Annotated in this window: 52 protein-coding genes and 2 pseudogenes; 38 read left to right on the top strand and 16 right to left on the bottom strand. The window is 44.9% G+C overall.

Going from position 1 to position 57,671, the window contains the following annotated elements:
* Positions 1 to 414 precede the first annotated feature (414 nt).
* The 5 genes from PPRES148_RS00260 to guaA all read left to right on the top strand — a co-directional run bounded on the left by PPRES148_RS00260 (position 415) and on the right by guaA (position 6,379).
* Positions 415 to 708: a co-chaperone GroES gene (locus tag PPRES148_RS00260; protein ID WP_149452697.1), complete on the top strand. Its 294-nt coding sequence runs from the start codon at positions 415 to 417 to the stop codon at positions 706 to 708.
* Between the two features lie 104 nt (positions 709 to 812).
* On the top strand, positions 813 to 2,486 hold the full coding sequence (gene groL, locus PPRES148_RS00255) for a chaperonin GroEL (protein WP_149452696.1): 1,674 nt from the start codon (positions 813 to 815) through the stop codon (positions 2,484 to 2,486).
* Positions 2,487 to 2,736: 250 nt separating this feature from the next.
* A complete protein-coding gene (locus PPRES148_RS00250; protein ID WP_149452695.1) occupies positions 2,737 to 3,645 on the top strand; it encodes a hypothetical protein in 909 nt (302 codons plus the stop codon).
* Positions 3,646 to 3,919: 274 nt separating this feature from the next.
* Positions 3,920 to 4,783 (top strand): cation diffusion facilitator family transporter, encoded by an 864-nt coding sequence (locus PPRES148_RS00245; RefSeq protein WP_149452694.1) that lies wholly within the window; start codon positions 3,920 to 3,922, stop codon positions 4,781 to 4,783.
* A 54-nt stretch (positions 4,784 to 4,837) separates the two neighbouring features.
* Complete coding sequence (guaA, locus tag PPRES148_RS00240; RefSeq protein WP_149454156.1) at positions 4,838 to 6,379, top strand: glutamine-hydrolyzing GMP synthase; 1,542 nt, start codon at positions 4,838 to 4,840, stop codon at positions 6,377 to 6,379.
* Positions 6,380 to 6,700: 321 nt separating this feature from the next.
* Here the strand turns inward: guaA and PPRES148_RS00235 are convergent, their stop codons facing one another.
* Both PPRES148_RS00235 and PPRES148_RS00230 read right to left on the bottom strand, forming a co-directional pair.
* Complete coding sequence (locus tag PPRES148_RS00235; RefSeq protein WP_149452693.1) at positions 6,701 to 7,006, bottom strand: hypothetical protein; 306 nt, start codon at positions 7,004 to 7,006, stop codon at positions 6,701 to 6,703.
* A 107-nt stretch (positions 7,007 to 7,113) separates the two neighbouring features.
* A complete protein-coding gene (locus PPRES148_RS00230; RefSeq protein WP_149452692.1) occupies positions 7,114 to 8,475 on the bottom strand; it encodes a hypothetical protein in 1,362 nt (453 codons plus the stop codon).
* A 266-nt stretch (positions 8,476 to 8,741) separates the two neighbouring features.
* Between PPRES148_RS00230 and ltrA the strand changes: the two genes are divergently transcribed.
* The 5 genes from ltrA to PPRES148_RS00210 all read left to right on the top strand — a co-directional run bounded on the left by ltrA (position 8,742) and on the right by PPRES148_RS00210 (position 12,980).
* Complete coding sequence (gene ltrA, locus PPRES148_RS00225) at positions 8,742 to 9,692, top strand: group II intron reverse transcriptase/maturase (protein WP_187820259.1); 951 nt, start codon at positions 8,742 to 8,744, stop codon at positions 9,690 to 9,692.
* 181 nt (positions 9,693 to 9,873) lie between these two features.
* Positions 9,874 to 10,047, top strand: coding sequence for a hypothetical protein (locus tag PPRES148_RS10205; RefSeq protein WP_187820258.1), 174 nt, complete (start codon positions 9,874 to 9,876; stop codon positions 10,045 to 10,047).
* A gap of 23 nt (positions 10,048 to 10,070) precedes the next feature.
* Entirely contained in the window at positions 10,071 to 10,811 is a 741-nt protein-coding gene (locus PPRES148_RS00220; RefSeq protein WP_149452690.1) for a hypothetical protein, read from the top strand.
* A 1,028-nt stretch (positions 10,812 to 11,839) separates the two neighbouring features.
* Positions 11,840 to 12,559: a hypothetical protein gene (locus PPRES148_RS00215; RefSeq protein WP_149452689.1), complete on the top strand. Its 720-nt coding sequence runs from the start codon at positions 11,840 to 11,842 to the stop codon at positions 12,557 to 12,559.
* Positions 12,537 to 12,980: a hypothetical protein gene (locus tag PPRES148_RS00210; protein ID WP_149452688.1), complete on the top strand. Its 444-nt coding sequence runs from the start codon at positions 12,537 to 12,539 to the stop codon at positions 12,978 to 12,980. Before PPRES148_RS00215 ends, PPRES148_RS00210 begins: the two co-directional genes overlap by 23 nt.
* A gap of 854 nt (positions 12,981 to 13,834) precedes the next feature.
* On the opposite strand, the gene PPRES148_RS00205 is transcribed toward PPRES148_RS00210, so the two are convergent.
* Positions 13,835 to 14,629 carry a hypothetical protein gene (locus PPRES148_RS00205; protein ID WP_149452687.1) on the bottom strand — a complete coding sequence of 265 codons (795 nt, stop codon included), beginning with the start codon at positions 14,627 to 14,629 and terminating at the stop codon, positions 13,835 to 13,837.
* A gap of 341 nt (positions 14,630 to 14,970) precedes the next feature.
* Between PPRES148_RS00205 and PPRES148_RS00200 the strand changes: the two genes are divergently transcribed.
* Complete coding sequence (locus PPRES148_RS00200) at positions 14,971 to 16,209, top strand: IS256 family transposase (RefSeq protein WP_187820253.1); 1,239 nt, start codon at positions 14,971 to 14,973, stop codon at positions 16,207 to 16,209.
* A 2-nt stretch (positions 16,210 to 16,211) separates the two neighbouring features.
* Positions 16,212 to 16,430, top strand: coding sequence for a hypothetical protein (locus PPRES148_RS00195; protein WP_149452685.1), 219 nt, complete (start codon positions 16,212 to 16,214; stop codon positions 16,428 to 16,430).
* Here PPRES148_RS00195 and PPRES148_RS10195 read toward each other — a convergent pair.
* Entirely contained in the window at positions 16,427 to 16,576 is a 150-nt protein-coding gene (locus tag PPRES148_RS10195) for a hypothetical protein (protein ID WP_187820252.1), read from the bottom strand. The two genes, PPRES148_RS00195 and PPRES148_RS10195, sit on opposite strands and share 4 nt — an antisense overlap.
* A gap of 156 nt (positions 16,577 to 16,732) precedes the next feature.
* Positions 16,733 to 17,122 (bottom strand): DDE-type integrase/transposase/recombinase, encoded by a 390-nt coding sequence (locus PPRES148_RS00190; RefSeq protein ID WP_281289964.1) that lies wholly within the window; start codon positions 17,120 to 17,122, stop codon positions 16,733 to 16,735.
* A 240-nt stretch (positions 17,123 to 17,362) separates the two neighbouring features.
* On the opposite strand from PPRES148_RS00190, the gene PPRES148_RS00185 reads away from it, so the two are divergent.
* The 5 genes and pseudogenes from PPRES148_RS00185 to PPRES148_RS00165 form a co-directional block, all read left to right on the top strand.
* Positions 17,363 to 18,544: a hypothetical protein gene (locus PPRES148_RS00185; RefSeq protein WP_149452683.1), complete on the top strand. Its 1,182-nt coding sequence runs from the start codon at positions 17,363 to 17,365 to the stop codon at positions 18,542 to 18,544.
* A 262-nt stretch (positions 18,545 to 18,806) separates the two neighbouring features.
* Positions 18,807 to 19,727, top strand: coding sequence for a D-alanyl-D-alanine carboxypeptidase family protein (locus PPRES148_RS00180; protein WP_149452682.1), 921 nt, complete (start codon positions 18,807 to 18,809; stop codon positions 19,725 to 19,727).
* A gap of 334 nt (positions 19,728 to 20,061) precedes the next feature.
* The gene (locus PPRES148_RS00175; RefSeq protein WP_149452681.1) at positions 20,062 to 20,679 is read left to right on the top strand and encodes a nucleoside recognition domain-containing protein; all 618 of its coding nucleotides are present in this window, start codon (positions 20,062 to 20,064) and stop codon (positions 20,677 to 20,679) included.
* Between the two features lie 18 nt (positions 20,680 to 20,697).
* Positions 20,698 to 21,237, top strand: coding sequence for a spore maturation protein (locus PPRES148_RS00170; RefSeq protein ID WP_149452680.1), 540 nt, complete (start codon positions 20,698 to 20,700; stop codon positions 21,235 to 21,237).
* Positions 21,238 to 21,513: 276 nt separating this feature from the next.
* Positions 21,514 to 21,804, top strand: a pseudogene (locus PPRES148_RS00165) (transposase); the annotation flags it as partial.
* A gap of 681 nt (positions 21,805 to 22,485) precedes the next feature.
* On the opposite strand, the gene PPRES148_RS00160 reads toward PPRES148_RS00165, so the two are convergent.
* Positions 22,486 to 22,797: a hypothetical protein gene (locus tag PPRES148_RS00160; RefSeq protein WP_149452678.1), complete on the bottom strand. Its 312-nt coding sequence runs from the start codon at positions 22,795 to 22,797 to the stop codon at positions 22,486 to 22,488.
* Between the two features lie 28 nt (positions 22,798 to 22,825).
* Here PPRES148_RS00160 and PPRES148_RS00155 point away from each other — a divergent pair, with 28 nt between their 5' ends.
* The 4 genes and pseudogenes from PPRES148_RS00155 (at position 22,826) to PPRES148_RS00135 (ending at position 26,671) form a co-directional block, all read left to right on the top strand.
* Positions 22,826 to 23,113 carry a hypothetical protein gene (locus tag PPRES148_RS00155; protein ID WP_149452677.1) on the top strand — a complete coding sequence of 96 codons (288 nt, stop codon included), beginning with the start codon at positions 22,826 to 22,828 and terminating at the stop codon, positions 23,111 to 23,113.
* Between the two features lie 395 nt (positions 23,114 to 23,508).
* Positions 23,509 to 24,766: pseudogene (locus tag PPRES148_RS13150) on the top strand (IS256 family transposase).
* Positions 24,767 to 25,107: 341 nt separating this feature from the next.
* Positions 25,108 to 25,479, top strand: a complete 372-nt coding sequence (locus PPRES148_RS00140; RefSeq protein WP_149452674.1) for a hypothetical protein — start codon at positions 25,108 to 25,110, stop codon at positions 25,477 to 25,479.
* Between the two features lie 502 nt (positions 25,480 to 25,981).
* A complete protein-coding gene (locus PPRES148_RS00135) occupies positions 25,982 to 26,671 on the top strand; it encodes a sortase domain-containing protein (RefSeq protein ID WP_187820248.1) in 690 nt (229 codons plus the stop codon).
* Between the two features lie 815 nt (positions 26,672 to 27,486).
* Here the strand turns inward: PPRES148_RS00135 and PPRES148_RS00130 are convergent.
* Positions 27,487 to 28,734: a penicillin-binding transpeptidase domain-containing protein gene (locus tag PPRES148_RS00130; RefSeq protein WP_149452672.1), complete on the bottom strand. Its 1,248-nt coding sequence runs from the start codon at positions 28,732 to 28,734 to the stop codon at positions 27,487 to 27,489.
* A 555-nt stretch (positions 28,735 to 29,289) separates the two neighbouring features.
* Positions 29,290 to 31,704 carry a transglycosylase domain-containing protein gene (locus tag PPRES148_RS00125; protein WP_149452671.1) on the bottom strand — a complete coding sequence of 805 codons (2,415 nt, stop codon included), beginning with the start codon at positions 31,702 to 31,704 and terminating at the stop codon, positions 29,290 to 29,292.
* A 926-nt stretch (positions 31,705 to 32,630) separates the two neighbouring features.
* On the opposite strand from PPRES148_RS00125, the gene tyrS reads away from it, so the two are divergent.
* Entirely contained in the window at positions 32,631 to 33,866 is a 1,236-nt protein-coding gene (gene tyrS, locus PPRES148_RS00120; RefSeq protein WP_149452670.1) for a tyrosine--tRNA ligase, read from the top strand.
* A 294-nt stretch (positions 33,867 to 34,160) separates the two neighbouring features.
* Here tyrS and rpsD read toward each other — a convergent pair whose 3' ends face one another.
* Together rpsD and trmB are read right to left on the bottom strand one after the other, a co-directional pair.
* Complete coding sequence (gene rpsD, locus PPRES148_RS00115; RefSeq protein ID WP_149452669.1) at positions 34,161 to 34,763, bottom strand: 30S ribosomal protein S4; 603 nt, start codon at positions 34,761 to 34,763, stop codon at positions 34,161 to 34,163.
* 152 nt (positions 34,764 to 34,915) lie between these two features.
* Positions 34,916 to 35,578 carry a tRNA (guanosine(46)-N7)-methyltransferase TrmB gene (gene trmB, locus PPRES148_RS00110; protein WP_187820247.1) on the bottom strand — a complete coding sequence of 221 codons (663 nt, stop codon included), beginning with the start codon at positions 35,576 to 35,578 and terminating at the stop codon, positions 34,916 to 34,918.
* Positions 35,579 to 35,673: 95 nt separating this feature from the next.
* Here trmB and PPRES148_RS00105 point away from each other — a divergent pair, with 95 nt between their 5' ends.
* Positions 35,674 to 36,186 (top strand): PaaI family thioesterase, encoded by a 513-nt coding sequence (locus PPRES148_RS00105; RefSeq protein ID WP_149452667.1) that lies wholly within the window; start codon positions 35,674 to 35,676, stop codon positions 36,184 to 36,186.
* A gap of 478 nt (positions 36,187 to 36,664) precedes the next feature.
* On the opposite strand, the gene PPRES148_RS00100 is transcribed toward PPRES148_RS00105, so the two are convergent.
* From PPRES148_RS00100 to PPRES148_RS00090, 3 genes are all read right to left on the bottom strand, one after another.
* Positions 36,665 to 37,885 carry a glycosyltransferase family 2 protein gene (locus PPRES148_RS00100; protein WP_246142862.1) on the bottom strand — a complete coding sequence of 407 codons (1,221 nt, stop codon included), beginning with the start codon at positions 37,883 to 37,885 and terminating at the stop codon, positions 36,665 to 36,667.
* Between the two features lie 105 nt (positions 37,886 to 37,990).
* The gene (locus PPRES148_RS00095) at positions 37,991 to 38,869 is read right to left on the bottom strand and encodes a hypothetical protein (RefSeq protein WP_149452666.1); all 879 of its coding nucleotides are present in this window, start codon (positions 38,867 to 38,869) and stop codon (positions 37,991 to 37,993) included.
* Positions 38,859 to 39,170, bottom strand: a complete 312-nt coding sequence (locus PPRES148_RS00090) for an alpha-helical endospore appendage domain-containing protein (protein ID WP_149452665.1) — start codon at positions 39,168 to 39,170, stop codon at positions 38,859 to 38,861. Before PPRES148_RS00090 ends, PPRES148_RS00095 begins: the two co-directional genes overlap by 11 nt.
* A gap of 989 nt (positions 39,171 to 40,159) precedes the next feature.
* On the opposite strand from PPRES148_RS00090, the gene PPRES148_RS12675 reads away from it, so the two are divergent.
* The 4 genes from PPRES148_RS12675 (at position 40,160) to PPRES148_RS00075 (ending at position 45,033) form a co-directional block, all read left to right on the top strand.
* A complete protein-coding gene (locus tag PPRES148_RS12675) occupies positions 40,160 to 40,294 on the top strand; it encodes a hypothetical protein (RefSeq protein ID WP_281289878.1) in 135 nt (44 codons plus the stop codon).
* Between the two features lie 110 nt (positions 40,295 to 40,404).
* Positions 40,405 to 40,674: a hypothetical protein gene (locus tag PPRES148_RS00085; protein WP_149452664.1), complete on the top strand. Its 270-nt coding sequence runs from the start codon at positions 40,405 to 40,407 to the stop codon at positions 40,672 to 40,674.
* A gap of 814 nt (positions 40,675 to 41,488) precedes the next feature.
* Complete coding sequence (locus PPRES148_RS00080) at positions 41,489 to 42,865, top strand: hypothetical protein (RefSeq protein ID WP_149452663.1); 1,377 nt, start codon at positions 41,489 to 41,491, stop codon at positions 42,863 to 42,865.
* Between the two features lie 773 nt (positions 42,866 to 43,638).
* Positions 43,639 to 45,033 (top strand): hypothetical protein, encoded by a 1,395-nt coding sequence (locus tag PPRES148_RS00075; protein ID WP_149452662.1) that lies wholly within the window; start codon positions 43,639 to 43,641, stop codon positions 45,031 to 45,033.
* Positions 45,034 to 45,232: 199 nt separating this feature from the next.
* Here PPRES148_RS00075 and PPRES148_RS00070 read toward each other — a convergent pair whose 3' ends face one another.
* A complete protein-coding gene (locus PPRES148_RS00070) occupies positions 45,233 to 45,703 on the bottom strand; it encodes a hypothetical protein (RefSeq protein WP_149452661.1) in 471 nt (156 codons plus the stop codon).
* Between the two features lie 412 nt (positions 45,704 to 46,115).
* Here PPRES148_RS00070 and PPRES148_RS00065 point away from each other — a divergent pair, with 412 nt between their 5' ends.
* From PPRES148_RS00065 to PPRES148_RS00055, 3 genes are all read left to right on the top strand, one after another.
* A complete protein-coding gene (locus PPRES148_RS00065) occupies positions 46,116 to 46,415 on the top strand; it encodes a transposase (protein ID WP_149452652.1) in 300 nt (99 codons plus the stop codon).
* Positions 46,412 to 46,624 carry a helix-turn-helix domain-containing protein gene (locus PPRES148_RS00060; RefSeq protein ID WP_187820245.1) on the top strand — a complete coding sequence of 71 codons (213 nt, stop codon included), beginning with the start codon at positions 46,412 to 46,414 and terminating at the stop codon, positions 46,622 to 46,624. The genes PPRES148_RS00065 and PPRES148_RS00060 overlap by 4 nt, the downstream gene beginning before the upstream one ends.
* A gap of 553 nt (positions 46,625 to 47,177) precedes the next feature.
* Positions 47,178 to 47,579: a hypothetical protein gene (locus tag PPRES148_RS00055; protein WP_149452659.1), complete on the top strand. Its 402-nt coding sequence runs from the start codon at positions 47,178 to 47,180 to the stop codon at positions 47,577 to 47,579.
* 316 nt (positions 47,580 to 47,895) lie between these two features.
* Here PPRES148_RS00055 and PPRES148_RS00050 read toward each other — a convergent pair whose 3' ends face one another.
* Positions 47,896 to 48,993 (bottom strand): transposase, encoded by a 1,098-nt coding sequence (locus PPRES148_RS00050; RefSeq protein ID WP_149452658.1) that lies wholly within the window; start codon positions 48,991 to 48,993, stop codon positions 47,896 to 47,898.
* A gap of 448 nt (positions 48,994 to 49,441) precedes the next feature.
* Here PPRES148_RS00050 and PPRES148_RS00045 point away from each other — a divergent pair, with 448 nt between their 5' ends.
* The 4 genes from PPRES148_RS00045 (at position 49,442) to PPRES148_RS00025 (ending at position 53,098) form a co-directional block, all read left to right on the top strand.
* Positions 49,442 to 50,659 (top strand): transposase, encoded by a 1,218-nt coding sequence (locus tag PPRES148_RS00045; protein WP_149452657.1) that lies wholly within the window; start codon positions 49,442 to 49,444, stop codon positions 50,657 to 50,659.
* Positions 50,660 to 51,267: 608 nt separating this feature from the next.
* Positions 51,268 to 51,465 (top strand): hypothetical protein, encoded by a 198-nt coding sequence (locus PPRES148_RS00040; protein WP_149452656.1) that lies wholly within the window; start codon positions 51,268 to 51,270, stop codon positions 51,463 to 51,465.
* A gap of 686 nt (positions 51,466 to 52,151) precedes the next feature.
* A complete protein-coding gene (locus PPRES148_RS00030) occupies positions 52,152 to 52,367 on the top strand; it encodes a hypothetical protein (RefSeq protein ID WP_149452654.1) in 216 nt (71 codons plus the stop codon).
* Positions 52,368 to 52,381: 14 nt separating this feature from the next.
* Positions 52,382 to 53,098, top strand: a complete 717-nt coding sequence (locus PPRES148_RS00025; protein WP_149452653.1) for a hypothetical protein — start codon at positions 52,382 to 52,384, stop codon at positions 53,096 to 53,098.
* Between the two features lie 325 nt (positions 53,099 to 53,423).
* Here the strand turns inward: PPRES148_RS00025 and PPRES148_RS10185 are convergent, their stop codons facing one another.
* Positions 53,424 to 53,594: a hypothetical protein gene (locus PPRES148_RS10185; protein WP_187820243.1), complete on the bottom strand. Its 171-nt coding sequence runs from the start codon at positions 53,592 to 53,594 to the stop codon at positions 53,424 to 53,426.
* A 661-nt stretch (positions 53,595 to 54,255) separates the two neighbouring features.
* Between PPRES148_RS10185 and PPRES148_RS00020 the strand changes: the two genes are divergently transcribed.
* Genes PPRES148_RS00020 through PPRES148_RS00005 form a run of 4 tightly spaced genes read left to right on the top strand, consistent with a single transcriptional unit; the run spans position 54,256 to position 55,825 of the window.
* Entirely contained in the window at positions 54,256 to 54,555 is a 300-nt protein-coding gene (locus PPRES148_RS00020) for a transposase (RefSeq protein ID WP_149452652.1), read from the top strand.
* Complete coding sequence (locus PPRES148_RS00015) at positions 54,552 to 55,157, top strand: helix-turn-helix domain-containing protein (RefSeq protein ID WP_187820242.1); 606 nt, start codon at positions 54,552 to 54,554, stop codon at positions 55,155 to 55,157. The genes PPRES148_RS00020 and PPRES148_RS00015 overlap by 4 nt, the downstream gene beginning before the upstream one ends.
* Positions 55,085 to 55,288, top strand: coding sequence for a helix-turn-helix domain-containing protein (locus PPRES148_RS13145; protein ID WP_149454154.1), 204 nt, complete (start codon positions 55,085 to 55,087; stop codon positions 55,286 to 55,288). Before PPRES148_RS00015 ends, PPRES148_RS13145 begins: the two co-directional genes overlap by 73 nt.
* A gap of 36 nt (positions 55,289 to 55,324) precedes the next feature.
* Positions 55,325 to 55,825 (top strand): integrase core domain-containing protein, encoded by a 501-nt coding sequence (locus PPRES148_RS00005; protein ID WP_149452650.1) that lies wholly within the window; start codon positions 55,325 to 55,327, stop codon positions 55,823 to 55,825.
* Positions 55,826 to 57,671: the final 1,846 nt, after the last annotated feature.

The following is a 57,671-nucleotide window of genomic DNA, read 5'->3' as shown; positions in this document are numbered from 1 at the left end:
AGTAGTGCTTGCAAATGGAAGGGGGTTGTTCGCACTCCCTGGTTCCCTTATTCCAGTAGGCGTTGGGCGGTTCGAAATCCGTTACCTACCAACCCGGACCCGAAGGGCTCAGAGATCACCTTCATTCCCTATAGGGTTCCTTGGCACATGCACTTCGTACGGATGTTGTTCCGCATTCCCTCATAGAGCTATGGGGGAATTTTTGTGTGGAAATTTCGATAATTCCCTTAGGGGTAGACGGGGCAAGTGGTGCCGCGAAAAATTTTTTCGGCAGGGGGCTTGCTATTTTTTCCTGTAGCGCCTATCATAGATGCTGGGCGTTAGCACTCGATGCGAATGAGTGCTAACAGCAGAGAAAGAATGTCGAAATGACGTGGGTGGATTGCGAAATTTCCTGTTAGGAGGCGATGCGCAATGTTCAGGCCGTTAGAAGATCGTGTCATTATCAAGCCGCGCAAGCAGGAGGACAGGACAGCAAGTGGGATTGTGCTGCCCGAGAATGCAAAGGAAAAGCCTGTTGAGGGTGATATTGAATTCGCGGGTCCAGGTCGTATGGACGACAAGGGGAAGCGTATTCCCATGGACGTTAAGGTAGGGGACCGCGTCATCTATTCGAAGTACGCGGGTACCGAGTTCAAACAGGGTGATGTAGAATACTTAATTCTCAAACAAAGCGACATTTTGGCCATTGTTTCTTCTGGGAAATAGTCCCATACAGAGGAACGTTGTTCCTGGCGTTACCTTGGTAGTGTAGCCGATACGGCCAGTTAATGTGGATGGTTTTCTCACACAAGGAAGGGAGAGATGCATCGATGGCAAAGACGGTACTTTTTGGGGAAGATGCACGGCGTGCGCTACTGGAGGGTATCGATGCTCTGGCGAACCCTGTGAGGGTCACGCTGGGTCCTAAGGGTCGTAATTGTGTTCTTGAAAGGAAATATGGTTCCCCGCTGATCACCAACGATGGCGTAACCATTGCCAAGGAGATCGAGATTGAGTGTTCTGCACAGAACGCGGGGGCACAGTTGGTTAAGGAGGTAGCCACAAAGACGAACGATGTGGCTGGGGACGGTACCACAACGGCTACTGTTTTGGCACAGGCTATCATTCGTGAAGGTCTTAAAAACGTGGCTGCTGGTGCGAATCCCATGATCCTTCGCAAGGGAATTGAGAGGGCCGTGGAAGCTTGCGTGTCGGAAATCAAACGACTCTCTCAGCCGATCGAGGGTCGTGAGTCAGTAGCGCAGGTGGCTGAAATTTCCTCTGGTGACGGTAAGATTGGTGAATTGATCGCTGAGGCCATGGAGTCGGTGGGTAAAGATGGTGTCATCACCGTGGAGGAGTCCAAGGGTTTCCAAACGGAGATGGAAGTTGTAGAGGGTATGCAGTTTGATCGTGGTTATATATCCCCTTACATGATCACCGATTCTGATAAAATGGAGGCAACCCTGGATGACCCCTACGTCCTTATTACGGACAAAAAGATTGGGAACATACAGGAAATCCTTCCATTACTGGAGAAGGTCGTACAGAAAGGTAAGCAATTGCTGATCATCGCAGAGGATGTGGAAGGCGAAGCCTTGGCAACCTTGGTGGTCAACAAGATACGTGGTACCTTCACCGCAGTTGCGGTAAAAGCACCTGGGTTTGGTGATCGCCGTAAGGCGATGTTGCAGGACATCGCGATCCTCACCGGTGCGCAAACGATATCGGAGGAAGTGGGTCGTGATCTAAAATCGGCCTCCTTGGAGGACCTAGGGCGAGCACGTCAGATCCGCGTGAATAAAGACGACACGATCATTGTGGACGGCAGTGGGGACAAGTCGGATATCGGCGCACGGATTAGTGATATTCGTAAGCAGATCGAGGTTTCCACCTCCGACTTCGACAAGGAGAAATTGCAGGAGCGTTTGGCAAAACTTGCTGGCGGTGTAGCGGTGATCAAAGTGGGTGCCGCGACGGAAACAGAGTTGAAGGAGAAAAAGCTGCGGATTGAGGATGCACTCAACTCGACACGCGCCGCTGTGGAAGAGGGTATCGTGTCAGGTGGTGGCACATCCTACGTTAATGTGTTACCAGCCGTAGGGGAGTTGTTAGACTCCATGCCTGAGAGCGATGAGCGTACTGGTGTGGCTATTATATGTCGTTCTCTAGAAGAGCCGATTCGCCAAATTTCTTCCAATGCGGGTCTTGAAGGGTCCGTGATTGTCGAGAAAATGAAACAACAAAAAGAGGGCGTTGGTTTCAATGCACTTACCAATGAGTGGGTGCAGATGATTGATGCGGGTATTGTGGATCCTGCCAAGGTTACGCGTTCCGCACTACAAAACGCTGCTTCGGTAGCCGCCATGGTACTTACCACAGAGGCCCTTGTGGTCGAAAAACCCGATGAAAATAAAGGTAGCAACCCTTCCCCTGATGCAGGTGGCGGTATGGGTGGTATGGGTGGCATGGGCGGTATGGGTGGTATGGGCGGCATGATGTAGTAGGGTTTGTCCTTTTAATCGGACCTCCCTGTGACTACGAAGCCCCTGAGTTGTGTGTGTCTTTAACCATTTTCTCACGAAAACGTAGTAAGATACCTATCTATTGGGTTCTTGCTACGTTTTTTGTTTCCCGGGGGTTGGGAGGAGTGGTGATTTTTTGTTCCAATGTCTTTTTGTTACCATGGGGGTTGTTGTATAGAAGGGATTTTACGATCGTTTAAGGTTGTATGATGTTAGGGGGATAAACACGTTGACAGGAAGAGAGACAGCAACCCCTAGATGGAATGGGCTAGAGGGTTTTCGAACCGACCATCCCTTGGATTATCATATTCAATTGGCACAGGAGAAATCTGCGTTGGACAAGGGGGATAGGTTGCCCCGCTGGAAGTTTTGGTGTGTGGCCGGTGTAGCCGTTTTCACCTTTTTTATTGGTGTAGTCTTGGGTTTGGAACCCCTTCGCTCTGCTGTTTTTTCCTCCTTGTGGGATGGTACCAGCGGGCCATCGTTTCAGTGGACGGAAACGAAAATGCAGCGTGTTTCACCTTCCCCACCATCCGCAGGTTCATTTGCCAGATTCTCGGGAGGTAGGGAGCCATTATTCTCCCCAAACGAGGGGGAGATCTTGGCAGGTACGGTAGGAAAGACAGAGGGTTCAAAAAATAATTCAGAATATTACAATAATTATGGGTCATCCCGGAGGGGAAATCGGGTAGGTAGAGGGTCATTGAAACAGACTGATGTCAACCATAATCCTCGGGTTCAGGAGGGAGAAAACAGGGATAGGGAAGATGTTGATCATGGGACAACCGCTCGGCTGGAGGATAAAGGGGAGGGAGAGGACGAAACGTCCATATTTTCAGGGGAGGAAGGGAGTATTTTCTCTCTTGAAGAAACAGTGGTTCCTTCCCAAGGGGAGGAACCACTATGGCCGCATGCGGTGTTGTGTCGGTTTGGAAGCCAGGGAGCGAATGATGACACTGGATGTGCGGGGTGGGAATGTTTTCCCCCCCGGGACTGTTACGATGGGAACGGGAGAGTGGAAAATGGGATTGTGTTGGGGATGATGATTCATCGACAGGTACATAAACATTTTTCATCCCCCATCAATGTGTGTATGGATAGGGGGAATTTTATGGGCAAGGGGAAATTTTTGCATTAACGGAATCATTTTCGTTCAGGAACAGGGCTCCGGATCTATAGGATCTAGGGGTTTTTCCTGCGTCCAATTCCATTGCCCTAGGGAATTATTGTTTGATGCCCTCATGTTTCATTGGTAATCCTAAGAACGTTGCTCTAGACTAAGTCATGTTTTCCCCTTTATGATGAGGGAAAGAAATGGGGGGGTTGTTCATAGATTTTGCACAAGTTACAACGGAAGGAATGGTTTTGGCGGGGTTGCAATGGTTGAGAAGTAGGTGGTGAGTAGAAGCCCTATGTCAGATAGGGGTGTGGCCTGGATACGCTGGGGTTTGTGGGCTAATCTTTTCCTTTATATCGTTTTTGCTGCGACTAAGTGTGGTGTGGGTTTTTGGGCCCATGCGGAGTCGATTTTGGCCGATGGTTTTAATAACACCTCTGATTTATTTCTATCTGTGGCCATGTTGATTGGTTTCCGGGTGGCTCAACGCCCTGCTGATGAGCATCATTCCTTTGGTCATCGGCGTGCGGAGACGATTGCGGCCCTGATAGCGGCTTCTTTTATGGCGATTGCGGCCCTCCAAGTGGTTGTTTCTTCTCTTATGAACTTGGGCGGGAATTCAGATCCCCCCCATGCGGTGGCTCTTCCGGTTTCTGCTGCGTCGTTAGTTCTCATGACCGTGTTGGCTAGTGTCAATACCTATTTGAGCCGTAGGACCCATAGCGAAATTTTGCGTGTGATTTCTCATGACAATCGTTCGGATGCTCTCATTAGTGCAGGTACTACCTTTAGTCTCTTCATCACACAGACGACAAACCTGACTTGGGTAGATCCATTGGTAGCTATAGGGGTGGCTGTTATGGTTGCGCGTACAGCGGTAATAGTAGGCGCCCCTGCCATCGATTCGCTGATGGATGGTTTCGATCAAGAAAAGTTGCATCGTATTCGTCAACGGGTCGCAGGGGTGGATGGTATCCTGTGTGTACGTGAGTTGCGTGCCCGGTCGCATGGTAAATCCGTATGGATCGAGGTTACAGTGGGTGTGGATCCCAACTTGTCCGTATTGGAAGGTCATCGGCTTACGGAACATGTGGAGGAGTCGCTGTTAGGGTACGAAATGATAGAATATGTGCATGTACATGTGGAACCCGAGTGGTAGACATGGTATATTTCAGGTGAAAAGGGTTTTTCAAAAGGAGAGAGGGATAGATTGTTGGAGTACCTATCGAACGAAATCATTGTCGTACTCAATTTTGGAGGGCAGTATAGTCAACTGATTGTGCGAAGAATGAGGGAACTGGGGGTTTATAGTGAACTTTTGCCTTGTTACGCGCATGTTGATCCGGTGAAGCGTCCTTTCATCCGTGGTGTGATTCTTTCGGGCGGTCCCCACCGTGCTACGGATGAGGATGCCCCCCGTTGTGAGGAATCCTGGTTCGAGTTGGGTGTGCCCATTTTGGGAATTTGTTATGGGAACCAGTTGATGGCCCATTATGCCGGAACCCCCGTCCAATGTGGGAGACAGTGTGAATATGGAGCTGCCCAAATGGAGGTTGCGGAGGGGGGATGGTTGTCCGGTTTTCCGTCACCGCAAACGGTTTGGATGAGCCATGCAGATGCTGTTTGTGAGGTCCCAGAAGGTTTTCGGGTGGACGGGTCTACAGCGGATGTCCCCGTTGCTGCTATGAGCTGTGAGGAGCGGAAATGGTATGCGCTCCAGTTTCATCCCGAGGTGCGTCAAACAGAACATGGTAAGGAGATTCTAAAGCGTTTTGCGATGGACATTTGTCAATGCCGTGCCGATTGGCAGGTAGGGAATTGGATTGACGATACCCTGGCATCTATTCGCACTGAGGTGGGTGGGAACAGAGTCCTTTGTGCACTGAGCGGGGGGGTGGATTCGACGGTTACTGCTACCCTGGTGAGGCGGGCTGTGGGGGATCAGTTGGTCTGTGTCTTGGTGGATCATGGACTTCTGAGGCAGGATGAGGTAGTAGAGGTAGTGGAAAATTTGCGACAGGTCCAGATTCAGGTCCGGGTGATCGATGCCAAGGATCTTTTTTTGCAGGTTTTGCACGGGGTTACCGATCCCGAGGAGAAACGGAAGAGAATCGGTATGGCGTTTGTGCAGGTCTTTGAAGATTTTATCGATAAGGGAGAGCATGCCTGTGATTTCCTTGCACAGGGGACCTTATATACGGACGTCATCGAGTCCGGGGCAGTGAACGGGGCTGCTAGTATCAAATCCCATCATAACGTGGGTGGTTTGCCTAGGAATATGCAGCTGAGGTTGTTGGAGCCCTTGCGGAGTTTGTTTAAGGATGAGGTACGCGTTTTGGGTGATGTGTTGGGCATACCTAAGGCTATGACAAGAAGGCAACCCTTCCCAGGACCGGGGTTGGCTATTCGGATTTTGGGGGAGGTTACGGAGCAGAAATTAACCCTCCTACGTCAGGCTGACGTGATTCTAAGGGAAGAAATTCTGCATTCAGGTCTGTCTGCGACCCTGTTTCAGTGGTTTGCAGCTCTCTTGGATGTAAGAACGGTGGGTGTCAAGGGGGATAGTCGTACCTATGGTCAAACAGTAGTTTTGCGGGCTGTGGTTTCAGAAGATGGAATGACAGCCGATTGGGCGCATCTTCCCTATGATTTGCTTGGGAGGATATCTACCCGGATCAATAATGAAATTGATGGGATCAACCGCGTTGTATATGATATTACCTCTAAACCACCCGGAACTATTGAGTGGGAATGATCTATATCGTTGGAATAGGGTGATCATTTCAATTTCCCCTAATGAGTTGGGGGGACGGTAGTGGCTCATAGATAGACGGTATCCTAATGATCGTTTGTGAATAGACCATTATTTTTAATATTTGGTCTATTTTTTATGTTTAATAAGGATATAACATTGTGTATATAAATGATCCGTCCTATTGTATTTATGGTAATATAGGAATAACTATTTTTATATTTTTTACATGAATGAGTAACGGGGGTTCCATCCTAAATACAACGTTTTTTCTACAAAATAGGTAAGGTTTACGGATTTCAATAGATAAGGGGTAGGAAGATCCTAGTCCTTATCTATGTTTTCATATAGTTTTTGTAATTTTATTAATTCTATCGTGTAGTCTAACACCTTCGTGAATCTTTTGCTGTGGATCGGGTTCTCTGCATAAAGAAACCTCCCCATTGTATTGAATTCTGTTCGGTGTGCCATACTGTCGCAGGCCTTGTCGCCAACTGTGTTTTTGTTGTTGTCCTCGATAAAGTCAGGTAATGGGTTGAAAACGGGGAGAAGGGATTGTATCTCACTTGGATCAGGTCTCACAAGCATATGAAGTATCTTGTTCGAAGTAGATAGAGCCATGATTCTCATATTCCTACCTTTTTCCTGTTGTGGGGAGGTGGTCCAGAAAGGGTCTTAGCAGTTTTTTCAAACCTCTTCTCCACGACGGCTTTTCTTTTTTAGGGGATTTCCTTTCCCTATCTGCCTACGAAGGACAACCATTCCCCCTTGCCCTTCTCCCCGGGTTGGTACGTGGAGGAGTCGGGGGTTTTGCCACCAGGGCACCGATCGATCCTTCCATTCTTTCCCCTCTTGAACCCACTTACCCTTTTTTTACTGGGATTCTCCTTTCTTCCCATCCTATCGGTTGGGTGTATATCGATCGTACGTTCCTTAGCCGCCTCCCTTACCTCATGGCAGTTGTATCCCCCATCGAAATACAGGGTCTTGTCGTCCTCTGGTGCATGGTTGGATCTATAGTGGACCCCAAAATCCTTATCGGAATGAAGTGCCCCTTGGGTATTCACATGGGTGATCATACTCAATTCCTTCTCCTCATCACGAGCCTCGACAAGGTTACAAACATACCCTCTACATAATTGCTTACCCTTGACACGACCTTGGGCGTCTGGATCGAAGGGACTTTGCAGACTGCCTGATGGCAAAGTAGAACGTACCATGAGTTTCTTTTGCCCTTCCTGTTCAACCTCCTCGGTTTGCTCCCCTGTCACCCTTTGCAACAGTATATGAGCTGGGGTGGATTGGAACTTCTTATATGGGTTTCCAAAGTCTTTGAGAGCCAGGCAAATCTCTAGTAGCGTTGCTCTCTGTTTCATCTTATCCGTTGGGTGGTGATCCGCTGGGAGGAGGAGGAAGGATCTATAAGAACGGGCCTGAGCTCCGTTCACATCGGCCATCCTACAATCGGGTTGCAAGAAGATTTCCCATTCGGAAGGAAGGGGAAGGGCAAGTTGGGCCATCGTACGGACCACAATCCTGATCACCAAGAAAATCAACATATTGCGGCTCAGTTTTCTGATACAGCCGTCGATAAGGGTTGAATCCATCCGATAAAAACTGGGGTCCATACCCACGATCCCCATCATAAATTGGGTGAAGTCGGAGTAGACTTGTTCCTTCACCTTATAGTCTGTAGTTTCCTCATAGATATTGAGGCGATTTCGACTCTCATATAGTGTTCTTTCGCCCATGAGTGGTTTACCTTTTGTACCACCCAATGCCTCAAAGAGAGGGCCTTCGCGTGGGATTTGATTGAACAGCATACGGTCGCTGCATCGTAAGATCTCCTTAATTATGTCTAAAATCAATGGTATAAGTATATATTTGCATGGTCTCCCTTTGGTATTGTGGTAATCACCGTATCTCTCCATGTATGAGGATGCATATTTGGTGAAAAACAGGCCAAGTAGGATATGAATGAATTCTAAATCAGTAGGTTGATGGTGACCCACCATGGATAATATACGACTCTGCAAGGAAGCTTCCGTTTCCTCTGTTTCATAGTTATTGGGTATTGTGTTACAATGTTGGGAAGCCATCGATCCTCTCATCTCCTTATATTTTTTTCCTGGGTAAGGAAGATTATACAACAAGGACCGATGGCTTTTCTATTGTCTCTTGCCATGTTTTAACCAACAAGATTTAATGATCATGGATTAATACATAATAATCTAAATAAACTGTTTATTACGAAATATCGTGCTGTGCTTTTTTCCTAAAAGGTATTGTGTGAAAGGGTAGGTACAATCAAATAATCCTACTATATTTATTAAATTTTATTATAGATCGGGGAGGGAACCAAATTTTGGAAACCAATGTCCTGGGCAGTACTTGTCGAATCGTTCTTTTCCGCGGTAGCACCGGGTCTTATTTCCCGCCCAAGGTCCGAAGGGTGGAAATCCCGAAGCCAGACGGTGGGAAGAGACCTCTCGGAATACCCACAATAGGAGATAGGATAGCCCAGACGGTAGTTAGGAACCGACTCGAACCCCTTCTGGAACCACGCTTTGTTTCCGATTCTTACGGATGTCGCCCGGGGAAATCTGCCTTGGAGGCGGTAGATAAGAATAGGAGACGCTGCTGGAAATATGCCTGGGGGATTGATCTTGACATAAAGGGATTCTTTGACAATATACCGCATGACCTGCTCATCAGAGCATTGGAGCATTGTGGCATTGATAAAAGAATGCTCCGTTATTGTGAGAGATGGCTAAAAGCCCCGGTGCAACTACCCGATGGAACTATCGAAGAAAGGACTAAGGGCACACCACAAGGGGGTGTAATAAGTCCCCTACTGGCCAATTTGTTCCTGCACTATGCCCTAGATCGATGGTTGCAGGAACATCATCCAGATATTGAGTTTGAAAGATATGTGGATGACGTGATCCTTCATTGTGAAAATCAAGCCCAAGCTGAAAATCTTCTGAAAGAATTGCAACAGAGAATGGCTCAGTGTGGTTTGGAGCTGCATCCGAGAAAAACCAAAATCTTCTACTGCAAGGACGGCTGGAAGACGGGGAAGCACAAAGGAACATCCTTTGACTTCCTGGGGTTCACGTTTTGCCCGCGTCAGGCCGTAACCCGCGTGGGGAGAAGAAGGTTTCTGGGATACAATCCAGCCATCAGCCGAAAATCGAGGAAGAAGATAGCGAAACGGGGGAAGGAAATAAGAAAACACGTGAGGCCAGACATGGAATTGCATGAGGTGGCGGAAATGTCCAATCCCATGTTTAAATCTGAAGCTAATTTGAATTAACTTCTCAATATACATTTTTAAAGTTAAAATATTAATATTAATTATGTAATTATATTATTTTATGTAATTATATTATTTATAGAAGCGAAGGAAAATAATTAGAAATTTCGATTGTGGTCCCCTTGTTATTCTGAATGTAATTTATTTTTAAATATAATTATAGGGGGGTGGTTGTTCACAGGTGCTTAGGTCAGATTCAGAAGGGACATGGCGGTCACATGGATCGCAAGGTGTAACGAATCTCCTCCCTTCGCCGGATCACTGGCGGCTAGGATGGTATCCTTTATTGCCCTATATTGTGGATGTCAATGCGATATTGATGAGGGAATCTGTTCGAATGATCGAAAATCACTGAACATATAGATTGGAGATGTTTTTTTGAAAACGCACCCCATGAAAAAGCTTGCGATCGTATCTGTCGTTTCCTTGTTTAGCACTACCCCCTTGATTTCAACAGCCAACTTAGTTCAAGCATCCCCCGGTGGGGGGCAACTTACCTTATCAGAAAACTCAATGCATGATATGCTACCCCCTGAATGGATAGACCCTGAATCAGGATTAGGGACGATTGAGATAACGGAACAAGAACTTTCCCGTGATGTATCCGAACCTATAATAAAACACATGAAACAACCACCCAATGAACAATTATCAGAAAAGTTGAACGAAAAAGGTATGAAAGCGGATATTCAAAGTGCCCGATTGTTCAAACTGGTTCCAACAACAGATACCCCCGAAGAAATACGGAATGGTTTGAAGGATTCCCCTCTGTCTGCCTACTTTATAGGGTATGCGATTGTGGACAAGGAAAGCGAGCAAAAAGTAGGTGCCCTGGTTTCCGCAATTGACGGGCTACTTTCTCCTCCAAACTTCAAAGGTGGAGTGGATAAATGCTCAAGCCGGGCTAAGAGGGGCCTGGATTGGGGGGACGTGGGGGATTGTGCCATAGTGGGATTACTGGGTACTGCCGGACGATCGGGGGCTGCTTATCTTGATAAGAGGACCTGGAAAAAGTTAGCCTATAAAGCAGCACTTCGCGCTGCTGGCAGAGCTCTCGTCCCTGGGGGTGCCTGGATCTTTGTTTTGCAGGGTGGCGCTTGCTTATACTTAAAAGCGTAAAGGGATAAAGGGGATAGTTGTGTTCATCCTTAAAAAATACTTAGCGATATTTTTTTAAATTCAAAAATATGATGTCATTTGGGTGTTAAAAGCCCCCTTCTCGATAGGCCTCTCTGGAGGCCTATTGTTGATGAGGAAGTATTATCCCTAGACATACCTTTTCCCCGGGTAGGCTGACGATGCGATCTTTCACTGCGTAAGGTGGATCACAAGCCCAACTCATTACTTGAGGTTTTAAGGGGGAGAATAGCTGAATGCGGACTGATTCCACACCCAAAGGGTACTATAATATTTTACTGTGTGGTTAGAAATCTCAAGATGATAAGGGACTATATCAGTGTACCTTTTACCTTTCCTGGGCCTCATTTTCAAGCCTCTGGAGGCTATAAATTCAAAAACAGGTGAACCGTTGATGAGATTTGGTTCTGTAGTCAGCGGCAAAGCCACAAGGAAAATGGTGCAGAAGATCAAGCGGCTGAAGATACATCATAGGACAGATCAATGTTCATTTGAACTCATAAATGCATTTGGATGGGTCATTGATCGTTGTCTGATAGACTGGGCGAAGATAAACTCAAGAGATTCACCGAAAGTTGGTCACAGGTCTTACACATTCATCATGGCTATCAAATTTCTTTTTCTGAAACTGTTTGTTCGTTGGACCTGCTAAGAGGAATAGACTTGGAAGGAGGAAGTCGTAGGAAGTCGTACGACATTGATAGTGTCACGTATGTTTCTAAGAGGGTCTTAAAGCCGTGAGGTCGGGGCTTACCCGTAAGAGTGCCCAAGTCCGTATCTGCGAAGGACTCACCTGAAATGATGGTTCTACTCGTTGTTTCGATAAATGCTTAACTCAATTTCGCAGGCATTTGATTACACTGACAGGAAGCTAGTGCCGGAATCTGCCTTGGGATTTTCACCCTCAATTTTTTGAAAATCCGGTCCCAGTTGGTTTCCACTATCATTCCCCTACGGGGCATTAGTTACTTTTCTCCCTCTCATTTCAAGAAAGGTTGTGGTTATTCCTTATGTTGAGCAGGATACTCCTCAGAATGACACCCCTTGCCTTCGTACTGGTCCTCTCTCTCACATCCCTTGTCGACATCCAGGTTACAGCTGAACCTGAGCAGGGAGGATCGTCCGAGACGATTATATCCCTACTATCTATGGGTGGGGATGAATCAGAAACGGATTGGCTAGACCAATTTTCCATATCCAGTCGTTGCAAGAAGGCATTATTCATAGGCATTATATTTGGCGCCCCCATTGGATTTTTGGTTCGTGGTTGGTGGGGTATCCTTGTGGGAGCCGCTATCGGCGTAGTTGTGAGCGCCATAATAAGATGCTTGATTATTGATACATTGTGTCCAGATTGGTTTTTTATATCCGATAGGTACAGGGACGGATTGTTACAGGGTACTATGCTTGGTGCTATGGCAGGTGTTTTGTCCTTTGGTCGCAATATGAGGGGTATTCTTATGGGATCTGCCATTGCGGTAGTTGTGGGTATCGTGTTGGAATACTTCGTTTTTGGTATACTGTGGCCAAATCAATTCCCCATATCTGATTATTGTAAATACATGTTGTTGTTGTCAGTTGCTACAATTGGCTCTGTATCTTTGGCCGGCTGCATTGATAAACATGGCGGTCGTGGGGGTATTCTTATAGGCGCTCTTGTGGGGGCCGTCATGGGTATGGTCATAGGCATAGTAGGTTGCTTTGTTCGTGACATGCTTTTTGGGGCATGATTTTTGGTCTGTTTCGGTAAGGGGGTTATCGGTGTATCTCTCCGAACTGGGATCCTTGAAAAAGGAACGTTCTATTCAAGAAAGGTTGTGGTTATTCTTTATGTTGAGTAGGATACTACTCAGAATGGCACCCCCTGCCTTCGTACTGGCCCTCTCTCTCACATCCCTTGTCTACATCCAGGTTACGGCTGAATCTGAGCAGGGGGGATCGTCCGGAACGATTACATCCCTACTACCTATGGGTGGAGATGAATCAGAAACGGATTGGCTAGACCGATTTCCCATATCCAGTGGTAGCAAGGTGGCATTATTCCTGGGCATTACATTTGGCGCCTTAATTGGATTCCTCGTTCGTGGTTGGTGGGGTATTCTTGTGGGGGCCGGCTATCGTCGCAGTTGTGAATGCCATAATGTCGAGTAGGGCTGGCATCTCAGCCAACCCTCTCACAGAACCACACGTACTACTCTCGCATTATGTGGCTCTTATTGTCCCATCTTAGAGCGTCTAATGTGTCCCAGTGCGCGAACAGGTCCCCGTACTTTCCTCGTATATACTGGATCCACCTACGAGCCTTCCGCATGCTGCCGAGCTTCTTATACTTCTTTCTAGCCCATTGGGCCAAAACATTGTCATGAGGGGGGCGAACAACCCCCTCCCATTTACATCTATAAGTATTACTACCCCAAAATCCGTTTTATTGATATCGATATTGTGTAATAATATTTATAGAAATAAAATATACATGTATTTTATTAATATTAACATAACAATCTAAAATCTGGGTACTTCCTTGGTATAATCTTCCATATAATTGGAAATTGATGCTCGGTGGGATCATCCAGTTTATCCCAGGGTTTTTCTCCCTTATTATGTAAAATATTGTCATATTATGTAAAATATTTCCATCCTAGTGCGAGCTGGATATCATAATATTTTTTTGAAAATTTTAAATTATAGATCGATTCCCCTCTTCAGGAAATCCGCTGGTACAACCGTTTACCCGGAGCCTTTCTTATATTTGTGTTATTCTTATTCTGAATCATACCATCAAAGCATATAGTCGACATATATGAAATAATTAACATGAATGCCTGATTGTATGACGTTGGTCTATGTTTATCTAGACCCATTGTATGCTTTAGAATCGTGAAACAGTGTTCCCCTGATGAACGTTTTTTCATTAACTTCTTACATCCCTCTGTTTGCAGTCGATAAAAATTCTCCTTTCGCAGTGGACTAGCGATGGAGTCCGGTGTTTTGGCTCTTCGCTTGTTCTATCCAGCTAGTAATTTCAGATCGTGTTGCTTACATAATTCGAACAGGTCATGTACGTCGTAAGCACTGTCCGCTACCAGGCCCCTACATCCTAAGGTTGATATCTCGGGGATCAGTAGCCTGGATGCTTCAACCTCACCTAAATTTGCAGGGCCCATGGCCAATACCAACGGTATCCTTCCATCCATGGTTGCCACCACGGTTACTCCTATTCCCCTGTGGAAGCCTTTATAATTCCGAAGGGTGGCAGTATCTCTCGCCTGTCTGTTTGTCGACACAATCACTTGATCCAAGAAAAGATATTTTTCCTTTATTTCCGACAATATAACCTTTTGATCTTCTTCACTAAGAAGTTCTAACAGGTTAAAAGTTATTGTTTTTCCGTTTTTTACAATGCATTTTTTAATGTTTTTATTATATAATGATCGACTAAACCCTTTCGTAATTCCTATAATATCCCTTACCATTTTATTTCCATTTATAACATTTATTAATTCCCTTTCGCTTTGTAAATTCCAAATAGCCATAACGCAGCAGCACAATATCGACACACGGTGATCGATCACACGGGTACGGATTGACTTTTCCCCATTTGGGAGACCATAGACCGTGGTAGCTAATGTCTGCAACATAAGTAGTCGGATTTTTTCCTCCGCCCCTATGACCTCATGATCCTCCCAAGGCTGTTCTGAAAGATTGGGTTTCTTTTTTCTCACCTGTTCTCTTCTCTTTTTTCTTCCTAATTTCTCATGAATATCTGGAAAATTACTTATATAATCTATGGAATAGGACATCTGTACCGACTCCCTTGTTTTTATAGATATATTTTTTCAAATTATAACAAAGGAGTAACCGTATGTATAGGGTAATAGTTAAAAATTTATTATATTAAATATATTTTACAATAATGAGTATAGTGATCGGATCGGGGGGATACCTCGAGAGGGATTTTTCACATTTTCCATAACTGAGGGTGGCTAACGAAAGGTATATATATTTTTATTTAAATAAAGTTTATATAATATTTTATTATATAATGATATTTTTATTAATATTGGTTGTTTATTTATATATGCAATATGAGTTTATATGTCAAGAATGTTACTTTCCTCGATCTCGTAGTTGGCGTAAGCGAATGAGGGGCTTTTTCCCTATAAAACTAAATAGTACAAATTTTCAGTTAGAATCTGGGCATCTGATTGAGAAACTGCTATTATTGTGTTGCCCATCGAATCACAAGGAAAAAACGAAGAATTCCCTTCTCCTGAATGACGTTACTAGCCTTATGTTCCATCACGACGGTGGTAGTATTTTGGTGCAGGCGCTGATTGGATTGTTAAAAAACGCATGGATCCCAGAGATAGACCCTCTAACCGACCCAAAGACTTGGAAACCCGTTGTCGAGGACCTATGCAACTTACGCATGCGTGTAGATCGAACCCTCCATTGTCTGAAATATCCCCAGGATGAGGGGAATGGGGTCTATCATCGCGGATATAGCACACTGTTTGGGGAACTAGATCTAGAGGTTCCTAGGACAAGATGGGAATTTTCACCGTACTTGTTACCACGTTATCAGAGTGCAAAGAATACCCTCAAAGATTTCATTTATCGTCTTTATCTTCCGGGCCTCTCCTTGCGAAATAGTAGTAAACTACTGGAGGAAGGATTCAACCTTCGGACGCCCCCGGAAACGCTTTCACAGTGGCTGCAACCCTATTACAACGATGCTATACAATATTTCGAAAGGGATCTTAGCACGACAGTATATACAGCCATAGGTATGGATACCCTCTTTGTTCCCATTCGGGAGGAGGGTCGTTATGTTTCGAAGGCGATCGCAGTCAGCACGGGTATCACGGCAGAGGGGAGGCGGGATATAATAGGGATCACCCCCTCGCCTGATGAGAATGTGGAATCCTATGATCAGCATATAGGGAAACTAAAGGAACGGGGCCTGAATGTCAACGATATACGTATCGTTACCACAGATGGGCATAGGGCTTTTCCCTTAGTTGTACGCAAGCATTTTCCTCACCATACGGTTCACCAACGATGTTACGTTCACGCGATTCGTAACATCATGAATGCAGCTCCTAAAAGTATGAAGAAGGAAATGGCTAAGGACGCTTCTTACGTCTTACGGTCTGGGGATATGGGACAGGCACTAGAACGGTGGTCTGAGTGTGCAGGGAAGTATCGGTTTGGAAATAAGGCGACGTGCGAAGCATGGGAAAGGCTCAGTCCTAAAAAAATCTCCCTGAGCTTACAAGCGGCATCCATAACCCAAAACCCCATACTTCTGCCCTATATACTGTCCACGAACTACAGAGAACGAATAGCAAAAAAGGTGGATTCGTTGGTCTTGAGGTAGCGATGAAGGAATTGATGCTTACCGCTTTCTATTGGGTGGGGAAACAAAAAGAAAACCCCAACCCATTGCCTGTCGAGGATCTTCTTTCGATCCCTGCTGACTACGAGTCCGAAATTTCGAACGGAGAACCTCTCCCCACCACGGCTTATGACTTTCATCCCCTCTTATGCACGGAACAAGGGCAGGGTTGTATGGACGATGTCCATACCCTTGATTTCTAGCTAGCACCTTTCGGGGAAAATCCGTCTAAGGCGCCACGACGGTTTTTCCCCGGGAAACTCCCTCCATCCGACGAGTTCTTCCACGGAACGGAGGTACCATATTCCTTCCTTCCAGCATCAGACTGGGTATCCGCCGCCCATCTCAATATCCATTATACCCCTAAATCTCGCAACGGCCTGTCCAGCCCATTATTTTCTGAATTTACAATAAATTAGTGATTAAAGGAAACACCTTATAAATATAAGATAAATACCCCTGGGATACCAAAACAGGAACAGTGTCATAAAAAAATGTTATTATGTTACTCAATTGCTTTACGAAAAGGTGAGACTAGATTCATAGATAGGGCATTCCCCACAAGAAATTGCACGGTCCCGGCGATGGGTGATTGAACGGGTATTCGTTCATGATCGATTCCTTCTGCTTCAATAAATCCATGAAACTCATGACTGATGAATTGCGAACCATTGTCTGTCCGTAGTACGGGCTTATCCTTTCCATCTTCGGCATATTGATCTAGAGCCGTTTGAACTGCCTTCACTACGTCCCCCGATTTACAGGATAGATAGCTGTCAGAAAAGACAATAACCCTATCAAAAACATCGAGGATGCTCAGAACGAAAACCGGAGTACCATTGGGAAGCCGCTCATGCTGGATGTCCATCTCCCAGAGCTGGTTAGGAGCCGTTATGTGTCGTTCGTAGGCTCTGTGCGGATAGGCCCCTGCGGATTCGGGGGCCTCACTAGGGATTCTTGCCCCGACACCCTGAGATACTGGCCCTACTCGACTTCGTTTGCTGGATCTCCATTCCTTGTTTTGGAAATTATATAGGGCATTCTTTGTATAAAATAATCAATGGGGTGACAGGAGTGGGATTCTCCTCACTGGCAGGTTCTGTCCACCACTGAGAAGGATAGGGGGGGGAGAGTATTGTTGCTGGCGGGGGTGATCATGGCGATAGGGGGTTTATGCATTGGTAATCACAATGGGGATAGGGCGGTTTCGAGGGATGAGGTGCAAAAGCTTTTGGAGGCCAAAGAGGTAGCCGTTCGCCGTGGGGATCCACGTTCTTTTTCAGATCTACTAGATCCCCAAAATTCTTTCTATAGGCAGGAGCAATTGCGGTGGTTTGTTGATGCACAGCGTTCTATTTTCCCGGATTCTTTTACACTACGGTTACTGTCCCTGGATGGTGAGCATGGGGGGACAAGGGATGTTTTTTGGATAGAGGAACTTTATCGTCGTCGTAAAGATGGCCGTTCGATTATCAACCAATATCCCTTTCATGTAGTCCCCTGTCGACGATCCTTCTGTGATGCAGGGATGGTTTTTCACAGCGTACAAGCGGGGCCCATCAAGGTTTCTTTTTCCGTTCCTGGATTGAAATCACGTGCCTATACGGCTCTACAGGGTGTGAAACAGACTCTCGCCATGTTTCGTAAGCGTTATGCCTGGTCCCCTAAGGCCGTGGAGGTGAAATTGTATGATCAAGGAAATCTATTTCGTCAATCAGTAAAACCTTCCTTGCCTACTTGGGCCATAGGGTGGCATGAGGCAGGGGAATCGATCAAATTGGTTTGTGATTCTCTATCATGTCACACCGGGGAACTGATGCGGGGGATTGTGCATGAGCTTACGCACCAGTGTTTGAGCGAATTGACAGGGGACAACGCTGCCTACTGGTTGCAGGAGGGGGCGGCTATGTATTACGAGAGACACGGGCCTGTTCCATTCCAAGGGGAGGTGAAGACACTATGGGGGGGGAAGGGCCCCTTTCCACTGTTCCCCTGGAAGGATTTGGAAAGGCTCAATTTAGAGGATCTCCCCAATGAGCAGGCCATGAGATATTATTTGTCTGCTTATCGTTTTTTCTGTTTTCTTGTTAGGAATTGTGGGGAGGCCAGGATACGGACTTGGTTGGATCAACTTCGGAGGTTTCCCGTTCTGAATCAGTGTACAGCAGAGAAGCGGGAGGAAATTAATATCCGTACACGTCAGGCAGCTATTACCTCATTGGGAGGGCCCCTCTCCTATTGGTCCGATCGTTGGCAGGAATATGAAAAGAATCTACGAGGATCCCCTATCATGTGGATGGGAATGTCTGGGACCTGAACTGCATTGTGGGACAAAGTCATTCGGGGTTTGTCCCGGCCCCCAACTATAGTTCTATGGGGTAATTTTATGAATATATGTTATTAACTCACTATATTATTTTTAATATAGAATTATAAATATTATAAAAATTAAAAATGTATTTATTATCAAAAATATTGTTATTTTTGCAGTACATGTGTTATAATCTAGTCGTGTCAAAGGGAAATTTTTTAGCTCTTTGGTTGTATTTCCCTTTTGATACTGTTTTTTCTCTGCCCTGTTGTTACTATTTTTACGGGGGGAATTCACCGTACAGAGGAATTATTTCTTTGGGAAAGCAGTCCTCACCTATTTTGCTCTGTCCGGTAGTTTGGTTCCCATTAGTTCGGCTGCAGTAGACGGGAAATCCTATGTTCCTATGTATAGGGGTACGGTTGCCCGGGGAGAAGGGATCCACGTTCCGGTGTCCGTACCTGATTTGGCTCCCACTGCTCGGTCTGCTGTTTTGTGGGATCGTTCTTCTGGGCGTATTTTGTATGCCAAACGGCCCTATGAGATGCGGTCCATAGCGAGTATTACAAAGATTATGACAGCCGTTATCGCTTTGGAAGTCGGAAATTGGGAAGATATCGTTGTGGTATCCCCCTATGCGGCGAGTGTAGGAGGTTCTTCTGCTCATCTGCACGCGGGAGATAAAATACCCCTGGGAAGTCTCTTATACAGTCTTCTGTTGCATTCCGGTAATGATTCAGCTGTTGCTATCGCGGAACATGTTGGTTCATCTGTGCGGGGTTTTGTTCGTTTGATGAACGAGAAGTTGCAATATCTCGGACTTCACCATACCCATTTTCAAAATCCGCATGGTTTGAGTGAACCTGGTCATTATGGGTCCGCTTACGATTTTGCTAGGATTGCAGACTATGCGTTGCATCATGAAAAATTCCGCAAAATTGTACGTTCCTGGATGGTCCTAGTTCCCTGGCCCAACACTCCGCATGGCCGTAGATTTTACAATAGGAATCGATTATTGGGTTTGTATCATGGGGCGGATGGTGTGAAAACAGGGTATACCAAGTTAGCGGGTCGTACGCTGGTTTCCTCTGTTACTAGGAATGGCAGGCAGTTGATAGTTGTCCTCTTAACGGATGGAAACCGATGGCGCGACGCAATCCGTATGTTTGAATATGGTTTCTCACAATAGGGGAGGTAGCTGGTCTTCCATTTTTTGTTTTCTGTACGGGGTTCTCTATGTGTAAAAGCACACCCCGGAAGGGGGTGTGCTTTTTTTCTTTAGATAACGTGGTATCGAATGGAAAAATTGAGAATAGGTTGTTGATTTCTTGTGTTTAATTTGATACAATTGACAGGGAGCATGTATTATTTGGAGATGCACTTTTGAAATCGCTGGATTATGAATCGAATTGGAAAATTTATTAGGATAGGGAATGAAAATTAGAGGGAATTGTAGAATCTTTCTGCTTATCGTTGGATCACAGTGTTTTTCATTAGCGTGTTAGTTTGGAGGCCTGGTTCTTTTGATTCATTTCATTTGGGGTTTGTTGCTAGTTGTTGGTGTGTTGGCGGGTGTCTACGAAGGTCGTTTGGAACATGTGGGTAAGGCTGTTTTGGAAGGTGCGGAAGGGGCTACGAAGTTTTGTCTTGTTTTGCTGGGGGGGATGGCTCTCTGGTTAGGATTCATGCGTTTGGCGGAGGAAGCTGGGATGTTGAGGGTGTTACAGCGATGGATGCGACCGGTGACTAGACGTCTTTTTCCCAGTGTACCTGTTGATCATCCCGCCCACAGCTATATTTCATCTAGCATAATAGCCAACCTATTTGGGCTTCCCAATGCGACTATGCCAAGCGGTATTAAGGCAATGCATCAGCTACAAGAATTGAATCCTGATAAGACAACATCTACCCCGGCTATGTGTACGTTTTCATCACTCATTACTTCGGGGCTTACCTTGATGCCTATTTCCATGCTGGTTCTAAGGTCACAGTATCACTCCAAGGATCCCACGGCGATCATTGTTCCTTCGTTGATGGCCACTGTTGTATCGACAGTAGCGGCGTTACTTTTGGACTGGGTTTTTCGTCGTTGTACCACCCCCCGTCCGTTTTCTGGTCCTTCCGACAAATCTAAATTGTGACAGGGGGATAGGGGATCGATGTCTCTACATGAAGTACTGTCCTATGTAAATAAGCTTTTTATACCTCTCTTGCTGCTAGTGATTCCCACGGTGGCGTATTTCCGACGTGTTTCCTTGGTGACAACTTTCGTGGAGGGTGCAAAAGGGTCGATTCCTGTGGTTCTCTCCCTTTTCCCCTATTTGGTAGCAATGTGGGTGGCAATCTTTGTTTTTAGGGAGAGTGGGGCGTTTTCGTTGTTGACGAGGTTTTTTGCCCCATTGCTGGAATTATTTCATATCCCAAGGGATATATTTCCCCTTGGACTGCTTCGTTCCCTTAGCGGTTCAGGGGGAAATGCTTTCGTGGGGAGTATTTTTCGGGAGCATGGGCCGGATTCCTTCATTGGCAATCTTGCTTCCGTTATGCAGGTTAGCACGGAGACGACTTTGTATGTGGTTGCCACCTACTTTGGTGCTATTGGTGTTCGGAGAATTCGCTATGCGCTTGCGGTTGGCTTGCTATCCGATGTAGTTGGTTTGGTGGCTGCTGTTGCGATATGTCATTGGTGGTTTCGTTGAGTTCGGACTGTGAGGAGGATTGTGTTCATCATCGTTGATTCTGGGACATGGTAAGGGGGGGGTATGAGAACCCGTTTTTGTAGGATTGGTTGGAGGTCCTCTCGGCAGTATCCCGTTGGGGGTGTGAATTTCTGAACAGGGTTTTTGGGGGAGGATTTCCCCCCATTTGAGGTGCTTTCCCCATAGACTACTATGTAAAATAAATTTACTATATTAAAATATAGAACGTATATTTTGGTTTTCTAGCTCTTCCCTCCCTTTTTTACCTATGTGACCTACGCAGTTGGCATGAGGATCTGCGAGGATTATAAAGAAGTGGCCCCGAAAACGGTAAAAGTATTGCGAAAGGGCCTGCGAGATATCACCATCCACCTCGGACACGACCTTACCCATCAGAAGTCGAATCGGAGTACCAACATCCTGGATAATTTAAACGGGAATTTAAAACGCATTACGAACAAAGCTCGCTGCTATCCTGATGACAGGGCTGCTTATCGGATATCCACCCTCTTCTGTCTCCGTGATCACCAAAAACGGCAGGAAACAACGGACCAGAGGATAGCATGAATCACAGGGATTGGGAAGAAAGCAGAAATAGTATGGAATCATGTGTTTTTTTGCGATTTAGATTGAAATTTGGTAAAGTAAGAATCGCCTTTTTTCCCAATCCCTATAGGATTCATAATAAGAATGGACGAGAGGAGATTGGAAGACAGGAACGAATTTTCTATCTATACAAATCAATAAGACAATTATGCTTAAAAAAATACAGGAAAAGGGCACCCAAGGAGAAAAAGTGGGACTAAAAATCCCCTCCGAAAAATGCACACACCCGTCCGGATACTGCCGACTCGGCTGAAATGCCGGGTCTACTCGACATGTATATGTTTATTTATATAAATATCATTGCACGGTATCGCGATATCAATAAACATATTTTTGGATCGTACTACTCATAGACGTAAATGGGAGGGGTGCGAACAGCAACCCCCCTTTAGCCAGGTGAAAGGGCCAAGGGTATACCAAGGCTTCCGTGAACAGAGTCGTATCAACCCATAGTAGGGGAGAAACCCTTGTAATGAGAGTGGGGCGAAGGGACTGAAGGGCTCAGTTTGAACCAGCCAACGCACCATATGGAATAAGGGGATGATTGTAAGTTGGACCGGGCGACTTCAGGTAACAACTCGTTCAGGGGCGATATGAAAAAGGATGATTACTTGAGGGTTGTGTGCGAAATGCTTTTAGCTGCTATTTGCTCATAAAGGATCTTGCGACGCCGCCCAAGGTGCCGCCCAAGGTGCCGCCTAAAATTGCTCCTGCGGAACTTTTGGCCGTATTGGGAATTGCTTCTATTATCCTACGAGGCATCGGTTTTTGTGTTTTCCGGAATTTATTATATTCATGTTTGCCATCTTCCGAAGCAAAAGCCTCCTTAAATTTTTTTTGCATGTCTTCATCTGTAGAATACTTTTCTTGCATTCTTCGTTCACAGTATTCTTGTGGGCTATCATTCTTCTTTGACCAAAGTCCATTGCAAATTTTTTTCTTAAGATTACCCAATATACTCTTACTATTCTTGGAGGGGTTATTGGAGGATGCCGGGGTAAAGAATTGGGACGATGCTGGAGTAGTTGGTGGAAAGGATGCCGGGGTAAAGAATTGGGACGATGCTGAAGTAGCTGATGGGGACGATGCTGGAGACGATTCTAGAGACGATTCTGGAGTAGCTAATGGGGCCAATGCCCTTTCCATAGCATTCGAATGGTTCAATGATATAAGGGAGAGGAGCAGAGAACTCATGAAACATACCGATAAAGCTTCTTTGGTCCATATAATCTTCACTAGGTCCATTTCCTCCTGTTTTCGTAATAATTAATATTCATAAATACTATGATAATATCATAACATAATATATTGATTAATATATTTAAAAATTGTATACATTTAATTAAAATAATACCAAATTGCAAATGAATTCTCCAGACAGGGTCTCCGGGCAGCATCCCGTTGGGGGTGTGAATTTCTGAACAGGGTTTTTGGGGGAGGATTTCCCCCCATTTGAGGTGCTTTCCCCATGGACTACTATATAAAATAAATTTACTATATTAAAATATAAAACGTATATTTTGGTTTTCTAGCTCTTCCCCCCCTTTTTTACCTATGTCACTATAGTACTTGACCCATCCTAATTCGTTAAAAATGGTAATTAATTTCCATTTTCTTTTTGTTTATCTTTCTGTTATACTGTTCCGTAAAAGGGGATATAGATTGATGAACCACACTACTTATACCGCCTTACCGGCCCCTATTTGTGATAAAAAAATGGAGAACGATCTCCTAGAGCGGGTACAATATTTGCAAAAATCAGGATTATCATACGAGAAAGCCGTTCAAACTGTCGGGCATTCTATTCTGCATGATAAAAACTGGGAAAATTCCACCATTGGAAAAGCTTGGACATGGTTGGCCAACTATGAAAGAGATCAATATCTGGGGCGAAAAAAGTATCAAAGAGACAACGGAGGACGCTGTACAATCATCAGAAATGGATATAGAAAACATGTTTTAGATACCCATAGGGGTCCCATTACCTTTTTCATTCCACGATTACGAGACGTCAAGTTCCAGTCCGTTCTAGCCGATCCCTATTTCCGTTATGATCCCTACTTGCTGGAAAAGATCGTTTCCCTTCGAATCAGCGGTATGTCCCTGGAGGTCATCGCGGGGCAAACAAAGTGGATCTTCGGCAAGAGGATTCCCCGTTCCACCCTCTCCCAACGTCTTATTTCCCAGTATGATAGCCACCTAGACGCGTGGAATCTCCGTTCCCTACAGAACCAGTATTCCGCTCTTCAGGCCGATGCTACTTATCTCAGGATCCGGGGGGGCAAAGGGAAAAAAATAGCCATTTACATAGTAATGGGACGTGGGTGGGACCGGTGTATGGGAAATTCTTTACGTTGGATACGGTCCACCTGAAACGTTGGACACCTGGAACCAGGTTTTCAAAAATCTCCGCTCGCGGGGTTTATCATCGGTTCCTTTGATCGTTACCGATGCTCACCCTGGCCTCAAAATGGCTGTTCGTGTCCATTACCTCGCATCGGATTGGCAACGATGTATTGCCCATTTCTTTAGAAACCTGCGGGATGCCGCTGAGGAGGACTCTTTTCCCCCAGAGATACTCTTTGATAGGATGCGCAAAGAGGTTCTGGAATCCCCGGATTGTGAAACGGCCTATGCAGTTGGCATGAGGATATGCGAGGATTATAAAGACGTGGCCCCGAAAACGGTAAAAGTATTGCGAAAGGGCCTGCGAGATATCACCATCCACCTCGGACACGACCTTACCCATCAGAAGTCGAATCGGAGTACCAATATCCTGGAGAATTTAAACGGGAATTTAAAACGCATTACGAACAAAGCTCGCTGCTATCCTGATGACAGGGCTGCTTATCGGATATCCACCCTCTTCTGTCTTCGTGATCACCAAAAACGGCAGGAAACAACGGACCAGAGGATAGCATGAACCATAGGGATTGGGAAGAAAGCAAAAATGGTATGGAATCATGTGTTTTTTGCGATTTAGATCGAAAATTTGGTAAAGTAAGAATCGCCTTTTTTCCCAATCCCTATAGGATTCATAATAAGAATGGACGAGAGGAGGTTGGAAGACAGGAACGAATTTTCTATCTATACAAATTAATAAGAAAATTATGCTTAAAAAAATACAAGAAAAGGTCACCCAAGGAGGCAAAAAAGTGGGACTAAAAATACCCTCCGAAAAATGCACACACCCGTCCGGATGCTACCGACCCTATTTATTAAATTTTATTATAGGTCGGGGAGGGAACCAAATTTTGGAAAACAGTGTTCTGGGCGGTACTTGTCGTATCGTTCCTTTTTGCGGTAGCACCAGGACTAGTAAAATCCGTTGCATGTGTGATGCTGTCAGGTGTTGTTCTTGCTAACTCCCTCGGACCGGTGTCAGCGGAGGAATTGGGTGAGATTTTTTCAACTCAAAATAGCATGGCCATGGAAGGAAGTATCCCGTCTGTAGGAGACCTATCCCTTCCTACTACTGCTGCTGTTGGGGTTGAGGAAGAAGTTCACCAGCGTTCCGAACGATCCTCCTGCCTTCCGCCTTCCTCCCGTTCCAGACGAGATGTTCTGGATGATATTGCAAATGCCTCGGGTTCATTTGTCCAGTATGTAGGGCGCAAATTGTTTGATTGGTGTTGATTAGAACTATATCAAGTAAGGATGGACTCTTACGGGTTATAAATCCCTGAATGGGGTTTTTAGGGGGGATTTTCCTCCCTCTTTCACGCATACTTTTTCAGACCTTCCCTATATTTTCCTTAGGATATATACGGACCACTTTTTTTCTCAACCATCAGGTGGGACTTCTTCCTTATTTTTCCCTAATGTCTCTGGTAAACAAACTTTTGATACGTTATTTTAGTATCCAGGGTTTTATTTTGCGAATACTCCTTCTCCATTCGTCGCTTTGCCACCCAAAGTCTGATTTTGAAGGCAGGGATAAGGGATTCCGCCTTTTTACAGAGTCTCCACGGGGTCTCCTAGGATAGGGACAGGTTCACAGACAACACTGAGAGGGGAAAGAGGTCCCCCAGGACCTTACACAAAATCTGGGATACAACCGAAGAAACCACTAGCTTTTGTGGCAAAAACTTATATGTGACAATCAACCCACATGTATACTCAGGGGGGAGCAACTGACATGATCCGTTCCATAACATGGTTGCTCTGGCTCATTGTCTTAGGATCGTTGGGCGTATGTGGGTATTTCAGCTACCAAATGTGGGTACAGGTTAAGGGTTCAGGAACTGATGATCCCCTCTATGCCTCCAATTCAATGGAAAACGCAAGGAATACCTCCCCCCAACCAACCATTGCCCCAGGGAAGTCAGTAAAAAAGATAGTTAAAAGTTCAGAGGTATGTCCAAAGGTAATGGAGCTGACGTTTCCCAACAGGAGTGATAGGGTTTTTGATGTAAGGCTCGCTGAACATATCGAAATGGAAAACCTATGTCTGGAAAGGGGCCCCACCCTAATCAGAAGATCGTCGCAGCTTGTATTCCCCGGGGAACCTGGCCTAGCCGTCATCTCTGCACATCGAGATACAAGCTTTACATTTTTAAGACGTAAGGATCTAAGGGTAGGAGACTACGCCGTAACAAATGATGGGGAAACCAAACGCGTTTTTCAAGTTCGAAAGATTCGTACCCTACCAGAAAAAGAAGCTTTACTACATCCTATTAGGAACAAGCACTCCTTTTTGAGAATTACAACTTGTTATCCTTATGTCTTTATCGGAGGTTCCCCTGAACGCAGGTTTTTTGATTTTGATTTGGTCCGAGAAGAAAAGGGTACAAATTGGCGGCGTCCCATTGTGGATGTGAGTTCCTGAACAGGGTTTTCGGGGAGGATTTCACACATCTCCAAGACAATAACATCCGAATGGGTGTATGTGTGCATTCATCGAGTAGAGATGGCATCTCAGCCAACCCCCTAACAGAACCACATGGAATACTCTCGTATTATGTGGCTCTTATAGATTTATCTTAGCTTCTAATGGATGTCGAGTTGAAAGTCCCTATGGAGGGTCCCCAGATCCGTAGGGGTCTATTCAGATTCCGGGTCCGTGCAATTTCTAGTGGGGAATGCTCTATCTATGAATCTAATCTCACCGTATGAGGATGCATATTCGGTGAAAAACAGGCCAAGGTGGATATGGGTGTCGGGTTAAGAGTCCTTAGCAAGGCCCCCGAATCCGCGGGGGCCTATCCGGATTCCTAATTAGGGTATATAGTTATCTACTACTAAATGAAAGTATCGGCAGCATCCCCTTACCCTACTTTCCATTTTTGCTTCTATGTATCCATAACGTTCTATATATATTAATAAATTCATGCTATATGTAAGTCTTTATTAAATATGTACTTTAATTTATTTTAAAAGTCCTACTATTCAAATATAACTGCGACCGGGTAGGGTCCATTCCTATTGTTCCCGATCTAAATCCTTTATGAATATTATTCTATGCATTTGTCCTTGCCATGCGAGTACAGGTTATCATTTATTTTAAAATGATAACCTGTACTTGTAACACTCTAATATTCTTTTTTGTAGGGTATCCCATAGATCAAACGATACCGCATTGGGAAAACCTATCCAAACCCAACCAGAGATGAAATACCATCTTTGTACAGAATCTCCCGTATTTCAGGTAGAAAAATCGGGGATTGTGGCGTCGATGTTGAGAATTTTCTTTAATTTTGGGTATAGTTTTATGAAATAGTCTTTGGTTTTTGAGGAACTTTTCTCAGATGGAGAGTATTGATTCCCATAGTAACCCACCCAGATCGCGAGGGTGTAGTCCTTTGAAGAGACAACAAGGTAATGATCCCGGTGACCGCTGCTTGTCCCTGTTTTGCCGAAGAGGTAATCCCCTGGGAATTTTTGTCCTATTTTTTTTGCCGTACCTGATTTGATTACGTTATGCAGTAAGCGAACCATGGATCCTCTCGTACCCTCACTGAAAACGGGCCTTTTGCAGGCGGGTTTTTGATTGTCAAAAATGACCTCGTTTTTCTCATTTACAATGCGTTGGACGAGGCGTGGGGGGTGATAGCATCCTGTGGGACCGATAACAGTAGCGTAGGCTGCTGCGGTTTGTGCAGTGGTTACACCCCTGTTGTATCCCCCAATTGCAAGGGATTCGCCCTCCTTAGGGTCCTCGGTTATTCCCATCCAGCCCAGGTATTTCTTCATTTTCGCTACTCCCAACTGGCGTACCAGGTTGATAGCGGGCAAGTTTCTTGATTGGGCAATGGCCGACCACAGGGGTATAGGACCAAGATAGCGATAGCCCTCATCGTTTTTGTAGGGGGTTCCATCGGGTTTGTAGGCGATGGTGTCGTAGACAGTGTCGTCCTCGTCGAGTATTCCCTCCTCAATGGCGGGTGCGTATACGGCGATTGCTTTGTTGACGGATCCATTTTGTCGGATTTGGAGTGCGAAATTGTGTTTCCAACTTTCATTGTTTCCGTTGACTAGTGCGAGGATTTGTCCCGTTTTGTTGTCCAAGAGGGTAGCTCCTAATCCCTCTCCCCCCTCGTAACGGATTTGTTGCGCAATTTTTTCTGCTATTTTTTGTGCCCCGGTGTGAATCGATGTTTGGATATCAAATTTATAGTTTTTCGCTAGTTTGCTACAGTTTTCTACTGTATTGCAAGGATATTTCCTTTTTTCTAGGACTATTTTTCCTATTTCATTTTGAATGGATTGTTCTATCAAGGGGTCGTATGAGTATGAACCTGTCTCCCCGTATGGTAATTGTGTTTGCTGTTGTACCGCTTTGGCCCATAGCGCTTTCCCGTTGTCGGGTATCGTTCCCCCTATGGTTGTGCAGATAAGGATCCCGATCGTTGTTAGAAATCGAAACCTCGATTTTTGTTTGTTAGGAATCATGATTATTTTGTTTCTCCTTTGGGGGGAATAGGGGGAGGTATACGACTTTATAGTTATTTTTCCTGAATTGGTTGCATTACTTTATAATCGTTCATAATAGCGCATTCATAATAACATAATCATAATAACACAATATTTAAGAATATTGAAGCATGGTAAGAGATACTAAACAGGTTATTCAAAAATGAGTTCACTATACAATGATCCTCACACGAGCCATTTCTGATGATTTTCCGTTATTCTCCGTCGTTCCACCCTGGCTAGCCAGTCACGTTCAAGCCCATGGAATCTCCCCGGTTTTTATCGTATGGGACTAGAGGCCCAACGGTTTGGATGGCCCGATTCGTTGATACTTTCAATTTTTTTACATAAGGGTAAATGTGAGATTGTTTTCCATCAAGATAGGATCGGTAGGTAGTAAACACGCAAAGGGGGGGGAGAATGAGATAAGGGTATATAAGGGTCCCAATATACGCGTTTGTGACGGTATATACTAGTAAAAAAGGAGAAATACACCCCAGGGAAAGAAAAGCCCATAGGGTGTATTTTGTTTATTTATGGGATTGTTGGTTCTCCACCTATCTCGTGCCTGTGGGGGGGAATACCATTTTCTCGGATTCGCCCCCCGGGCGATCCCGTCCTATTCATACGGTTGGAAGGGGGATTCCCTACTGCATCTACAAACTCATCTCCCATCCCGTTGATTCCTGGACCCCCATCATCGGATGAAGAGGGCCCATGGGGTGGTCTTGTCATTCCTCTTGTTTTCCCTTTGTAGGGGGGGATCGTGATTTCCCTGGGGGAGATATTTTGTGTAGGGGGAAACTCACGCCGGATGGGAGGGGGGGGCATGGAGGAGGGGTTCTCGATGGAAGGGTCCCCGGTTGATACCACGGGAGCGGAGTGGGGGGGAGGGGGGGACCCCTGGAGTGCAAAATCGGGGGCGGTAGCATCGATGTTTAGAGTTCTCTTTATTTCAGGGTAGATTTTGTTGAAGTAATCTTTGGTTTTTAGTGAACCTTTTGATGATAGAGCATTCATCTCGTAGCCCATCCAAATGGCAATGGTATAGTCTTTAGTGCAGATGACGAGATAGTGGTTCTGGTCATCGTTACTCGTTCCAGTTTTACCAAAGAGATAATCTTGGGGGAACCTCTGTCCGATTGTTCTTGCCGTTCCTGACGTAATTACACCACGCATTAGGCGGACCATAATTCCTCGTGTCTTTTCATTGAAGACAGGTTCGCAGGTGCGGTTGGACTCCTGATTGTTGAAGACGATGTTGTTTTTTCCATCCATTATGAGCCGAATGAGATGGGGCTCCTGATAGCATCCTTTGGGGCCAACTGCCGTGGCATAGGCAGCGGCGGTTTGTGCGGTGGTGACACCTGTGTAGTAGCCCCCAAGCGCAACGGCCTCCCCCTCCCTATCGTCTGGGGGTATGCCTAGCCTACCTAGGTATTTCTTCATGATCCCTATGCCTATGGAACGAGCCAACTGAATGGGGATTGTGTTCCGTGATTGGGCAACAGCCGCTGCCAAGGACATGGGACCGAGATAGCGACCATCATAATTCCGGTAAGGGGTTCCGTCATTCTTATAAATGATGGTATCGTTTACCGTTTGGTGTTCGCTGATTTTCCCCTCCTGAATCGCAGGTGCGTATGCGGCGATGATCTTGTTCACAGATCCGTTTTGACGGCGTTGGAAGGCGTAGTTGTACTGGATGTTTTCATGATCGTGTCCATTGATGGCCGCGACGATTTGTCCCGTTCTGTTGTCCAGGATGGTAGCAGAAAGGAGTTCCCTGTAGGTTTTATCTTTGTATTTCTTTCTATTGAAGGGCATTTGTTTGGCAATTTCCTCCGTCACCCTTTGCGTTTCGGGGTGGACGGACGTGTAAATCTTGAAACCGCCCTCGGCCGCTTTCTTTTCGCATTCCTTCCCTGTGTTGCAGTGGTATTTCCCCGTTTTCATGAGGATTCTCCCCGCTTCATTTTGAATCGCCTGCATCAATAGCGGTTCGGTTTGGGCGGGGTAGGGTGATTGGGTGAGAATGGAGGAGGCAAGGTCAAAATCCAGGGCTTCTTGATATTGTTGTTCGGTGATGTTGCGGTGCTTCAGCAGTCTGTCGAGAACAATTTTTTGCTTCTTTTTGCCTTCCTCCAAACAGACATTCGTGTTTTTTCCCGAACAATGAAGGGGACTATACCGGTTAGGGGATTGGACCATAGCAACAAGATAAGCGGTTTGGGCAAGATTTAGATCGTTCAGATCGCTCTTCCCGAAGAAGTTGTTGGCTGCCTCGGCGAATCCACGTATCTGCTTTCTGTTGCGGTTACTACCCATTGGTACATTGTTAAAATAGGCCGTTAGAATTTCGTCCTTTGTGAATTCCCTCTCCAGTTTGAAAGATGTCATGATTTCTATAATTTTGGTTTTTACGTCACGCTTTTCGTATGAGTAGTTTTTATCCCGAATGGCAAATTTGACGAGCTGTTGCGTGAGGGTACTTCCCCCTGACCTCTTTTCGAATCCGGCCATGATGTATTCGAAACAAGCCCGCAGGATGGCTTTAGGACTGGCGCCCCAATGCGTGAAGAATCCGCTGTCTTCCTTTGCGATGAGCGCCATTACCGCCATGTACGGGATTTGGTTCCTTGTTAAGGAAGTCCGGACTTGGGGACTGGTCATGGTCCCTAGAGGTTTCTTTGGGTCATGGTCCGAGTATACGAAACTGGTTTGTGGTCGATTTGTTAAATTCTGTAGGAGTTCTTCACGATCCAGTATTTCCTCATCCTTGATAGAGGCTATGATCATGCCGATGAATATACCCGTGATACTGGACCCGATCACGAATAGGGAAATGAAGAAATAAAAAAGAACCCGTAGGAAACGATTTTTTTTTCTGGGTGATATCGTTGGCGGTTCGGAGGTGATTTCCCTTGGCCTTGCAGGTAGTGAGCTCAACCGTTTCGTCTCCTTTGTGTGGGATAAGATTATTGGGGAGGATTGGGCTGATGGAGAAAGGTGAGGTTTTATTTCAAATCAATTTTTTTTCATCATGTTTCCCGGAATGTGGAGTATTTCTTAATTTTGAAATTTAAAATGCAGTATTATGGCGGATTTTCTCGCCAATATCGGAATTCTTTAATCCTATTGAACATTGTACACCCTATCCAGGAAGGTCTCAACCCTATACCCTAATAGTGCCACGCAAGTGCCGCACAATTTTTTGTCTCCCTGTAGTCACATCATTCCATTTTGTTTAGTATGTATATTTTTATTTTTTATAAATGTGGAGAGCTTTCGGTGATCCTCTTGTCCGAGGGCTTTTGCTTTAGTGGGCCCTATCGAGGAGGGGAAGGCAGTTTTATTCTTTCCTGGCGAAATATTTATGAATAAACCTGGATGGGACAGGTCGGTCCCAAGGAGGGCTTACACGTGGGAATGATGGGTGTCCATTATAGGGTAACTCATTCGGTTTGGATCGTAATGAACTCAAAATGGATAGGAATCTGGACCCGGTGGGGAGCCAATTCCGAAAAAACCCTGCATGAACGGGATGGATGCAATGGATCCCTTGGGGTTATGAGCTATTGGATTGGACATGCATATCATGAGGGAGGGTACTCCCATCTTTGATGCTGATAGGCGGCGACGATGGTACTATACTACCATGACTTGGGGAGGTAGTTCAGGGGAATTCCGTAGCAAAATGGTGAATCCGCATTCGGGTTGGGTTTCATCCTGAATTTTTGTTTCTGCTATTTTCCTCTTTTCCGTAGGGTCTGGACCGTTTCTGTTTTCCATAATTGTGCATACGGAAGGGTATTTTTGTTATACTGTGGTCTGTATTGCGATGGGATATGGACCTATAGGGGGATGATGGTTGTATGGGGGAGGATATGGAATGGACGGCCGAGGTACAGGAGCAATTGAAGGCATTGTGCTGGGGTGTCGTGACTATAGTACCTGAGAATGCATTGGCTGCTAAGTTGGAGTATTCCTTACGGCAGGGTAAGCCTCTGCGGGTTAAAGTAGGTTTGGATCCCACAGCCGCCGATTTGCATCTAGGGCACACCGTTATTTTGCAAAAATTGCGTGATTTTCAGCGCTATGGTCATCAGGTGCAGTTGGTCATAGGCGATTGGACGGCTCGATTGGGTGATCCCACAGGTCGGTCCTCGGTTCGTAAAGCTCTGGAACCGGAGGAGATTTTGGTTTATGCCCAGACCTATGCGGATCAGGTGTTTCAGATTCTTGATCCTGCAAGAACAGAGGTAGTTTACAATAGCCAGTGGTTAGGGAAGTTGGATTTGGAGGATATTCTGCAATTGACGGCGCAGATGACAGTGGCTCGTATGTTGGAGAGGGAAGACTTTGCGCAGCGTTATCGTGGGCAAAAACCCATTGGTTTGCATGAGTTCCTCTATCCCCTCCTACAGGGTTATGATTCAGTGGTTCTGGAGAGCGATGTAGAGTTGGGGGGGACAGACCAGACGTTCAATTTGTTGATAGGACGTCAGTTACAAAAGTTTTATGGGAAAAGGGAACAGGTTGCCATGACATTGCCTCTTTTGGTGGGTTTGGACGGGAAGAAAAAGATGAGTAAGAGTCTGGGGAATCATGTGGGTATTACAGAGGATCCGAATAATGTGTATGGTAAAATAATGTCCCTATCTGATGGAGTCATGCTCGATTACTATAAATTGGTAACCGATTACACCCTACAGGAGGTAGGGAAGTTGCAAAGGGAGCTGGAGGACGGGTCTCAAAATCCTATGAGGGTCAAACATAGACTTGCTCGTTATGTGGTGGGTCGTTACCACGGCGAGGCGGCAGCTGAGGTAGCAGCGGAACATTTTCAGAGAACCGTTCAGCGGAGACAGGTACCGAAGGATCTACCTGAGGTTTTCCTGGCCCCTGGTGAGTGGACGATTATTTCTGCCATGGTCCAGGCGGGTTTGGCGGGGAGTCGAACGGAGGCACGCCGTTTGGTACGGCAGGGGGCTGTGCGGATTCAGGGGGAATGTTGTAGTGATGAGCAACAGGTGTTGGATCTGTCCAATGATCTAACTCTTCAGGTGGGTAAGCGTCGTTTCATGCGAATCAAGGGAACCCGCTCCTAGAATGAAACAGGTTGGGTCTGTTAGGGTAGGCTGCCGTAGAGTTCTTGCTGTCGATGAGGATGGTTCTTGGGCAGGGTTGGCTTTTTCTGTGTGATCAAGAATTTTTCTCATCTCCCTCTATTCCCCCTTTTTCCTCCCTATTTGTTGTTTTTATTGGTCTATGCCAGTCCTTTTTTCCCTGTATGAAAAGATTGCAACCGAAAAGCCTGCCCCCTGGGGAGGGCAGGCTTTTCCTTTACCGAAGTCGTGCATTTGTTTCCCATAATACTTCCTAATTGGACAGGGGGCAGGGCCCTATGCGTAGAACTCCACCACCAGTGCTTCGTTGATTTCACCCGGCAACTCACCGCGTTCTGGTAATCGTTCCAGTGTACCGATACGCTTGTTGGCATCGAAACTGAGGTACTGAGGTATTGCTGGGCTTACCTCAATAGCCTGTTTGACAGCCGCCAATTGGAGGCTTTTTTCACGCAGGCTGATGGTTTGTCCGGGCTTTACATTGTAGGAGGGCCGATCCATCTTACGACCATCCACTGTGATGTGCCCGTGCACTACCAACTGGCGAGCGTGGGGGCGTGAGCTGGCCAATCCGAGGCGATAAACAAGATTGTCCAACCTCGTCTCGAGGAGGATGAAGAAGTTATGCCCCTGGATTCCTGGTTTTTTGCCCGCCGTTTTGAAGAGGTTGTGGAATTGTTTTTCCCCTAATCCGTACATCCAGCGCAATTTTTGTTTTTCCTGCAACTGCAGGCTGTAGTCGCTTACCTTTCGACGTTGGTTGCTGGGTCCGTGCTGGCCAGGACCATAGGATCTCTTCTTCAGTTCCTTACCTGTACCGGAGAGAGAGATTCCCAACCGACGACTGATCTTCCAACGTGGACCCGTGTAACGTGCCATGATACAAAGTGACCCCCCTCCATATTCATTTCCATTTTTCCCTGGGTATACCTGGTTTCCCGGGGTGATCCTGCAGGACACCACCCCGACCTCGCACTCTCAGAAGATGTAAAAGGCAACCCCCCTCATTCTAGCGGTGTATGGAAGGGGTGTCAATGTGGTCCCCCGGGTTCTCTAGGATTCGGTTTGGTCCTTACATAAAAAATGGGTAGGTTTTGATGGACATACCGCTCTTCATATTCTGTCATAATGTTGGTAGCCGCATGGGGACTCCTGTGGAGGTCCACGCTCGCGGCGTGAATTTCCCAACCAAGGGCTTGTAAATTCTGTAGGCTATAGGAGAAGAGACCGGCGTGGTCTGTTTTAAAGACAAGGTCTCCTTCAGTGGACAGGCATTGTTGGTATCTCCGTAAAAAGGGGGGGTTTGTGATGCGTCGTTGGGCATGGCGTTGTTTGGGCCAGGGATCGCAGAAGTGGAGATAAAATCTTGTAACTTCGCCCGGCGCGAAGGCGGTGGGTAGGTATCTGATGTCCATCCAAAGAAAGTAGCAGTTGTTGCTTATTTTCTTGCGAACGGCTTTCCATAGAGGGGACGGGGCTATTTCAACACCCACCCATATCCAGTCGGGATGTCGTTGTGAAGCATAAAGGAGAAAATTGCCTTTTCCTGTGCAAAGTTCCACATGAAGAGGTGTTTGCGAGGGGACACCGTGTATGTATCTCCAGAGGCCACGTGGTGCTGTATGGGCCGCGTAGACAAAGGGGCAGTGGGATAGATTTTGGGATGATGGTATACCTATACGACGCGGTCGCAATATAGGCCCCCCGTTCTCTTTTGGTTTTTCCCGATCTAAAATTAGGGTGTTTTTTTTGTTTCGTGTGGGTGCGTGGGAAATGAAGAAGGGGGCTGATGGAGATATCCTATACTGGTATCACAAACGAGGATCTGATGCAACAATGGGCGGATTTGGATGCATCGGAACGGATGATTGTGCAACAAACCATTGCTGCATTGCGACGGGCGCGGGGGGGTTCCTTTACCTATTTTGAGGAGATGTTGGATTTTCGATTGGTAGGCATGGAACGGAATCTCTATCATTATCGGATGGAGATGAAGGAATGTCTATGCAATTGCTATCGGATGATGCATGGGGGGGCTGTGGCCACCGCGTTCGATACGGCGATGGGGCGGGTAGCACGGGATCGTTCTCAGGAAGGAAAGATGGCCGTGACAACGGATCTACATATTCGCTACCTGGTTCCTATTGGTATAGGTGAAACGTTGGATATACATGTGAGTTGTTTACAGCAGGGACGGAGTGTATCTGTATTTCAGGGCGAAATGAACAATGAGGATCAGGTTTTGGTAGCATATGCATCAGCTACATTTTTCCAGAGGTCCTCCCCTAGTGGAAAAAGCTGAGCTACAGATGTAGCTCGGCTTCCGCATTCAAGGTCGAGATGGTTCGGGAGTCGGATGACGTTTCCATTGAAAATTATGGATTTATTTTTTATGATATACAAAAATATTTATTATGTTCATTACAAAATTTATAGATTATAGAAAACTTTGTAATATAATGGTAAAAATATGTATTATTATAAAATAATTTATTATTTTATAATAAATAGTATGGGGGGATGGGTTCCCTCCCTGGGGTCTGTGGGGAGTTACTATGAAACCTAAGTTATCGTGAAATCGTATTCCCCTGTAACGGCTTTCTGTTTTCAATGGAAACCGGCTTTTCTAGAATCGATGAATTTCCTGGATTCTCTATGGGTGAAACGTTGGTGTTTCGGGGAACCAGGGGAATTGGGAATTTGCTCTCCCGTTGAGTTATGGAGGGATAGCATTTTTATGTCAATATATGTGAAGAGAGGAGAGTGGGAAACTGTTCATATCATTTACTCAATGCATAATTCTCTATTTTCTCTAGGATATGTTGCCTTCCTGCTGCAGTTTTCCAATCCACGGTGTTGTTGGTTAGGGGATCGTGTGCCTCCATGGCGTGGTTCTTGGCTAGTTGATAGAGTGCTTTCCAACTGGGTTCGTAGGTCGGCGATTGGCACAAGGACTGGGCGAATGCATACAGAGAGGAAGTGAGGCGATTGTGTTTTCTTTCGCATTCACCAATGTAGTACCATGCCTGGAAGCTGCCCAGACCACATAGGATAAGGTGCTCTAGATTTTCTTCCCCCAACGTGAGACAGTGGTGGAAAACATCGAGTGCTTGTTCGTATTTTTCTTTAGCAAACAGTATGATTCCTTTGTAAAAATGGAGGTCTACGTAGTTAGGATACAGGGCAATGGCTCTTTCAATGCCGGGATAGGCGCCGTCTATGCTCCCCAGGAGTAGGAGAACAGCATATTTCAGTTTGTAGAGCAGGGAGGGGGGAGTTTCTCCTTTTTTTATGAATCGAATGATGGACTGGTTTACGTATTCAAATGACTTCCTATATTCAGCAACCCTGTAGTATTCACTGGCAATATGATAGGGGATCCATGGGTTGGGATCCCCCCCCTCAAGGGCCTTTTCAAGCATTTGTAAATTCCTTTTAAATTTTTCCTTCTTTCCCGTAACTGATTCCATATATCCGTAGTGATACACACGGATGGGGAGCATAGGTACCTCAGGGAATTCGGGTAGTACATCCCGAATATTGAGTTGTTCATGGATGGGACCGAGGAAACGGAACCCCCTGTGATTCCGGAAAATCCTATGGTGCGCAATGAGGAAGGAACGGTCTGGATGGGGGGGAGATTCACCATGGAAATTGATCAGCTTGATCGAAAAAACGTGCTTTTCTTGCCCACAGTGGAGAAATTTTCGTAAATGGGGGAGATCCCCTTGTTCCACTTCCTCATCGGCATCAAGCCACAGGATCCATTCGCTGCTGGCCTTTTCGAGTCCATAATTTCGAGCGGCTGAGAAATCTTGTTTCCACTGATAGGGAAATACCTTGGCACCCTTGGCCTCGCATATTTTCTGTGTACCGTCGGTAGATCCTGTATCAACAATTATGATTTCATCCATCGTGTCTCTTATCCCATCTAGGCAGTTTCCAATGAAGTCCGCTTCATTCTTTACAATCATGCAGAGGGAAATCGTTTTTTTGTCCATTCAAATTACCTTTCCCTTCATCTACCATTACGGAAACGATCACCTTCCGGGGATAAACTGGGGGGGACAGTGTGAAACCCTCTATTTCGTAGGTCGGTTCGTGTCTCATCCTTGCCAATGAGGTGGGGAATGGGAGGATGCACTGAAGTGGTGGGGTGAGGAGCTGGTGTGGGTACGTTTGCCAGGGCTCCTGTTCCCCTGTAACGAGGGCGCGATCCAGGGTGGGGGAGTGGGTGCTTCTGTCGTTTGGTTCCCTATGGGTTCCCGGTCACTGTCCGTATAGAATCCCGTGGAGGGTAATTTTTCTGATTCCTCCTGTCGGGGGGTGGGGGTATGATCCCTTGCAGAGGAAATGGGTGGGGGTGGAAAGGGGACGGAACGTTGTGTCAAGAAAGGGTCTCCTGACGGTAACCAGTTGTAGGAGGAATCTTCATCCGTCTCTGGGGGTGGAGATGATGGGGAAGGGGGAGGAGGAGACCAGGGGGAGGACTCTGTAAAGGAAGGGGTTGCAGGTGGTTGATTTGGGATTTTTTCTTTCTCTGTTTTGGGTAATTGGAGGATGGTTTCCTTTTCCTTCGTATAGGTTCCGAGTTGGTGAATGTAGTTATTAAATTCCAAATTTTCTTTAATATTTTGATCCATTCTAGGGTGTTGTTCAATGAACTCCCTACAAATCGTATCGGGACGTTCGATAGGGGTTTGCGTCTGCACTTTGGTGGAGGGGGATATTTCCCCGCTATGTTGGGTTTGTAGTGTGTATCTACGCAGTAGGCAATGTTGTAAGCCCTTTAGTGTGGGGAGAAAGGGATCGTATTTTGTTCCCCCGTAGGGTATGAAACGTTGTTGTAGTGCCCCCAACATGGACAAACGCGCCTTACACAAATGGATCATGGAGGATTCTAGTTTTTGGACAGCCTGCATGTGCAAGGTAGTCCAATCCCTTGACTGCTCAGTATTTTCCTGTAGTATCGATTCACTCTCCATGGCGCTCTTCACAAGGTCTGATTTGGATGACGTTTTCTAATTTCCTCAATAGTAACCATTCCTTCATTACAATTACATCAATGAGCTTGTGTACCTCCTGATTGAAGCGATTGATTTCTTCGTTACAGGGGGATGTTGGGAAGTCGAGATTCCTGCCAACGAAAGCTTGGATCTTCTCGGCTTCGGCGTTAATCAGGTGGGAAATAGCAATTTCTTCTAGTGCTATGGATTCCAGTAGATCGACGATGACCTCCGTAAAGGAAGGACGAAACTTCCCCTCCGGAATTTGCGGCATGCTCATGAGACGATCCCCTTTCGCTCTTCCTTTGCTCCCCATCGTATACAATATTTTGTCTGCTTATGCACACATCCTCTTAGTCTGTGGGTTTTTAGTGGATCTTTGCTATTTACCCTTGGGGTTCGGGGGTGGGAAAGAGAAAAATGATGTGTCGTTTTTTTTCTCCGTTCTTTGTCTTTCAGGAAATCATGTGGGTGGGTAGGTTTTTCCTTGTTCCGGTTAGGGTGTGGGTGTGATTATCATAGGGGTGGGATCGTTTGTGTCATGGTTTGGATCACTCGGAGACTAAATGAAATCGGTTCAATTCTTATGTTCAGCATTGGGAAAAAAGAAGTGGGTAGGGTCTAACCTTTATTTTCCTTCCCGTGGGCATTCACTATTCTTCTCATTTCTATTTTTTGTACAGGGTTTATTTTTTGATTTCTTTTGGGAATCGTTTTCATGAATCATACTCGTGAATTATGTCTATGGTGCCAGTGCGGTGATAAAAAATCAATTTATGGTGTTGGTGTATACAATGGTGGTGTCTATAGTCATCGTCCCAACCACATGTCATTTTAGGATATATAATAAAATTTAATAAATATAGTAAGGTTATTGGATAGCAATTGTCTTTTTGTCCCTATCCTCCTCTGAAAAAGCCATTGGTATTTGTTGTATTATTTTCCTTCCAATGTGGATTGGGGTAGGTCTCCCTTGGCCTGTTCTTCATCGAATATGTACTCTTATACATAGAGGTACGTCGATTACCACGATACAATAGGGGGGCACCGTGCACACATATACTCATTTTATTTATTTTCGATATAATTAAGGGGTTTCGGTTGCATCTCCAATATGGTGTAATCCCCGAAATAGATAATTTTAGTTCCCTTATCCTCGCCCGCGGATTTTTCTCCATTCCGTTCCAGGTATAGGGAACTAGAATAGGCCTTCCAGTATGATGGATCCCGATCGGTATCGTGGGAGTAGGTTTCCCGTGGGGGGTAAACATGAAAACGGTTCGAAAAGAATTCCCGTTTGGGTTCAAACAAAGGGCGGTGGAACAAGCCAAGAAGGGAAAACATAGGGACCAGGTGTCTGAACAGTGCGATGGTAACTTGTTCGTACGATTGAGAGATGGGTAAGGGAGGACAGGGGGGGCGTGTTGGCTGGCTTGTTCTCTTGGAAACGATCACCATGGGATATGAGGTCTACTTGTTTCCAAAGGGTTTGCTCCCTTTAGCGGATCTTAGGGGTGTTCTCCGAGATATTCAAGGGAAAGCTTTGCCCTTCCCTTTTTTCCCCTTGGATGTTTTTTTTCCTTTATGGTAATACCGAAAGGGGTTATCCTGGGGATGTTGCTTATGGATTAGGAATGCATTTTGCTTACCATTCCGGTAGGCAATTCCTTGTTCGGATTGCCCCCGGAGGACTGCGGGACCCAATGGGTGTAGGGCATGAAATCAGCGGGGGTAAGTCCATGGATACCTATGATGATATAGACAAAATTGGACATAGTGGATAGTACGAAGATTGGTGATCATGAAAGGGGAAAATAAAAATATATTATAAATTTAAGTATAATTATGAATAAAAGCGGGTAGATTATGGTACCGGTTGACGAATTGGGGTGCAAGGGGAAAGGGATCGTTACAAGACTCATAAGGGAACAAACGGGTTATGAATTATCAATGTGGGGGTACTATACAAAAAATGAGGATGGATCTTGCTCCGTACCTTCACAGGGACGATGTTGAAATGTTCCATTGTGGTTGGATCCAAAACAGGGGGTTTTTGAACCGCTCGATGCCGCTGATGATCCCCCCTTCCGTAAGAATGGTATATGTTGAGAAAGGATATTTTTTTTCTAAATTTTTATTTACAAGTGGGATTAGATAGGGTAGAGTGTGTACGTTGGTTCATTGGGTAGCAATACCATTTGTTCCCTATATTTTTTATGATTGAAGTCAACAAGTTGGTAGTCCGTCGTTACTTTCTCTGATACCGTTGTTTGAGGGTGTATTGAGGGGTACATACAGGGGTAAAAGTTATGTATAAAGAGAGAAAAGGATAGAATTCGTTTTTTATTTTATCTTTATATGTTTATAAAATATAAATATATTTTGGTACTTCAGGTTCCGGAAGGGCCCTTTTTTGGTGCGGTAAACCTTTCAAAAAAATCCTCGGGGGGATTCTTCGGGGGACCTACGCGTGTGATTTCGGGTGAAACCGTTGTAAATTCTCTGCTTTTGAGCCCTACAAGGCAGGTGCACTGCGGATATAACCTAATTTATATTCAGTTCTTACTATATTTCGATTCACAGGGAGAAGGTTTAGAAATGGGTAACAAGTATGCTTTTGCTACATTTTCTATTTTCCCCGTGTTATTGGGATTTCCCTATGGGTCTACAGCTTTCCCTTCGGGGGAACCAGCTTTGTCTGATATCCGGGATTTGTTGTTGCTACACAGGGATACGGCATTGCACAGGGAGGACGACCCCGAACATGGTGAACCTGGGGGGGCGAGATCTCGTATCAGGAGGGGCAATAGAGGGAGTTCTGGAAGATCGGATTCAAGCAGTAATCGCACTAGAGACCCCCTATCGCCCACAGAAGGTGTTTCCTTCATGGATGGTGTTTCCCCCATGGATGGTGTTTCCTCCATGGATGGTGTTTCCTCCATGGACGGTGTTTCCCCCCCGGAGGGTACCTCTCCCGCAACTCTCCGACGGGGGGATTCCAGTAGTTTTTCCGGTTCTTCGTTGGGGGTCCAAGGTCAAGATTCATGGATAGAAAAGGCATTGGATGTGATGGAGATGATTCCGCCCGGTAATTATGGGAGGGGTCCGGATGTTGTTCATCAAGTTCTTATAGACAAGCTTAAGGAGATAGGAGTGTTGTGGCCCGATTTTGTAGATCAGTTAGCGAGACGGGCATCTTGGGTACCCCAGTCTTTTTTCAAGCATTTCAAGGACCACCTGCAGAGGATGAGACCGGAGGATTACCGTAGGGTACCCCTAGAGCATGTGAAGAGTCTACCCCCAGATCAATGGGTGCATTATACTGTTCCTCAGCTACGGGCGTTGGGGGATGATATAGGGAGAATGGGGGGAGAGTCCGCTCTTGCTGGACTAGGATCCAGGATATTAGAATTAGAGGATTCCCAAATCAGATCGTTGGGATTTGGAGTTGTGGGGGCGAATGCGACATTTGTTCCCGGACACGGTTTTGCCCTTGAGGACCTAAGTCTCTTGGACCATTTAGTCGCCGGTGGTAGGCTTGGGTGGATTACGGTTGATGATGTTTCATCCATACCTGAGCGTTATTTTTGGTTTTCTTACGATACAGATCATAATGAATTCATTTCCTCTGCTAATTCTGTATTGAGATCTTTATCGCTTTCCCAGTTCGAGGGGTTGTCGGATTCGCAGTTGCGTCGCATAAGGGGTGCCCGTCTGAATCAGCTACTAGCGTCTGCGCAAATTTCGGATGAGGATGATTTCGGAAGGCTCTGGAAGACGGTCCGTCCCGAGGGGATACGGGATATCCTAGTAGATGATAGGATAAATTTTATGAGGAGATATGATTGGAGAGATCCCCATGATGTGGAATCACTTACGAGGCGCGCGGTGAGGAGGTTGACTGACGAGGATTTTTTGAAGTTGCAGGATCGACTCAGCGAGGAACAAAAGGGATGGAGGATTTTAGGGGGGTAGAAAATATTTTATAAAATAGAATATAGTGTGATCTGACATAATATATAAGAGGGGGTGCAACAGACCCCTTTCCCTTTACGTTTATAAGTATCACTACCCCCAACCCTGTTTATGGATACGAACATAACAATCCCCAAACCGGGGTACTTCCCTGGTAGAGTCTTCCACACTCGCTTACGCCCACTACGGGACCTGAGAAGGCAGCATTCCTGACCCATAAATTCCTATTGCATGTATATGGGGATAAGAGCAGTAGGAATAAAAGTATAACTAATAAAATACTGTATAAAATTTATTTAAATAGAAAATGTATCTTTGTCGTTAGACCAATCTCGTAGGGGAGGAAGGGGTCTCTACCCTTCAAGTGATTTTTTCGGAATGGGTGGGGTATTCATTCTACGGACCCCACTTTTTTCATGGGATCCTGGTGGGAATTGTCCTAGATTCTTTTGGCGAGACCCTTGGAATGTTAAAATATGATGTTTTTTCATAATGGGTATAAAGAGGGAGAAGGAGATCATCCTAGGTTCATTTTATCCTTTATATTTATATATAAATATATTTTGGCAATTCAGATTCCGAAAGAGTCTTGGGGAGGGGCAGTAACCCCCCCTCAAAATCCCCAACTAGGGACCCTCGGGAAAATCTGCGCACACGATCGGACACAGCCGTTATCAATTTTCTGCTTTTGAACCCTGTAGTGTAAGGTGAGATATAACTCAATTTATGTCCAGTGGTTACTATACTTTGGAGTATAGGGGGAAGTTTTAAAAATGAATAATAAGTATGCCTCTGTTGTATTTTCTATTACTTCCGCGTTATGGGGATTTTCCCATGAATTCACGGTTTCCTCTGGGGAGGAAACAGCCTTGTCTGGCGTTCAGGATCCTTCATCTTCTGATTTGTCATTGCCACCCAGGGATATGTTGTTACACAGGGGGGATGACCCCGAACATGGTGAACTTGGGGGAGCAAGGTCTCGTACCAAGAGAGGCAAGGGAAGGGGTTCTGGAAGATCGGATGTAAGCGGTAATCATACCTGGGATAGAGGTACAGAGTCCCTATCCCCCACAGAAGGTGTTTCTCCCATGGATGGTGTTTCCCCCATGGATGGTGTTTCTCCCATGGATGGTGTTTCTCCCATGGAGGGTACCTCCTCTGCAAGCTTTCGACGGGGAGATTCCAGTAGTTCCTCCGGTCTTTCTTCGGGGGTTCAGGACCAGGATTCATTGATAGAGCGGGCGTTGGATATGATGGAGAAGATTCCGCCTGATCGATACAGGGAGGGTCCGGATGTCGTTCATCAAGTCCTTAGAGACAAGCTTAAGGAGAGGGGAGTGTTATCGCCCGATCTTGTAGATCAGTTAGCGCAACAGGCACCGTGGGTACCCCAATCCTTCCTCAGGTATTTCAAGGATCACTTGCAAAAGATGACACCGGGGGATTACCGTAAGGTACCACTAAGGTATGTGAGAAACACCCCCCCGGATCAATGGGTGCATTATACTATCCCCCAGCTACGGGCGTTGGGAGATGATATAGGGAGAATGGGGAGGGAATTCGCTCTCTCTGAACTGGGATTTAGGATAGCGGAATTGGGGGAATCCCAAATCAAGGCGTTGGGGTTCGGGGTTGAGGAGGCGAGTTCGATGTTGTCGTACCAACCCATATCCGATGACATGATCGTGGTATCCAGTCTTTTGGAATATCTGGTAGAGAAAGGGAAACTTGGGTGGATTGCGGTTGATGATGTTTCCCTGATACCTAATCTTTATTTTCGTCTTCGGCGCAATCTGGATTATATTGAAAACATTTCCTTTAATAATTTTGTATTGAGAAATCTGTCACTTTCCCAGTTTGAGGGATTATCGGATTTGCAATTGTATAATATAAAAGAATTTTATTTGAATGAGATGCCGCTCGTCCCGGAGAGGATGGAGGAATTAGACGTGATCAGCAGGCTCCGGAAGATGTACAATTACGAGGGGATACGGAATATCCTAATAGATGATAGGATAGATTTTATGAGGAAACGTAATTGGGGTGGCCCCTACGATGTGCAGTCACTTACGAAGCGTGCGGTGAAGAGGTTGACCGAGGAGGATTTTTTGGAATTACGGGATCGACTCAGCGAGGAACAAAAGGGGTGGCGGTTTCCAGAGGGGTAGAGGGCGGTTCAACCCCCGGTTTTTGGTCCACCACGGTCCAATAGTTCAACATCTTCCCTGTGGGGGTGCGGAGCAGGATCAATCCCCATTTTTTATATAGTAACTCCTGTCGAGTAGGGCTGGCATCTCAGCCAACCCTCTCACAGAACCACACGTAATACTCTCGCATTATGCGGCTCTTATTGCCCCATCTTTGCTTCTAATACGTGCCAGTGGGCGGAACAGGTCCCCCGTACTTTCCTCGTATATACTGGATCCACCTACGAGCCTTTCGCCTGCTACCGAGCTTCTCTTTCGCCCGTCTGCTTGTCGACACAATCACTTGATCCAAGAAAAGATATTTTTCCTTTATTTCCGACAATATAACCTTCTGATCTTTTTCACTAAGAAGTTCTAATAGGTTACAAATTATTGTTTCTCCGTTTTTTGCAATACATTTTTTAATGTTTTTATCATATAATGATCGACTAAACCCTTTCGTAATCCCTATAATATATCTTATCATTTTATTTCCATTTATAACATTTATTAATTCTCTTTCACTTTGTAAATTCCAAATAGCCATAACGAAACAGCACAATATCGACATACGGTGATCGATCACACGGGTACGGCTTGACTTCTCCTCATTCGGGAGACCGTAGACCGTGGTAGCTAATGTCTGCAGCATAAGCAGTCGGTTTTTTTAGGCTCTTGGCCAAACTTCGGACCCGGAATATCCTTGGGCGGTTTTTTCCTAATTCTGGATTGCAAGGATGAATTAGATGGGGCCCACTCTTCCCCATAATTAGTTTGTTTATTCAGTTTATTGTACACGAGCCCATGCCGAAGAGCATTTGTCTCTATTAATTTATAAAATAAATAGAAAAAAAGTATGTGCTTTTTTCTATTATGTATCCAAAATTATTGAATGAATTTTTATTTTATTTTATGTGTATTAAACACTATATTAATATTATGAAACATTACGGCAATTTACCCCCTGATCGTTTTCCAGGTGGCTATTGCCTATTAGGCCCCCTGGTATAATAGGTCCAGGTGGGTATAATAGGAGCTGGTCCCCGTAAGGGGTGAACACGAAAATGGCACGGAGAAAATTTTCGTTGGAATTCAAGCAGAGGGCAATTGAACAGGTCAGGGGTGGGCAACATGTTGTCCAGGTATCTAGACAGCACGATCTTGCTGTTAGCACGATTAACCGTTGGATAAAGGAGGACAGGGAGGGTGTATTAGCCAGCTCATTCTCCTCCTCAAAAGGTCATCGTACGATGGATTCTTCGTCCCTCCGGTCTCTGCAGAAGGAGATTGATGATTTAAAGAGACTCCTGGGCAGTAAAGAATTGGAAATTAGTCGATGGAGGGAGAGAATGGGAGGGAAATGAAGAAAAAACGCTATGATATGAAACTAAAGAAGAAAATAGTTGAGGAAGCTCTACGTAGCGATAACATGTCTGAGATTGCTCGCAGACACGGACTCGCCCCTAGAACCGTTCGGGGTTGGGTAAAGCAGTACGAGGTGAAGGGGGATCTCTGGAAAAAAACCAGGGATAGTGCAAAAAGGGTTTCCGCGAACGAACAAGATGTCTATTAGGCCCCCTGGTATAATAGGTCCAGGTGGGTACAATGGGAGCTGGTCCCCGTAAGGGGTGAACACGGAAATAGCACGGAGAAAATTTTCGTTGGAATTCAAGCAGAGGGCAATTGAAGGGTCTTGGCCGCATATCGGACCTGAGGGTTCAGTCTCGGGAGTGGGGATGGGTAACTCACCCTCTATCAGTGAATAAGGGGTTGTCGGTATGAAAACAGAACTGGTGCTGGTGCCGTTAAAAAGGTTCACAATTGTTTCCTGAGGTTCGAATAAAAATGGAAAGTGGGCTTTTGCGGATTCATAAAAATAACTACATAAACTTTTATGAAATCATACTATCTATAGAAGCTCGGTTCCCTAATTATGGTTAGGTTACCGATATTATAATAATATTCCGAACATATAGTCAAAATAGGATATGACCCTACCTTCCTTACGTACATTCGAAACAACTTTATATGTATTACCTGAAAAATACCCTCAAAGAAACTTGAAGACCATCTGTTATTCCTATACAATCCTCTTTATACCCACTATAAAGGGAGGTTGATAACAGATGGTCTCAGGGTATTGTACCATAGAACAGTCGAACTTGGAAGGGATAGAGGAATGGATTGAATGCTTCGCGGATAAGTGGCGCTGGTGTTCCACCAAGGAAGAAATTAAACTTGCAACCCTTTGCGAGTATTACGCGAAACATGCTTCATGGTACAAGGAAACATATGCCGATTATCATAATACTATCGGTCAACCCTGCAAGGATATCCTTTTTACCATAATCCTGGAGTCCATTAAAGAAACCTTTGGGTGGACAGACAGGGAATTGATCGAACGTATTCCACGGGAAGGAAGGTTTTTTGAAGCTCTGGGGGGCAAAAAAGGAAAGCCCCTTATAGGTAGGAGAACATTATACGAAGGCAGAAAACGGTTGTTGGCATACGAGGAGAAAACAAAATGAGGGGTGCGAACAGCCCCCTCCTATTTACGTCTATAAGTATTACTACCCAAAAAAATGTTTATTGATATCGATATTTTGTAATAATATTTATAGAAATAAAATATACATATAGTTTATTAAGATGAACATAACAATCTAAAATCAAGGTACCTTCTTGGTACAACCGTCAATGTAATTGGAAATTGCTGCTCATTGGAATTATCCAGTTCATCCCAGGGTTTTTCTTCCTTATTATGTAAAATATTACCATCATAGTGCGTACCGGGATGTTCTGATAGTTTTTTGAAAATTTTAAATTATTAGATCGGTGCCCCCTTCAGGAAATCTGCTGGTAAAAACGTCTACCCGGGGACTTTCTTATGTTTATGTTATTCTTTTTCTGAATCATACTATCAAAACATATAGTCATCATATATGAGACAATTAGCATGAATGCCTGATTATATGACGTTGGTCTATGTTTATCTAGCCCCATTGTATGCTTTAGTATTGTGAAACAATGCTCTCCTGATGAACGTTTTTTCATTAACTCCTTACATCCCTTTGTTTGTAGTCGATAAAAATTCTCCTTTCGCAGTGGACTGGTGATGGAGTTCGGTGTTTTGGCTCTTCTCTTATTATATCCAGCCAGTAATTTCAAACCGTGTTGTTTACATAATTCGAACAGATCATGTACGTCGTAAGCACTGTCTGCTACTAGGCCCCTACATCCTAAGGTTGATATCTCGGGGATCAGTAAACAGGACGCTTCAACCTCGCCTAAATTTGCGGGGCCCATGGCCAATACCAACGGTATTCTGCCGTCCATGGTTGCCACCACGGTTACTCCTATTCCCCTGTGAAAGCCCTTATAGTTCCGAAGGGTGGCCGTATCTTTCGCCCGTCTGCTTGTCGACACAATCACTTGATCCAAGAAAAGATATTTTTCCTTTATTTCCGACAATATAACCTTCTGATCTTCTTCACTAAGAAGTTCTAATAGGTTAAAAATTATTGTTTCTCCGTTTCTTGCAATACATTTTTTAATGTTTTTATCATATAATGATCGACTAAACCCTTTCGTAATCCCTATAATATCTCTTATCATTTTATTTCCATTTATAATATTTATTAATTCCCTTTCACTTTGTAAATTCCAAATAGCCATAACGAAACAGCACAATATCGACACATGGTGATCGATCACACGGGTACGGCTTGACTTCTCCTCATTCGGGAAACCGTAGACCGTGGTAGCTAATGTCTGCAGCATAAGCAGTCGGCTTTTTTCTTCTGCCCCTATGCCCTCATGATCTTCCCAAGGCTGTTCTGAAAGATTGGGTTTCTTTTTCCTCACCTGTTCTCTTCTCTTTTTGCTTTCTAATTTCCCATGAAGATCTGGAAAATTACTTATATCGTCTATGGGATAGGACATCTATATCTACTCCCTTATTTTCATAGATATATTTTTTCAAATTATAACAAAAGAGTAATCGTATGTATAGGGTAATAAGTAAAAATTTATTATATTACATATATTTTACAATAATGGACACAGCGATCCGCTCGGGGAGATACCTCAAGAGGGATTTTTTGCATTTTCCATAACTGAAAATTAGTACTATTTAGTTTCATGGGAAAAAGGCCCCCAATTCGTTTACGCCAACTGTGGGGCCGGAGAGAGCAACATTCTTGACATATAAATTCATATTGCATATATAAAGAAACAATCAATATGAATAAAAATAGAATGATATAATAAAATACTATATAAACTTTATTTAAATAAAAATGTATATCCCTTTCGTTAGCCACCCTCAAAATGCAATGTTACACGGGACTCCTTTCAGCACTTCACCACCTTCCAAAAGTCAATAGTAGGTATGACATCCACCTGCCGTAGAATGGATAGCACGCTAATCAACAGCAACATAAGGAAATTGACCCGTAATGACGTGATCTATCTGGTGGCAAAAAATGTGGTTTGTATCTCGGCTGAACTCCTGATTCCCCTCCCCGCGGAGTGGGGGGTTTTTCTGGAGAAGGGGTGCAAACTAACAGACATCGATAGTCGGCAATCATTGGGCTATCAGCCTCCCCTTCCCCCCAAAAAAGGAGCAACAGCAAGGGATCATAGGACTGCAGAGCTAATTGGGGTTTGCTTGGCTGTAAGGGAACAGGTCTCCCACTATGACAACATCAGATCAACCAAGGAGTATGCATTGCTGGAAAGGGTGATCTGGGAACAAACTGAGGAGGATGAACAAGGAAATCTCAGGATGCTCTCCAAGGTGCGTTCTGGTAGTCTACAAAGCCCTTATGATCCTGATGCTCAGTACAGGAAGAAGAACAAACAGGAATGTTGGGGATATTCCGGACAAATCGTAGAGGATCGTGATGGAGAGAAGGGAGTAAGCCTAATTTCCTTCTTTGATATGAAAGGTTCCCTTCATCCAGATACGGCCTTTGCGAAGGAGTACATAGAAACATGGGTTCCCCATGATGGAATGCGGTTGTGTGCCGATGGGGGGTACTACAGCCATGAGATAAGCGAACTTGCCCAATCAAAGGGTATTTCGCTATGCTTCACCAATATGACGGGCCGAAGGGAGAACCCCGATAAATTGAGGGCAAGCACGTTTGTGCGAGACAAAAGAACAAAGGAAATTACACGGTGCGTGGCAAACAAGGAACCCGAGAACAGCCAGTACAAACCAGGGAGAAAACCAGGGAGCGGGACCAGTGTGGCTTATTTCAACGGGGAGGATTGCAAGAAGTGCCCCTTTGCGGATCAGTGCATTGGCAAACTCAACAAAACAGGGGGAAGAACCATAAGATTAACCGACCGAACGTACTCGGCGGCGGAGCAAAGAGATCAATTGGAGGAGACAAAATATAGGGAAGCAGGGAACAGTCGTGCGGCCATTGAGGGCGTTTGCTCCGCACTAAAAAATGCTTACGGAGCTCGCCGACTTAAGGTGCGTGGTGAACGAAGAGCTAGGTTGACAATGTTCGCAAAGTGTGTAGCGTATAACACATCTCAAGTCTCCGAATATATAGTAAAATTTATAAGAATAAGAAGGAGAGAAGTCATATCGTGATGAGCATATCTAATAATTTAAAAAATTCATAAAATAATCGGAACTATAGGCCGGTCTATTTGGCGTGCCAAGGTGTGCGGAATAGGGCATTCATTTCCGCGCTCATGGGTTCAAAAACCGAGTTTCCATGGTTATAGTAGAAATCCAACCATAATCGTTACGTTTCACACATATCCAGTCCAAAACATTCATACTATTCAATTTTTTATTTACATTACAAATTATCCATACATATTATACAGAAGTAATTCATTAACTAATAGCAATCAATATATATCATTTTGAAATATAATTAATATCGGAAAAAACCAAATCAACTGACTTTTAATTCCAGCACCAGCACCAGAACTAAATTTCCCGAGGTCCCCTTTTTCGGACGAAGTGAAAATCATGAAAATAGAGAAATTAGGAACTACAAAATTAGATATAAAATGAGTTATATCCTAGAGTCCATTGCCAACCGTTCATTCCCGGGAATCAGGTATTCCTGTGAGGATTCGGGAAACCTGGGACCCCCACCCAACTCATCCTTACAATCCAGGATTAGGAAAAAACCACCCAAGGATATTTCAGGTCCGAAGTTTGGCCAAGAGTCAATTTGCCGAGCAATGTGCCGCCAAACCTCTGAAGAGGGGGGGGGAAGGGTCCTGCGCACCACGGATCAGTCCTACTCAACGGCGGAACAACGAGACAAAATGGAGCAACCGGGGTACAAAGAGAAGGGGAATCGTCGCGCAGCTGTGGAGGGGGTTTGTTCTTCTATGAAGAATCGTTTTCAGGCCGCCAAAATAGAAGGTGCGTGGTAAGATGAGGGTGGCACGGGCCATGATGGCAAAAGGATCTGCTTATAATTTATCCCAGGCCGTTCGTTATCTTCAAAAGGAGATCAGGAAGAGAAGGATAAGATCAACCATAACTACATAGAGTTTAATATATAATACTATTTAAATAAAAAATAAAATTCGACTTTATGTCGGGTTTCTTTGGTGTGCGCAAAAGGGGCGAGATAGGAACCGGTTCTTATGATCCCACGGTGATTTCGGTGGTTCAAAAAAAAATAACCGATCGTACAAAATTTTCAGGTGCAATCCCCCAGAAAGGGGTATTTTTCCACCCCCAAGCACTTACGCCGGAAATACTCAAACAGACTATTTCTATACTCATTAACAATATAAACATTTCTATAACATATCATTTAACATAAAAAAATATTCTAATAAGTTTTATATCTTTTTTCGCGGTAGCACCTTAATTAGGAAAAAACTGCCCAAGGATATTCCGAGTCCGAAGTTTGGCCAAGAGACGCGGTTTGTAACCTGCTACCTATCAGCCGGTTACGAAGGGCCGAGCAACCTTCATCTCTTGAACGACTTCTTGACACACACCCTATACCGCAGAATAAGAAAAATGAAAATACATAATTATTTGCATGGCCGGTAACCATAGGGTACAATTTTCACCATACCCTCTGAAGAAGGAGGATGATCGGGTAATGAGGGACTCCCCCATACTTTGGTTTCCACCACAAAGGAAAAACGTAGCCGTAGGTACCCTGATAAGATTTTTTATACTAGCTTTTTCGTTCCAAACCATGATGCTGTTTCACTCCTACCTCTACGGTACGGACCTAGTATCCATCCGTCTGTTTCTACCTGATGGGAATCCTTGGCATGTTGTGGAACTTAGTCTTTTTTTTTCCTATTTGTGACTGTTTTTAGAGTCTTGGCTATATTCGACACATTCCATGATTACTTTCTCTATGTAACGGATCGTGTTTTTTGGTTGCATCACTATCGACAGCAGTGCTCCCGAATGGTCCAACAAAAGGGTGTACCCAAATGGAGTTGGTATGTCTTACGTTGGTTAGGACTGGGTTGGTTTTTGCTGACAATGGCCGTATTTTTGTGGATATGGGAATCTTCCTTAGTGTTGACGTTGGGGGTTGCGGGGTGGGTTACCATTCTCAAATGGCAAATCCATTGCGAAAACCGTTGGTGCGGAAAAGAAAGCCAGAATAAAACAGATCCACGTTTTGTAAATATAAGTCTATTTCTGTTCCTCTGTTACCCTTTGCCCTTGCATTTATATCAAATATTGTTTGAATATTTCGATATTAGTAATGAAGACTTCAGTCCCACCTTATACTCCTTTCTTTGTCTGATTTATATACAACTAATCTTCCCCGTTTGGTTTCACTTGCTCTTGGGCAAGCGGGCTATTTTTACAGAATATGGTATAAAGAGTCGTTATCATAAAAACAATAAAGGGGATCCATCTATGTTCCTCGGGGGGCTGATCTACTACGATGATTTTGGTGGAATGTTGGAGTCCATAAGACATCCTAAGTTTAAAATAAAGAAAATTATGGTCAGGACATTTATCACAATTTCCATTATCATAATTTCCTTTCTGTTTATTCTTGTATTAATATTTAAGTAAATAATAAAATTTAAAATATTTTATGAAAATATATTTTAAATAAAAACTGTAGATATCGAGTGGCAGCATCCGGACGGGTGTGTGCATCTTTCGGAGGGGATTTTTAGTCCCGCTTTTTTGCCTCCTTGGGTTACCTTTTGGCAGCATCCCGTTGGGGGTGTGAATTTCTGAACAAGGTTTTTGGGGGAGGATTTCCCCCCATTTGAGGTGCTTCCTCCATGGACTACTATATAAAATAAATTTACTATATTAAAATATAAAACGTGTCGAGTAGGTCTGGCATCTCAGCCAACCCTCTCACAGAACCACACGTAATACTCTCGCATTATGCGGCTCTTATTGCCCCATCTTTGCTTCTAATACGTGCCAGTGGGCGAAACAGGTCCCCGTACTTTCCTCGTATATACTGGATCCGCCTTCGAGCCTTTCGCCTGCTACCGAGCTTCTTGTACTTCTTTCTGTCGAGTAGACCCGGCATTTCAGCCGAGTCCCTCACAGAACTGGACGTGATACTCTCGCATCATCCAGCTCTTCCCATTCCATCCCAATCTTCAGACCCTTTGGGTCCTACTTCAATTATGGGGATGTTGCTCCGAGGTTCCAGTGATCTCCTCCAGTGGATTTCCACTAAAGTTGTCGTTTGATCTCCTCCAGCGGATCTCCCGCTAAAGTTCTCATCTAACTGTCCTCCGCAGGATGAGTCAGTCCCTTCGCTCCACTTCCATTACAGAAGCTTCCACACTACTATGAGCTGATCCGACTTCGTGCACGGGGAACCTCAGTTGTCCTCGGTCTTTCCATCTGGCGGCAGCCAGACGCCGTACGACGATCTCTCAAGTTCCGATCAAGAGCCTAAATCGGGTTCATCCGCCTATACACCGCATGCCACCAGGGGGCAGTAGATAGGTCATCCCCCACGGTTCATCCCGACGTTAGGACCCCACATCGGTTTTGACATGAACTAGCCTTTTTGATGCGTCTTCGAACGGTTCGCTTTCGCTGATCTCCCCGATTCCCACCTGACAGGGTCATGCCCTGCCTTTTCCTAGATCGCTCACAACCAGGGCACTTTACCCCAGCTATCTATTAGGCCCCCTGGTATAATAGGTCCAGGTGGGTATAATGGGAGCTGGTCCCCGTAAGGGGTGAACACGGAAATGGCACGGAGAAAATTTTCGTTAGAATTCAAGCAGAGGGCAATTGAACAGGTCAGGGGTGGGCAACATGTTGTCCAGGTATCTAGACAGCACGATCTTGCTGTTAGCACGATTAACCGTTGGATAAAGGAGGACAGGGAGGGTGTATTAGCCAGCTCATTCTCCTCCTCAAAAGGTCATCGTACGATGGATTCTTCGTCCCTCCGGTCTCTGCAGAAGGAGATTGATGATTTAAAGAGACTCCTGGGCAGTAAAGAATTGGAAATTAGTCGATGGAGGGAGAGAATGGGAGGGAAATGAAGAAAAAACGCTATGATATGAAACTAAAGAAGAAAATAGTTGAGGAAGCTCTACGTAGCGATAACATGTCTGAGATTGCTCGCAGACACGGACTCGCCCCTAGAACCGTTCGGGGTTGGGTAAAGCAGTACGAGGTGAAGGGGGATCTCTGGAAAAAAACCAGGGATAGTGCAAAAAGGGTTTCCGCGAACGAACAAGATGTTTCATATAAAACAATTATGAAATTGAGGGAGAAAATTTGCCAATTGGAGAAAGAGATGAAAAAACAAAAAGAGGGGGATCAACTTAGGATTGCGATCTTAGAGGACCTTATAAAAAAGCTGGATCTCTGCCCCCAGGATCGGATTGAGGTGGCAGAGTGCTGGATGAGACAGGGGTATTCTCAAAACAGGACCTTAGATATTGTCCATATATCGAAGTCCGTTTATCAAAAATATAGGAGGAATAAGAAAACGATTCTGAAAAACGATGGGCAAAAAATAGTTCGTATGCATCATAAAAGAGAAAAGAAGAAAGGAAACATCCCTGGATATGCCTTGGATGGGCAGGGGAAAAAAATAAGTTTGATGCCTATGGTTATCGAAAACTCGCATACAAACTGAGAAAAAAGGAGGATATTATTGTCAATCACAATAAGATGTATCGCCTCTGTAAGGAGGAGGGACTTCTCCGTTATCGGGGAGGAGGCGTCGTTCCTCCCCGCCTGCCCACAGAGCCTATGAACGACACATAACGGCCCCTAACCAGCTCTGGGAGATGGACATCCAGCATGAGCGGACTTCCCAATGGTACTCCAGTTTTCGTTCTGAGCATCCTCGATGTTTTTGATAGGGTTGTTGTCTTCTCTGACAGCTACCTATCCTGTAAATCAAGGGATGTAGTGAAGGCAGTTCAAACGGCCCTGGATCAATATGCTGAAAATGGAGAGGATAAGCCCGTACTACGGACAGACAATGGTTCGCAATTCATTAGTCATGAATTCTATGGTTTCGTTGGGGCGGAAGAAATCCATCATGAACGAATACCTAATAAATCACCCAATCATAATGCGCATATTGAATCCTACCATAGTATTGTAAAAAGTGATCTCTATGACAGGTTTGAGTTTCGCAATTTTGAGGAATTCCATAAGGAACATGTTGCGTTCGTAAGGCATGACAACGAGGAGTACTGTCATGGAAGCTTGGGGTATTTGACACCACACGAATACAGGAAAATCATAAAGGACCCCCGAAACCAGGGTCTAATCAGGGCTGTTAAGGTTATATAAATTTCTCACTCCAATTGCATAATCTACCCTAATAAGATCGAATTTTGATAAATATAATAATACATTTTTTTGATAAATATAATAATACATTTTTTATTATATTTTATAATGTTAGTATACGGTGTCTTTAATTGCGTTTAAAAATCCCGATTTCAGGCCAATTTCATCTATTTTTTATAATTTACCTACTTAATTTTAGGTAATAAATGTTAATGAGATTTGTTTTATTATTTACGATTTGTTTTTTACAACAGATAACAAATGGGGTCATTGGTTTCGATCAAAAATTAGTGGTTGAATGATAATCCATAAATACAAGTCTGTTTCGTTCCGAAATAGGCTGCTTTTCCCAGCGGGGCCGAGGGATGTCCGTTAGGGCATCCCAGGTGAAGGCCCCCCCGGGCTTACCTAGCACCTACCCTTTGGATCGCTTTTTTCGGTTTTGGGTGTATCGAAAAGTTGGCTCGGGATGCACTATAAATTACATTTTGCCTACGGTTTCGGGGGGCAATTTCCTACTTTGGATTACTTTCAGAAAACCGGACCTGATGAGAACGAATGGAGCTAGAGTCGGGGGTTATATGAAGCAATATCATAAAAATGGTTTATAAATTCGGGAATCATTACGAAGAAAATGGGGCATCGGCTTGCTTTGTGTCGCACAAGACGGATGGTAGGGCTATTTTGCCATGGTGGGTTGAAAATAGGGGGTTGACCCGCTATTTGCAGCCATCCCCGGGGGATGCGGAAGTCCGATCCTGAGGAGATAAGGAACATCCTGGTAGATGATAGGATGAATTTTATGGGGAGAGAGGTTTTTATGATGTGGGATCACCTACGAGGCGCGCGGTAAAGGGGTTGACTGAGGAGGATTTTTTGGGATTACGGAATTGACCCAGCATGGAATGGCTCTTGGCCAAACTTCGGACCTAGAATATCCTTGGGCTTTTTTTCCTAATTCTGGATTGTAAGGATGAATTAGGTGGGTGTCCCAGGTTTCCCGAATTCTCGCAGGAACACCTAATTCCCAGAGATGGACGGTTGGCAATGGATTCTAGGATATAACTCATTTTATCTGATTTTGTGGTTTCTCATTTCTCTATTTTCACGATGTTCACTTCGTCCGAAAAAGGGGGCCTTGGGAAATTTAGTTCTGTTTTCATATCGACAACCCCTTATTCCCCGATAGGGGGTGAGTTGCCCATGATTATAACACATAAAACTTTAAATTTTATAAAAATAATGTATATGTCCTACTGTGTTCCCGCAAGAATACCTTGGAATACAGTGAGAGAGAATCCAAATCTAGGCAGACATAAACACAGAAACTTACCACGATACATTCGATCTATCGAACCATGGTTCAACCCCCACCCCTGAGACTGAACCCCAGGTCCGAAGTTTGGCCAAGGTCCCATGGAATAAAGGGGGTGGCGATTTTCAGATAGGTAGAGGATATGTTATAAAATAGAGCAAAATATAGTATGATCCGTTGTAAATACATAGGAGGGGCGAATAGCCTCCCCCATTGGCTAGTTCATCACGTCTACGTCCTCTTGGCATTGAAAATTTCTTTGGTTTGTATCGCATAGGATTATATACCCAATCGCTTTGACCGCTTGCCTTGCCGATATTCCTATTTTTTTAAATATTTTTAAAAGATCCAAAGGATCGTTCTTTATACACCCGCTCCCCTAATTATAAAAAATTATATAAAAAACATTTTAGATTAGGCTCCTTTGATCCATTGGATATCTGTGGGGGGATCATTGATATGGTGTTGTGATGGACATTTCGTGGAGTTGATTGGGTAAGTCAACCCGAATGTTCGTTTTACCCTTCGTAC

This window comes from Pasteuria penetrans, assembly GCF_900538055.1.
GTDB classification, from domain to species: Bacteria; Bacillota; Bacilli; order Thermoactinomycetales; family Thermoactinomycetaceae; genus Pasteuria; species Pasteuria penetrans.
Note: the sequence above shows the minus strand (reverse complement) of the source record. Positions and strands in the feature narration are given on the sequence as shown.

Coding starts and splice junctions, on each gene's coding strand:
- PPRES148_RS00260 (WP_149452697.1), top strand. CDS start 415: ATGTTCAGGCCGTTAGAAGATCGTGTCATTATCAAGCCGCGCAAGCAG.
- groL (WP_149452696.1), top strand. CDS start 813: ATGGCAAAGACGGTACTTTTTGGGGAAGATGCACGGCGTGCGCTACTG.
- PPRES148_RS00245 (WP_149452694.1), top strand. CDS start 3,920: ATGTCAGATAGGGGTGTGGCCTGGATACGCTGGGGTTTGTGGGCTAAT.
- PPRES148_RS00235 (WP_149452693.1), bottom strand. CDS start 7,006: ATGAGAATCATGGCTCTATCTACTTCGAACAAGATACTTCATATGCTT.
- PPRES148_RS00230 (WP_149452692.1), bottom strand. CDS start 8,475: ATGGCTTCCCAACATTGTAACACAATACCCAATAACTATGAAACAGAG.
- PPRES148_RS00215 (WP_149452689.1), top strand. CDS start 11,840: ATGTTGAGCAGGATACTCCTCAGAATGACACCCCTTGCCTTCGTACTG.
- PPRES148_RS00205 (WP_149452687.1), bottom strand. CDS start 14,629: ATGTCCTATTCCATAGATTATATAAGTAATTTTCCAGATATTCATGAG.
- PPRES148_RS00200 (WP_187820253.1), top strand. CDS start 14,971: ATGAGGGGCTTTTTCCCTATAAAACTAAATAGTACAAATTTTCAGTTA.
- PPRES148_RS00195 (WP_149452685.1), top strand. CDS start 16,212: ATGAAGGAATTGATGCTTACCGCTTTCTATTGGGTGGGGAAACAAAAA.
- PPRES148_RS00170 (WP_149452680.1), top strand. CDS start 20,698: ATGTCTCTACATGAAGTACTGTCCTATGTAAATAAGCTTTTTATACCT.
- PPRES148_RS00135 (WP_187820248.1), top strand. CDS start 25,982: ATGATCCGTTCCATAACATGGTTGCTCTGGCTCATTGTCTTAGGATCG.
- PPRES148_RS00130 (WP_149452672.1), bottom strand. CDS start 28,734: ATGATTCCTAACAAACAAAAATCGAGGTTTCGATTTCTAACAACGATC.
- tyrS (WP_149452670.1), top strand. CDS start 32,631: ATGGGGGAGGATATGGAATGGACGGCCGAGGTACAGGAGCAATTGAAG.
- rpsD (WP_149452669.1), bottom strand. CDS start 34,763: ATGGCACGTTACACGGGTCCACGTTGGAAGATCAGTCGTCGGTTGGGA.
- PPRES148_RS00105 (WP_149452667.1), top strand. CDS start 35,674: ATGGAGATATCCTATACTGGTATCACAAACGAGGATCTGATGCAACAA.
- PPRES148_RS00100 (WP_246142862.1), bottom strand. CDS start 37,885: ATGGACAAAAAAACGATTTCCCTCTGCATGATTGTAAAGAATGAAGCG.
- PPRES148_RS00095 (WP_149452666.1), bottom strand. CDS start 38,869: ATGGAGAGTGAATCGATACTACAGGAAAATACTGAGCAGTCAAGGGAT.
- PPRES148_RS00090 (WP_149452665.1), bottom strand. CDS start 39,170: ATGAGCATGCCGCAAATTCCGGAGGGGAAGTTTCGTCCTTCCTTTACG.
- PPRES148_RS12675 (WP_281289878.1), top strand. CDS start 40,160: ATGAAAACGGTTCGAAAAGAATTCCCGTTTGGGTTCAAACAAAGGGCG.
- PPRES148_RS00080 (WP_149452663.1), top strand. CDS start 41,489: ATGGGTAACAAGTATGCTTTTGCTACATTTTCTATTTTCCCCGTGTTA.
- PPRES148_RS00075 (WP_149452662.1), top strand. CDS start 43,639: ATGAATAATAAGTATGCCTCTGTTGTATTTTCTATTACTTCCGCGTTA.
- PPRES148_RS00070 (WP_149452661.1), bottom strand. CDS start 45,703: ATGCTGCAGACATTAGCTACCACGGTCTACGGTCTCCCGAATGAGGAG.
- PPRES148_RS00065 (WP_149452652.1), top strand. CDS start 46,116: ATGGCACGGAGAAAATTTTCGTTGGAATTCAAGCAGAGGGCAATTGAA.
- PPRES148_RS00060 (WP_187820245.1), top strand. CDS start 46,412: ATGAAGAAAAAACGCTATGATATGAAACTAAAGAAGAAAATAGTTGAG.
- PPRES148_RS00055 (WP_149452659.1), top strand. CDS start 47,178: ATGGTCTCAGGGTATTGTACCATAGAACAGTCGAACTTGGAAGGGATA.
- PPRES148_RS00050 (WP_149452658.1), bottom strand. CDS start 48,993: ATGTCCTATCCCATAGACGATATAAGTAATTTTCCAGATCTTCATGGG.
- PPRES148_RS00045 (WP_149452657.1), top strand. CDS start 49,442: ATGACATCCACCTGCCGTAGAATGGATAGCACGCTAATCAACAGCAAC.
- PPRES148_RS00040 (WP_149452656.1), top strand. CDS start 51,268: ATGTGCCGCCAAACCTCTGAAGAGGGGGGGGGAAGGGTCCTGCGCACC.
- PPRES148_RS00030 (WP_149452654.1), top strand. CDS start 52,152: ATGAGGGACTCCCCCATACTTTGGTTTCCACCACAAAGGAAAAACGTA.
- PPRES148_RS00020 (WP_149452652.1), top strand. CDS start 54,256: ATGGCACGGAGAAAATTTTCGTTAGAATTCAAGCAGAGGGCAATTGAA.
- PPRES148_RS00015 (WP_187820242.1), top strand. CDS start 54,552: ATGAAGAAAAAACGCTATGATATGAAACTAAAGAAGAAAATAGTTGAG.
- PPRES148_RS00005 (WP_149452650.1), top strand. CDS start 55,325: ATGAGCGGACTTCCCAATGGTACTCCAGTTTTCGTTCTGAGCATCCTC.